Source organism: Streptomyces herbicida, assembly GCF_032656585.1.
Taxonomy (GTDB): Bacteria; Actinomycetota; Actinomycetes; order Streptomycetales; family Streptomycetaceae; genus Streptomyces; species Streptomyces herbicida.
Map to the genome: position 1 here is coordinate 57672 of NZ_JAUYWJ010000026.1, position 56388 is coordinate 114059.

A 56388-nucleotide genomic window follows, 5' to 3' on the forward strand; every position below is an offset into this window, starting at 1 on the left:
GCTCCTTCAGCTGCCGCCGCCGTCCCCGAACCGGCCCGCCAGGTACTCCTCGAACGTCCCCTTGCCCACCGCCCGCTCGGGCGTGAGGTGACCGCCGTTCCGGAAGGCCCGGGCCGTTCTGCCGGGCAGGGGGAGGGACACCACCGGCCGGCGTCGGCCGGTCGCCTTCAGATAGGCGCGTGCCAGGGAGTCGAGCGTCCGTACCTCCGGTCCGCCCATGTCCGCGACCCGGCCCGCGGGGGCCCCGGCCGCCAACTCGGCCAGCCGGTCCGCCACTTCGGACACCTCGATCGGCTGGTCCGAAATACCGGCCGGAAGCAGCATCACAGGCGGCTTGGCCAGTGTCCGGAACAGCTGCGCCGGCAGATCGTGGAACTGCGTCGCCCGCAGCACCGTCCAGCCGAGCCCCGACTCCTCGACCAGCTTCTCCACGGCGAGCTTGGACTTGTAGTAACCGAGCGGCACCCGGTCGATGCCGACGATCGAGATGTGGACGAGATGGCCGACACCCGCTTCGCGCGCCGCCGCGATCAGGTTCCGCGCCGCCCCCTCGTCGCCGCCCTTCGGCGAGCTCGCGCAGTGCACGACGGTGTCCACGCCCGCGAGGGCCGCGTCCAGATCCGCCCCGCCCTTGCGCAGGTCGACGGCGTAGGGCCGGGCGCTCCGGCTGAGCACCCGCACCTCGTGCCCGGCGGCGCGCAGCCGTTCGACGACGAGTCGGCCGAGGGTTCCGGTGCCGCCGGTCACCAGGATCGTGGTCATGCTGTTGAGCCTTTCGGACGCCGGGCGCCCCGGGGTGGAGCGCCCTTCGTCAGCTGAGACCGGGCAGCCCCCGCGAGATGTGACAGTCCCGCGGATCTTTCTCAGGAACGCGCGAGCTGACGTCGTACGAAGTCCAGCTTCTCCGGGTTCACCACGGCCCGCGCGTGGGCGATCAGCCCGTCCCGCAGCTCGAAGCAGACGACACCGACCAGCCTGTCGCCGTCCCACACGACCAACGCGCTCGCGCCGTTGACCTCGGCCGCCGTGTAGGAGAAGCCCGCCGTGAACCGCACGGACCCGCCCGCCAGGAAGCGCACGACCTTGTCGCGGCCCTCGATCGGCCGCCGGGCCGCCGAGACCTTGCCGCCGCCGTCGCTCCACCAGGTCACATCGGCCGCGAGCAGCTTCTCCAGGCCGGCCAGATCGCCGTCACGGGACGCCGTGATGAACGAGGCGACGAGCTTCTCCTGCTGCTCGGGAGCCGGATCGAAGCGCCCCTCGGATGCCGCCACCCGCTGCACCGCCCGCCGGTACAGCTGACGGCAGTTCGCCTCGCCCAGGCCCAGCAGGCCGGCGATCTCCCGGTGCCCGTGGCCGAACGCCTCCCGCAGCACGTACACCGCCCGCTCGGTCGGCGTCAGCCGCTCCAGCAGGACCAGCATCGCCATCGACACCGCGTCCCGCTGCTCCGCCGACTCCAGGGGCCCGAGGGTGCCGTCGGAGGTGACCACCGGCTCCGGCAGCCAGTCCCCGACGTACTGCTCGCGCCGGGCGCGGGCCGAGGTCAGCCGGCTGAGACAGAGGTTGGTGACCGTTCTGGCCAGCCAGGCCGACGGATGCTCGATGAGCGCGCGGTCCGCGCCGTCGAAGCGCAAAAACGCGTCCTGGACCATGTCCTCGGCCTCCTCGGCGGAGCCGAGCATCCGGTAGGCCAGGCCGAAAAGGCGCGGGCGATGGGTCTCGAATTCCTCTGCGATCGGCGTCGTCATGCGCTCACCCTGCCAGAACGGCCAGAACGGCCAGAACGGCCAGAACGGCCGGAACGGCCGGAACGCACGGCGACCCGGCGGCGGGCAAGGGCCGTCGTCACCGCCGCCGGGCCCGCCCGAACCCTAAAAGGACTAGACCATTCAGTCAATGGGTTGCGCACGGAGATCCGACGGATCGTCAGCGGACCGTGGAAGTCCAGCGATACGGTCTGTGAGCCAACCCACACGCCTCGTCTGTATGGATGACCATCGGGCGTGGCACACTGGCCCTGTACCAGAAGCAGCGCACTCCGGGGTCGGTGAAAGTCCGAACCGGCGGTTACAGTCCGCGACCCGGTCGCTTCCAGCGGCCGGTTGACCAGGTGAAATTCCTGGACCGACGGTTAAAGTCCGGATGGGAGGCAGTGCGCGGCGGGCGGGCATGCACCTATGCGCGCCGCCGTATCTGGGCTCGTCCGCAGCCGGACGGGTCCTTTTCGGCGTCGGCAGAGCTCACGGTGTTGCTCCCCGTAGATTCTGTCGTCATCGACAGGCCCCGGAGTCCGTGCCCCAATGAGGCAGGAGGACCCGGGAAGTGTTCACCGGAATCGTCGAAGAGCTGGGTGAAGTCACCGCCGTCGAGAACCTCGGCGACGCCTCCCGCTTCCGACTGCGTGGCCCCGTAGTGACCGAGGGCGCGCAGCACGGCGACTCCATCGCCGTGAACGGGGTCTGTCTCACCGTCGTGGAGCACGAGGGCGACGAGTTCACCGCCGACGTCATGGCCGAGACCCTGGACCGCTCCAGCCTGGGCGTCCTCACGGTCGGCTCCCGCGTCAACCTGGAGCGCCCCACCGCCGTCGGCGCGCGCCTCGGCGGGCACATCGTGCAGGGGCACGTGGACGGCACGGGCCGGGTGCTGGAGCGCAAGCCCTCCGAGAACTGGGAGATCGTGAAGGTCTCGCTGCCCGCGGACCTCGCCCGCTACGTGGTCGAGAAGGGCTCCATCACCGTCGACGGCATCAGCCTCACCGTCGTCGAGGCCGGCCCTGACTACTTCAGCGTCAGCCTCATCCCCACCACCCTCGCCCTGACCACGCTCGGCCTCAAGCAGCCCGGCGACCCGGTCAACCTCGAGGTCGACGTCATCGCCAAGTACGTGGAGCGGCTGCTCGCGGCCGGTCAGGGGGCCGGCCGGTGAACTGGCTGAACTCCGAGGCGTTCGTCCTGTTCGGCCAGCACATCATCTGGTCGGACATGGCCGGCAACATCCTCGGCCTCATCGCGCTCGCCCTCGGCTGGCGCCGCGCCCTGCTGACCTGGCCGGTGCAGTTCCTCTCCGGTCTCGTCCTCTTCGCGGCCTTCTACGGCCACCTCGCGGGCAGCGCCGGCAAACAGGTCGTCGTCATGGCCGTCGCGCTCTACGGCTGGTGGCAGTGGAACCGCCACAAGGGCCGGACCGAGGACGGCGGCGACGGCCACATCGCCCCGCGGTTCGCCACCTGGCGTGAGCGCGCCGCGATGGCCGCCGCCGCGGCAGTCGGCACCGTCGCGGTGGCCCTGCTCTTCAAGGCGTACCCGACCCTGTCCTGGGACCCTTGGCCGGACGCCTACATCTTCGTCGGCACCGTCGTCGCCATGTACGCGCAGGCCCGCGGCATGGTCGAGTTCTGGATCGCCTGGCTGCTCGTCGACCTGGTCGGCGTGCCTCTGAACTTCGCCAACGGCTACGCCTTCTCCGGCTTCGTCTACGTCATCTACGGCGCACTCGTCCTGTGGGGCATGCGCGACTGGTGGCTGCGCTCCCGCGGGGACGCGCGGCCCGTCCTGGAAGGAGCGCCGGCATGACCTCGGCACCGCTGCTCTACAGCACCGACCCCACCGGACACATCGAGGACTTCACGCTCGACTCCGTCGAACAGGCCATCGCCGACATCGCCGCCGGCCGCCCGATCGTGGTCGTGGACGACGAGGACCGGGAGAACGAGGGCGACCTCGTCATCGCCGCCGAGAAGGCGACCCCCGAGATCATCGCCTTCATGATGAGCGAGTGCCGCGGCCTGATCTGCGCGCCCATGGAGGGCGAGGAACTGGACCGGCTGCGGCTGCCGCAGATGGTCGAGGACAACACCGAGTCGATGAAGACCGCGTTCACCGTCTCCGTGGACGCCTCCGCCGCCCACGGTGTGAGCACCGGCATCTCGGCCTCGGACCGCGCGACCACGCTCCAGCTGCTCGCGAGCGGCACGGCGGAGCCCACCGACTTCGTCCGCCCCGGCCATGTCTTCCCACTGCGCGCCCGGCCCGGCGGGGTTCTGGTCCGCGACGGCCACACGGAGGCGGCCGTCGACCTCGCCCGCCTCGCGGGCCTGCGCCCGGCCGGCGCGATCGTCGAGATCGCCGGCGAGGACGGCCGCATGCTGCGCCTGCCCGAGCTGATCCCGTTCGCCCGCAAGCACGGCCTGACGATCATCTCCATCGAGGACCTGATCGCCTACCGCCGCGGCTCCGAGCCCACCGTGCGCCGTGAGGCCGAGGTCCACCTGCCCACCAAGCACGGCACGTTCACGGCCTACGGCTACCGTGCCACCGCCGACGGCGTCGAGCACGTCGCCCTCGTCCACGGTGAGATCGGCGACGGCGAGGACGTCCTCGTCCGCGTCCACTCCGAATGCCTCACCGGCGACGTCTTCGGCTCCGCGCGCTGCGACTGCGGCCCCCAGCTGGACGCCTCGCTGGAGCGCATCCAGGAGGAGGGCCGGGGCGTGGTGGTCTACCTGCGCGGGCACGAGGGCCGCGGTATCGGACTGCTGTCCAAGCTGCGCGCCTACGAGCTGCAGGAACAGGGCCACGACACCCTCGACGCCAACCTCGAACTCGGCCTGCCCGCCGACGCCCGCGACTACGGCGCCGGCGCGCAGATCCTGGCGGACCTCGGCGTCCGCAGCCTGCGGCTGATGACCAACAACCCCGACAAGACCGAAGCGCTGCTGCGCCACGGCCTCAAGGTCACCGGGCGCGAGCCGATGCCCGTGCAGGCGGGCGAGCACAACCTCCGCTACCTGCGCACCAAGCGGGACCGGATGGGTCACGACCTGCCCTGGCTGGACGCACCTTCCGTGGCAGCTTCTGTGGCCGCGTCGGTGGCCACCTGTGGCAACCAGTAAGAAACAGCACTGAGGAGAGACGTGAGCGGCAAGGGTGCACCGGAACTGTCCGTACGCAACGCGAGCGACCTGCGGGTCGCCGTCATCGCGGCGCAGTGGCACGAGAAGGTGATGGACGGTCTGGTGGACGGCGCCCTGCGCGCCCTGCGCGACCTGGGGATCGACGAGCCGACCCTGCTGCGGGTCCCCGGCAGCTGGGAGCTCCCGGTCGCCGCCAAGACCCTCGCGGGCCGCGGCTACGACGCGGTCGTCGCCCTCGGGGTGGTCATCCGCGGCGGCACCCCCCACTTCGACTACGTGTGCCAGGGCGTCACCCAGGGCCTGACCCAGGTCTCCGTCGAGACCGGCGTCCCCATCGGCTTCGGCGTGCTCACCTGTGACAACGAGGAGCAGGCCCTGGACCGGGCCGGCCTGGAGGGCTCCAACGAGGACAAGGGACACGAGGCGGTGACGGCGGCGGTGGCAACCGCGGCCACCCTCCGCTCAGTATCTGAACCCTGGCACTAGGGGCTCGCCCGAACCGCGTAGGGTGGGCCCATCATGTCCAAGAAGACGTTCGAGGAGCTCTTCACCGAGCTCCAGCAGAAGGCCGCCCACGGCGATCCCGCCACGTCCCGCACCGCTGAGCTGGTCGGCAAGGGCGTCCATGCCATCGGCAAGAAGGTCGTCGAAGAGGCTGCCGAGGTCTGGATGGCCGCCGAGTACGAGGGCAAGGAGGCGGCCGCCGAGGAGATCTCGCAGCTGCTGTACCACGTCCAGGTGATGATGGTCGCCCGCGGCATCTCCCTGGACGACGTCTACGCCCACCTCTGAGCCGTAAGCGCACTTCGCACACCGTACGCACGAACAGCATCCCGTACGCACGAACAAAGGAAGCCGACCTCATGCTGCGCATCGCCGTCCCCAACAAGGGTTCACTGTCCGGCCCTGCGGCGGAGATGCTGCATGAGGCCGGCTACCGGCAGCGCCGGGAGTCCAAGGAACTGCGGATCGTCGACCCGTCGAACGAGGTCGAGTTCTTCTACCTCCGCCCCCGCGACATCGCCATCTATGTGTCGTCCGGCCGGCTGGACATCGGCATCACCGGCCGTGACCTGCTCATCGACTCCGGCGCCAACGCCGAGGAGATCCTGCCGCTCGGCTTCGCCCGCTCCACCTTCCGCTACGCCACCAAGCCCGGCACCGCCAAGGGCGTGGCGGACCTCAACGGTCTGACGGTCGCCACTTCGTACGAGGGCATCGTCGCCAAGCACCTCGCCGACAACGGCATCGACGCCTCCGTCGTCCACCTCGACGGCGCCGTGGAGACCGCCATCGAGCTCGGGGTCGCCGAGATCATCGCGGACGTCGTCGAGACCGGCACCTCGCTGCGCAACGCGGGCCTGGAGGTCTTCGGTGAGCCGATCATGACGTCCGAGGCGGTGGTGATCCGCCGCGCCGGCGCCGACGCCGAGGAATCCAAGGTCCAGCAGTTCCTGCGCCGTCTCCAGGGCGTCCTGGTGGCCCGGACGTACGTGATGATGGACTACGACTGCCGCGTCGAGCAGCTGGAGAAGGCCGTCGCCCTCACCCCGGGCCTGGAGTCCCCCACCATCTCCCCCCTGCACAACGAGGGCTGGGTCGCCGTCCGCGCCATGGTCCCCGCCAAGGACGCGCAGCGGATCATGGACGACCTGTACGCCATCGGCGCCCGGGCCATCCTGACCACGGCCATCCACGCCTGCCGCCTCTGATCCCGCGAGGCCGCGCACCGATGTCCGAACAGATCCCGCTTCCCGCCCTCCCCGTCACGTTCCGGCCGGGCCGCACCCGTGCGATTCTGCTCACAGCCGGCGTCGCGATCTTCGTGGTCATATCGGGCGTCGCCATGCTGCTGGAGCAGCTCGGCCCGGGGGAGCGGCTCAGCTTCATCCTCACCGGCGGCCTCATCTTCTGGGTGCTGGCCCTGCTCGCCCGGGTGAAGGTCGTCGCCGACGAGTCCGGCGTCACTGTGGTGAACATCGCAAGCAAACGGCACCTGGAGTGGGCGGAAATCCTCCAGGTGAACCTCCGCCCGGGAGACCCCTGGGTGTTCCTGAACCTCAGCGACGGCACCAGCCTGCCCGCCCTCGGCATCCAGCCGGGCGTCGCCAAGCAGCGCGCCATCGCCGACGCGCGTACCCTGCGGGCGCTCGCCGAGGCCCGCGCCATACACGATCCCGGGCAAGATCGCGACTGACTCGGGGTCGTCCACCCTGCCGCATCGGCCCGTGTCTTGATTAATCTGGTGGCGGAGGCGTTTACGTTGCGCCTCCGCCCCTGTAGTGCCGACCGGCGCACAGGGGTTCCTGCTACCCGAGGAGTGACTCCCTCCAGCGATGGACGGATCGTCCTGTAGTACCTGCGCCGCCCCCTCCCCACATAGCGCGGAGGCGGCGGCATCATGACCATCCCCCTGCTGCTCCTCGGAGCGGCGTTCCTGCTGATCCTCGCCAATGGCTTCTTCGTGGCGGCCGAGTTCGGCCTGGTGACGGTCGAGCGGCCGGAGGCCGAGAAGGCAGCCGCCGAGGGCGACAAACGCGCCCGTACGGTCGTCGAGGCCCTCAAGGAGCTGTCCTTCCAGCTCTCCGGCACCCAGCTCGGCATCACCATCACCTCCCTCGTCGTGGGCATGCTCGCCGAACCGGCCCTCGCGCAGCTCCTGCGCGGCCCGTTCGCCGCGATCGGCGTCCCCGACGGCGCGGTGTCCGGCGTCGCCGTGGTCGTCGGCATGCTGCTCGCCTCGGCGATCCAGATGGTGATCGGCGAACTCGTACCCAAGAACTGGGCGGTGTCCAAGCCCCTGCAGGTCGCGCGGTTCGTCGCCGGCCCGCAGCACCGTTTCTCCCGGCTGTTCCGCCCGGTGATCTCCGTCCTGAACACGGTCGCCAACCGGCTTGTGCGCGCCCTGGGCGTGGAACCCACCGAGGAGCTGGCCTCCGCCCGCACCCCCGGCGAACTGGTCTCGCTGGCCCGGCACTCCGCCCGGGCCGGCGCCCTGGAGCAGGACACGGCCGACCTCTTCGTACGGACGCTGTCCCTCGGCGAGCTGACCGCGCAGCACGTGATGACCCCGCGGGTGAAGGTCAGCGCGCTCCAGGACTCGGCGACCGCCGAGGACGTGGTCAATCTGACCCGGGCCACCGGCCTGTCCCGCTTCCCCGTCTACCGGGAGAAGATCGACGAGATCGTCGGCATGGTCCACCTCAAGGACGCCCTGGCGATCGCGTCGCAGGACCGGCTGCGTACCCCGGTCGGCCGTATCGCGAGCAGGGCACTGCTGGTCCCCGAGACGCTCCCCGTGCAGCCGCTGCTCGCGCGCCTGCGCAGCGAGCAGCCCATCGCGGTCGTCGTCGACGAGTACGGCGGCACGGCGGGCGTGGTCACCCTGGAGGACATCGTCGAGGAACTCGTGGGCGAGGTCCGTGACGAGCACGACCGGCCGGACGCGCCCGAACTCGCCGCGGCCCCGGCGCAGGACGGCAGGCCCGCCTGGGACGTCGACGGCAGCGTCCGGGTCGACATCCTGCAGCGCATAGGCCTCGAAGTGCCGGAAGGCCCCTACGAGACCGTCGCCGGCCTGGTGGCCGACCTGCTCGGCCGTATCCCGGCGCCCGGCGACAAGGCGGAACTGCCCGGCTGGCGGCTGTCGGTGCGCCAGGTCCGGCACTACCGCGCGGAGCGGGTCCGGCTGGTCCGGACGGCCCCGATGGTGAACGTCATGGAGGCCGTGCGATGAGCGTGCTCCAACTGGTCTTCGCCATGCTGCTCGTGCTCGCCAACGGCTTCTTCGTCGGCGCCGAGTTCGCGCTCGTGTCCGTGCGCCGCAGCCAGATCGAACCGCTCGGCACCGCACGGGCCCGCCAGGTGCTGTACGGCCTGGAGCGGCTGCCGCAGATGATGGCTGCCGCCCAGTTCGGCATCACCGTCTGCTCGCTGACCCTGGGTGCGGTCGCCGAACCCACGGTGGCCCATCTGCTTGAACCTGTGTTCGAGGTGATTCATCTTCCCGACGGCATGATTCACCCGCTCGGGTATGTCATCGCCCTCGCCGCGGTGGTCTTCTTCCACCTGGTCATCGGCGAGATGGTGCCGAAGAACCTCGCGATGGCGGCCCCGGAGAAGGCCGCGCTGTGGCTCAGCCCGGGGCTGGTCGCCTTCGCCCGCGTCTGCCGGCCGATCACGGTGGCCCTCGGCGCCTGCGCCCGGGGCATCCTGCGGCTCTTCCGCGTCGAGCCGAAGGACGAGGTCGAGGCCGTCGTCACCAGCGAGCAGCTCAACCGGCTGCTGGAGGACTCCGGCCAGGCAGGCCTCCTCGCCCCCGAGGAGCAGGAGCGCCTGGAGGACGCGCTGGAACTGGGCTCGCGCCCGGTCACCGATGTGCTGCTCAAGCGGGAGTCACTGGTGACGGTGACGCCGTCGGTCACCCCGGGAGAGATCGTCCGGCTCACCGCCCGGACGGGCTACTCGCGCTTCCCGGTGGCCGCGGAGAAGGGCGCCTTCATGGGATACGTGCACGTGAAGGACGTACTGGACCTGGAGGACTCGGACCGGGCCGTACCGCAGCACGTCTGGCGGCCCATGACCACCCTCCGCTGCGAGCTGCCGCTCGACGACGCGCTCACGGTCATGCGCCGCGCCGCGACGCACCTGGCCCAGGTGGCCGACGCGTCCGGCAAGGTGCTCGGCCTGGTCGCGCTCGAGGACGTCCTGGAGCTACTGGTCGGCGAGGTCCGCGACCCGGCCCACCGCGAGACCCCGGAGCCAAAGGTGACGGAACCACGCGCGAGCGGCGAACCGGAGGAGGCCCTGGCGGGCTGAGCGCCGTCCGGCGGGCGTGACGGGCTCGGGGGTCTGGGCCTGCGGTTCCGCGGGGTTTCCGGGCGCGTGCCGGACCGGCCACGAAGACCCGTCTCGCCCGTGGTGGTGCCGCCGGTCGGCTCATCCGCGGCGGAGCGAGCGACGGTTCGTGCGCGGTGGGGTGGGCGCGGGGGAGCGGTCGTCACGTTGATCACGAGGGTGTGCGGGCGCGTGCCGTCCGGCGGGCGTGACGGGCTCGGGGGTCTGGGCCTGCGGTTCCGCGGGGTTTCCGGGCGCGTGCCGGACCGGCCACGAAGACCCGTCTCGCCCGTGGTGGTGCAGGCCGGCCGCCGGTCGGCCCATCCGCGGCGGAGCGAGCGACGGTTCGTGCGCGGTGGGGTGGGGGCGTGGGAGCGGTCGTCACGTTGATCACGGGGGTGTGCGGGCGCGTGCCGCCCGTAGGCCTGTGCGGTGTGCGGAGGCCGCTGGGCCGTGGGGACGCGGGTGCATGTGAGCCGTTGTGTCGGTGGACGCCTTTGGGCGCCCCGTCCGTGGATGCCGTGCGCCGCACGGCCCCGCGCCAACCACTTTGCGGACACGAACCAGGGCCCAGGCATCCGCGAACCGCACAGGGAAGCCGGAAAACCCAGGCTGGCCGACGGCACCTGGGACCGGCTGATGGGGCGCCTCCATCGGCACTCGGATGCCGTCGGAGACCCTCGTGGCTCCCCGTGGCCCGCTGAGCGGCAGGCCACGGGGCCACGTCACATGGCCGACGGGTCCTGTGGGCCACGGCCCGACAGGACCTCCCCGTAGGCCTGCATCAGGTCCGGGAGCCGCAGCGTCGCCAGGTCGTCCCGGGACAGCATGCCGGGGTAGGTCGACAGACGCAGGTCCCGGTAGGCGCAGCTCTTCTCGTAGAGGGTCCGCAGGAAGCGTCCGTTCCCCAGCTCGTCGATCCACCCCTGGTCGACGACGTGCCCGGCGATGGACCGCAGCTCGTCCAGGGCCTCCTCGTCCCACACGTCGCCGTTCTCCGCCGCGAGCACCTCACCGATCGAGGTGAGTTCGAGGGGCCGGTACGAGGGGAAGTCGACGCGGGACGTGAAGCGGGAGGACAGGCCCGGGTTGGCGGCCAGCAGACGGTCCATGCCCTCCGGGTAGCCGGCCAGGATCACCACCAGGTGGTCCCGGTTGTCCTCGGCCCGCTTGAGGAGGACCTGCAGGGCCTCGTCGCCGTACGCGTCGCCCTTGCCGTAGCCCGAGTTGGAGAGCGAGTACGCCTCGTCGACGAACAGCACACCGCCGATCGCGGAGTCGATCAGCTCGTTGGCCTTCACGGCGGTCTGGCCCAGATACTCGCCGACGAGGTCCGCCCGCTGGGCCTCCACCAGATGGTCGCCGCCGAGCAGGCCGAGGGCGTAGAAGACACGCCCCAGGATGCGGGCGACCGTGGTCTTGCCGGTGCCCGAGGGGCCGGAGAAGACGAAGTGGCGCTTCGGCGGCTGCACCGGCAGCCCCTGCCCGGCCCGCAGCCGCGCCATGTTCAACTGGGCGGAGAGCGCCTTGACCTGGCGTTTGACGGGCTCCAGCCCCACCATGCGCTCGAGCTCGGCGAGCGCCTCCTCGAGTAATGCGGGGTCGGTGGGCCCGGCGGGCAGCGGCGAAGGTACGACGGTCTTCTCCCGCACCGCCGGGTCGGTCACCGACGACAGCGGACCGGCGGGCGGCAGATCCGGCTCGGGGAACCGCAGGTCGCGGGCCTCGGTGCCGAAGAGAGGATCGAGCACATCGGGGCCGTCCACGCTGTCCTGCCCGGCGCCGGTGAGCGTGATCGCCGCGAGGTCGGCCGCGTCGTCGTACCCGTCGCCCTCGGCGATCGCGGCCAGCCGGGCCGAGGTGTCCATGAACGCGGGGTCGACCCGGTGCACGGCCCGGTACAGCGGCAGCGCCGCCGCGCTGCGCCCCGTGCCCTCGTGGGCCCGGGCCAGCCAGTACCGCAGTTCCTTGCGCTGGGGCTGCTCGCTGCGGCAGCGCATCAGGGCCGCCGACAGCAACGGCTCGGCCTGCCCGTACATCTCCAGCCGGACCCGTGCCATGCCGCCGAACAGACCCGCCTCGATGCCCAGCATGGCGTCGTCGAGCAGCGGGTCGGTGTGCCGGATCAGCTGGTCCCAGTCCTTGACCAGATAGGACCGGCAGGCGTGCAGAAAGCGGACCTGCGGGTCGGTGTCCACCGGCGGGAGCCCGGCGAGCGCCCGGTCCAGCTCAGGGACATGGCGGCCGTCCAGCCAGTGCGAGGCGTGCGCGAGCAGCAGGTCGCGCGGGCTCTCCAGCACCGGTTGCACCCACCAGCCCAGCCAGTACCAGGAGTTGAGCGTGCGGCGGTGCCGGGCGCGCTGCTCCCCGAAGCGGTCCCGGTGCCGGAACATCCTGAGCAGCGCGGTCGTCGTGTCGATGCGCAGCGCGTGCAGCCCGAGCCAGGCGTCGGCCATGCCGGGATCCATCCGCACCGCGGTGCGGAACTCCTCCTCCGCCTGCGGATAGGCGCCCATGGTGTAGGCGTCCACGCCTCGCAACCAGGCGAGGTCGGCCGGGGCCTCGGGGCCCTGCGTGCCGAAGTCCATCACGTCCCCCACAGACCGTGCCCCCATAGGTCGGGGGGTGTCAGGTGGACCAGGCCGGGCTCGCGGGGCCTGGCACGCGCATCTGCCGCGTTGTCGTCGGTCGCCGACTCCCCCAAGCTCTCGGCTTCGCTCGAGCAGGGGGGACCCCCATCGCGTCGACTCCCTCCTCCGCCTTGCAGCTGCACGCACCATGCCCCGCTCCCTGATCCGGCCTGATCCACCTGACACCCCCTCACCACCGGGCAGTCGCCCGACGGCCGTCGTGGTCGAACCGCTGTGCCGCGGACCGGAGTTGAAGGTGCGCGAAGCAGCCGTCCGAAGGTCGCACCGAGGGCATCGTACCTGCGGGCCGGGTGCCCGCCGAAGGGTGCCGCACGGGCCGTTTGACGAGGTGGGAGCAGACGGGGCGCACAGGGCTCGGTGACCGAGGGTGAGCGAATCGGTGCGCGTGGCTTCCGGAAAACGGGCTCCGGGCAGAACGAAGCCCCCGATCACGGGGGAACAACCGGGGGCTTCGCGTCTATGGGGCGGCTTCCATGACCGCTTATTGAGAACGTAAGTCCTGTACGGCCCCCGGGTCAAGCCGAGTTGAAGCAGTCGAACAAGTTCCCAGAAAGCGCCTTCACAAGTTCAGCACACAGCGGACGGTCCGTCACGGTGGGTGACTTCCTGGTCCGGTCCATTGGTCTCGCCAGGGCCCGGCAGCACCTCGTACCCCTTCTGTGACTGCAGTACCAGAAGGTCGGCGTAGGGCCTCGAGGGGTCCTCGGCGAAGTGCCGGTGTTCCGCCCGGACCCACCCGGCCCAGAATTCCCGCTGTTCGGTTCCGTCCCGCAGCCGGCCGCGCGTCCAGGACTCCTCGTGGGGCAGTTCCATCCACAGCAGTCGCGCCAGATGCGGGCGCAGCGCTCGGCGGCCTGCTCCGACGCCCTCGATCAGGATCACGGGCGCGGGCGGCAGCGCACGGGCCGGGCCGAAGCTGCGGGCGCGCCAGTCGTAGGGTGCGTACGACGCGGTCTCGCCGCGGCCGAGCGGTTCGATCACCTGCGCCAGCAGGCGCCCGGTCCACTCGAAGAGCTCGTCGTGGCTGGCGATGTCGTCGAGATGCAGCACCGGCGCCCCGCCCAGCGCGGCGGCCAGGCGGCCGGTGAACGTGGACTTCCCGGAGCCGGCGTGCCCGTCGACGGCGATCAGGCGGACCGGTCCGCAGGACGGGGGGAGTTCGCTCAGGCGGGCGGCGAGGTCGTGAATGGCGATTCCCGAGGTGTGATGCGGTGTGGGGCGTTTTCCGGAAACATTCTAGTAGCGGCGCATAGCGGCCGAGGGTGCTGGGCAGAAAAATGTATCACCTTGAACTACTCGCGAGTCGGCCGCCAATCGTTTCATCAATATTCTGAATCGGCTGACCGATATGTCGAATTCGCCGTATCCGGTGTGCCCGGTGCTGAGTAAGGTGCCTGGTGCGCAACTGTGATGCGTCGTAACGGGGACGGACAGGGGAAGATGGCCGCGGAGTTATTCGAGGGGCAGTATGTGTGGCATCCGGCGGCCGACGACCGTGCCCTCGCGGCCGTATGCGTCGACGTGCGTGCCGGAAGATATCGCAGCGCCCACGAAGTCCTGACCGAGACCCGCACCGACTTCGGTCTGCGCGCCCACCGCTCCCTCGTCGTGGCCTCCGAGGCCGCCGGCACCGACCTCGTCGAGCGCTGGCTCGCCGAGGAGCCGACCCCCGAGGCGGCCCTGATGTGGGCCCGGGTGGCCGTACTGCGCGCGGTCCGCGCCGGCGACGCCCGTGACGAGCGGGCCGAGGCCCTGGAACGGATCGCGCTGGCCGCCTGCGACCGGGCGGCCGGCATGGCCCCCGCCGACCCCACGCCCTGGGTCGCCAAGCTGGCCATGGCCCGGCTGCACCGGCTGCGCGACCCCGCCCCCAACGGCCTGCTCACCGCCCCACCCGGCCCATGGCGGCTGTTCGCGCACGTTCTGACGCTCGACCCGTTCAACCGCGAGGCCCACCACCGCTTCCTCTCCTTCTTCTTCACCCGCCACGGCGGCTCGGTGAACGCGGCCTGGGACGTGGCCGCCTTCCTCAGCCAGCGGGCGCCCGCCCACTCCCCGCTGCGGCTGCTTCCCCTGGTCGCCCTGGTGGAGAGCTACAACCCCACCCAGCTGCTCGCCGACCGCGTCTGGGAGCAGCCCCAGTGGCGCTCCACCGCCCTCGCGATCTACCACAACTGGCTGCCCGCGGTGGCCGGTTATCGCTTCACCCCGGTGCTCGACCTGGCTTACCTCGCACACGCGCTGGTCATGGCCCAGTGCGAGTTCGAGGCCCGGGCGGTCTTCACGGCGATGGGGCCGTACGCCTCGCGCATGCCCTGGAGCGTCTTCGGCGAACCCGAGGAGCAGCTCTCCAGGGCCAGGCGGGCATGCGGCCTGCCTGTGCCGGGTGCCGCCTGACGTCCTGCTCGTCCCCCAATGAGAGAAAGGTCGATCAGTGTCAGAACGGATATCGACTCCACGGGCCAGAGTTCGTGGGGGAGAAGACCCGGTCGTGCTCGACGACGATGCCACCCTGCATGCGATGGGTTATCCGCGGAAACTAACCCGCCGATTCCAGGCGTTCGACAATTTCGCGATCTCCTTCACCATCATCAATATCCTCTCGGGTATTTTCTCGTCATTCGGCTTCGGTATGAACGCGGGTGGCCCCCGTGTTCTCGTCTTCGGCTGGATCGGTGTTTCCGTCATGGTGCTGTTCATCGGTGCCGCCATGGCGGAGGTCGCGTCGGCCTATCCGACGAGCGGGGCGCTGTATTTCTCCGCCGGCAAACTCGCCAAGCGGCACAAGGGTGCCTGGTCCTGGTACACGGGCTGGCTGAACTTCGTGGGCCAGATCGGCGGCACCGCCGCCACCGGATATGCGGCCGCCACGTTCATCCAGGCCTTCATCGCGCTGCAGTGGTCGTCGTACGTGCCGACCGCGCATCAGACGGTCCTGATCACGGCCCTGATCATCGTGCTGCAGGGGCTCGCCAACACCTACACGGTCCAGTTGGTCGCCGTCCTGAACCGGATTTCCGTGTGGTGGCTGCTGATCGGACTCGTGGTGATCGTGAGCACACTGATCGTGATGCCGGACCACCACCAGTCGGCGTCCTTCGTGACGCATTTCGTGAACAACACCGGTTTCACCAACGGGCTTTACGGCGGCATGCTCGGCCTGCTGGTCACCAGCTGGACGTTCACCGGCTTCGACGGCAGCTTCCACATGTCCGAGGAAACGGTGCGCGCGACGGTCAACGCGCCGAGGGGGATCACTCGTTCGATAGGCTATTCGGCGATCACTGGCCTGATCCTGATGCTGGCACTGGTCTACAGCATTGGCGACTACGACAAGGTCGCGGGCTCGTCCGCGCCGCCCGTACAGATTCTCATCGACGGGCTCGGTATGGGCTGGGCCAAGGCGCTGCTGCTGGTCGTGATCGGCGCGATGCTCTTCTGCGGCCTGGCCAACCTCACCAGCAACACCCGCCAGATCTTCGCCTTCTCCCGGGACGGCGCCATGCCCGGCTCGCGCCTGTGGCACTCGGTCTCGCCCCGCACCCGTACCCCCGTGAAGGCCGTGTGGCTCGCGGTGGCCTGCTCCCTCGCCCTGGTGCTGCCGGGCTGGTGGTCGCACACCGCGTTCACGGCCATCGTCAGCGTCAACGTTGTCGGGCTCTTCCTCGCCTACGCCGTGCCGATCTTCCTGCGGCTGCGGCTCGGCGACGAGTTCCAGCCGGGGCCCTGGCACCTGGGCCGCTGGGGTCGGCCGATCGGCTGGCTGGCGGTGACCTGGATCGTGCTCAGCAGCGTGCTCTTCATGCTGCCGCAGGCCTCGCCGATCACCGTCGACTCCTTCAACTACGCGCCGATCGCGCTGGCCGTCGTCCTGATCGTGGCCACGGTGTGGTGGTTCGCCACCGCCCGCCGCCGCTTCCAGGGGCCGGTCAGCTACGGGCGTCCGGACGAGGTCGCCGCGATGGACCTCATCTGACCCACGTGCCACGGATTCCGGCGCACGTCACCAGCGTGCGCCGGGACCGTGTGGCCCTCCCGGGCGCCGCCAGTGGGTGAGACCAATATTCATGGGCGTGGCATGGGCCGAAGTGCTGGCAGGGGCATGGCGTCTCGGCCATAGTTGGCGCACAGCTGCCACTCGGACACCGGGGGTCTTCCGACCATGAGCAGAGCCGAACAGCCGTCCCGCAGAACCGTTCTGGCCGCAGCGGTCGCCGCCGCAGTGGCCGGTGGCACGGGCCCTGCGGCCGCCGTGACCGCCTCCGCGCACGACGCCGACGACGCAGGCCCCACCCGGCCCGTCGACAACCGGGCCTGGATCACCTACACCGACTGGCGCTCCGGCAGTTGCAAGGGTGTCCGACCCGTCGCGGGCAGCCGCCCGGGCGTGATGATCGCCGCCCCGGCAGGCACCGTGGACTACCCGGACCCGCACACCGGCACCACGGCCGCCTGGGAGTACGCCACCTGGACCTCGCCGGTCCACCGGCTGAGCGTTCCCGCCACCGAGGCGATCGCCTCCTGGAACGCGCACACCCCGGCCGGCACCTGGCTCCAGGTCGAGCTGACGGGCACATACTCCGACGGCACGGCGACGCCCTGGTACGTGATGGGCCGCTGGGCGGCCGGCGACCAGGACATCAAGCGGACCTCGGTGGACGACCAGACCGACGGCAAGAGCACCGTCTGGACGGACACCTTCGCCATCGACGACGCCGGCACCGGCCTGCGCCTGATGTCGTACCGGCTGCGGCTGACCCTGTACCGAAAGCCGGGCACCCGGCTCACCCCCACCGTCTGGCGGCTCGGCGCCATGGGCTCCGACATCCCCGACCGCTTCACCGTCCCGGCCTCCGCGCCCGGGCTGGCCCAGGAGCTGAGCGTCCCGCGCTACTCCCAGGAGATCCACAGGGGGCAGTACCCCGAGTACGACAACGGCGGCGAGGCCTGGTGCAGCCCCACCTCCTCGCAGATGATCATCGAGTACTGGGGCGGCCGGCTCACCCCCGAACAGCTGGCCTGGGTCGATCCGTCGTACGCCGACCCGCAGGTGTGCCACGCGGCCCGGTACACCTACGACTACCAGTACACGGGCTGCGGGAACTGGCCGTTCAACGCCGCCTACGCGGCCACCTTCGACGGACTCCAGGGCGTGATCACCCGGCTCGGCTCGCTCGCCGACCTGGAGACGCTGATCGCGGCCGGCATCCCGGTCATAACGTCCCAGTCCTTCCTCAAGACCGAGCTGACGGGCGCCGGTTACGGCACCTCCGGCCATCTGATGACGGTGATCGGCTTCACCGCCGAGGGCGATGTGATCGCCAACGACCCGGCCTCGCCGAGCGACGAGGCGGTGCGGCGGGTGTACCTGAGGAGGGAGTTCGAGAACATCTGGCTGCGGACCAAGCGGTACAACGCCACCGGCAAGGTCGTCTCCGGCACGGGTGGCGTCTGCTACCTGTACTTCCCGGCCCATCCGGGCCCGCGCCGGCGCAAGGCGCTCGCGGCGGTGGGGGTGCGCTGACCGTGTGACCAACGTCTCCGCCGCAAAAGCCGTCGAGGGTGGCAAGGTGGACAGATCGGTGGGGGGAATCCACCTGTACGTCCGACCTCAGCGAGACGCCATGACCGCACACTCAGCCACCGCCACCCGCGTCCGCACCGGCGGGCCCAAGGACGACGGCCCGAAGATCGTCGAGCACATCCTGGGATGGGTCCTGGTCGCGGTCGTCGCCATGCTCGTCAGCCGGCTCGGGCTGCTGTGAGCTGACGCAATGCCGACCTGACATACTGCGGGTGTCCCGCCGCCCGTTGAGACCAGGGTCGAAATTGAATATTAGTCAACAGCCTGCCGTCGTCCGCCCCCGGGCGCGCGGAACCGAGCGCTCCGTGGCGCGCCGGGCGGAACTCATCGCCATCGGGCGGAAGTTGTTCGCCGACACGTCCTACGACGCGCTCTCCATGGACGACATCGCCCGGCAGGCTCATGTCGCCAAAGGGCTGATCTACTACTACTTCCAGTCCAAGCGCGGCTACTACCTGGCGATCATCCACGAGTCCGTCGCCGACCTGGTCACCTTTGCCGCGAGCGGTCTCGAACTGGCGGCCGTGGACCGCGTCCACCGCACCATCGACAGCTATCTGTGCTACGCCGAGCACAACCAGGCCGCCTTCCGCACCATCGTCAGCGGCGGCGTCGGTTTCGACGCCGAGGTGCACGCCATCCGCGACGGTGTGCGCGAGGCGATCGTCGGCACCATAGCCGAGGGTGCCTACGGCCGCAGTGACGTCGCGCCGCTGGCCCGGATGGGGCTGCTCGCCTGGGTGTGCAGCGTCGAGGGCGCCACCCTCGACTGGATGGACCACTGCGAACTCTCCCGCGACACCATGCGCGAACTGCTGGTGAAGACGCTGGGGGGAGCCCTGCGCGCCATCGAGGAGCTGGACCCGTCCTACCCGGCTCCGCAGCCCGCCCGCCGGGAGGACTGACACCAACGGGGCGGAGGCCGCCGCCTCCGCCCCGAGCCGATGGGTGCGCCAATGCCTAGCCGATCGCCTTGATCAGCTCACCGTTCGCGGTGTCCCCGCTCAGCTCCCAGAAGAAGGTGCCGCCCAAGCCCTGCTGGTTCTTGTACGACATCTTCGTCGCGATGGTCGACGGGGTGTCGTAACTCCACCAGTTGTTGCCGCACTTGGCGTATGCGGTGCCGCCCGCGGTGCCGGTCGCCGGGCACTTGGTCCTGAGCACCTTGTAGTCGTCGATGCCCTGCTCGTACGTCCCGGCCGCCGGCCCGGTCGCGGAGCCGCCCGGTGCCGCCTGGGTGACGCCGGTCCAGCCGCGCCCGTAGAAGCCGATGCCGAGCAGCAGTTTCGAAGCCGGGATGCCCAGGCCCTTCAGCTTCGCGATGGTCGCCGAGGTGTAGTAGCTCGCCTTCGGGATGCCGGAGTAGGAGTTCAGGGGCGAGTGCGGGGCCGTGGGGCCCGTCGGGTCCCAGGCGCCGAAGTAGTCGTACGTCATCGGGTTGTACCAGTTGACGTACTGCGCAGCCCCCGCGTAGTCCGCCGCGTCGATCTTGCCACCGCTGGTGGCGTCGGCGGTGATTGCCGCGGTGACCAGCGCGCCGCTGCCGAACTTGGCGCGCAGTGCCGCCATCACGTTCCTGAAGGCGGCCCGGCCGCTGGTGTCACAGGTGTTGCCGCAGGCGTTCGGGTACTCCCAGTCGATGTCGATGCCGTCGAAGACGCCCGCCCATTTGGAGTTCTTCACCAGGTCGTAGCAGGACTGGGCGAACGCGGCGGGGTTCCGCGCGGCCTCGCCGAAACCGCTGGACCAGGTCCAGCCGCCGAAGGACCAGAGGATCTTGAGTCCGGGGTGCTTCTTCTTCAGCTTGCGGAGCTGGTTGAAGTTGCCGCGCAGCGGCTGGTCCCAGGTGTCGGCGACACCGTCCACCGACTCGGCCGCGGTGTAGGCGCGGTCGGTCGCCGCGTAGGAGTCGCCCATCACGCACTTGCCGCCAGTGACATTGCCGAAGGCGTAGTTGACGTGGGTCAGCCGGGTGGCCGAACCGGACGTCTCGATGTTCTTGACGTAGTACTTGCGGTCGTAGGTGCCCCATTCGGTGAAGTAGCCGACGACTTTCGAGCCTGCGGCCTTCGGGGCTGCGGGGGCCGCGGCGGTGGCGGTGCCCGCGCCGGCCAGCAGTCCGGCGCCGAGGACGGCACAGCACACGGCGGACACGAGCGCCCGGAATCGGGTGCGGGGAGGGTGCATCGGGTGTCTCCTCGTGGGGGGGAGGGGAACGCGCGCCGATTGGCATGAACGCGGTAAAGCGTTGGTTCGAGAGAGTAGGAGGACTAGACCACTTGGTCAATGGTTCGGACCAATTTCGGGCCCACGGAAGTCTGGGGTGGACTTCTTGAAGTAAGCGGTCGTTAACTGGTGACTGGAGGTCGCTGATCGGGCATACTCACAGCGCAGAGCCGCTGGTCAGCAGCTTCCGAGACCCGGAAGCGCGCGCAGCGGCCGGAGCCATGAAAGACCAGGCGGCGCCGCCGGACCCCAGGCGCCCGTCGCCGATGTGCCCGAACAGGGAGGAGACCGTCGCCATGTCCGACCGCGCCCCGCAGCCGGTGGAGCGTCAGCTGCCCACCGACGAGGCCAGGGATCTGATCTCACTCGTCCGCGACATCGCGCAGCGTGAGATCGCCCCGAGGGCGGCAGAGGAGGAGGACGCCGGACGCTTCCCCCGCGAGGTCTTCAACCTCCTTTCGGACTCCGGCCTGCTCGGCCTGCCGTACGACTCCGAGTACGGCGGCGGCGACCAGCCGTACGAGGTCTACCTCCAGGTCCTCGAAGAGCTCGCCACCGCCCGGCTCACCGTCGGCCTCGGCGTCAGCGTGCACACCCTGGCCTGCTACGCGCTCGCCGCCTACGGAACCAAGCAGCAGCAGGTCGAGCACCTGCCCGCGATGCTCGGCGGCGGACTGCTCGGCGCGTACTGCCTCTCCGAGCCGGCCTCCGGCTCCGACGCCGCGTCCCTGCGGACCAAGGCGGTCCGGGAGGACGGGGGCCCCTCCCGGTCGAGCGGAGCCGAGAGCGGGGGAGACTGGGTGATCACCGGTACCAAGGCTTGGATCACCCACGGCGGCATCGCCGACTTCTACACCGTGATGGCCCGTACCGGCGAGGAGGGCTCCCGCGGGATCTCCGCGTTCCTGGTGCCCGGGGACGCCGAGGGGCTGAGCGGTGCCATGCCCGAGAAGAAGATGGGCATGAAGGGCTCGCCCACTGCCCAGGTCCACTTCGACGGTGTACGCGTCTGCGACGACCGGCGCATCGGCGAGGAGGGGCAGGGCTTCGCCATCGCCCTGTCCGCGCTCGACTCCGGCCGGCTCGGCATCGCGGCCTGCGCCATCGGCCTGGCCCAGTCGGCGCTGGACGAGGCGATCGCCTATGCCACCGAGCGGCGCCAGTTCGGGCACCCGATCTCCGACTTCCAGGGCCTGCGGTTCATGCTCGCCGACATGGCCACCCAGATCGAGGCGGGCCGGGCGCTGTACCTGGCGGCGGCGCGGCTGCGCGACGCGGGCCGGCCCTTCGCCAGGCAGGCGGCGATGGCCAAGCTGCACTGCACGGACACGGCGATGAAGGTGACGACGGACGCCGTGCAGATACTCGGCGGGTACGGCTACACCGCCGACTTCCCCGTCGAACGCTATATGCGCGAGGCCAAGGTCCTGCAGATCGTCGAGGGCACGAACCAGATCCAGCGAATGGTCATCGCCCGCCATCTGGCAGGCCCCGAGAGCCGCTGAACCGGTCGGGCCAGGCCGCGGGGGCGCCTCAGCGGTCCACGAGTTCGCTGAAGTACCCCTGCATGACCGTGGGGGCCGCCAGTTTGATCCACTCCGGATCGTGGCGGCCCGGCAGGGTGCGTCCCCGGTCGGCCCAGGCGCGCATCAGAGCGCGGTAGATGGGCGGGTCCTGCGGCTGCGGCGGCGGAACCGATCCTGCAGGCGGCGGCACGAAGAGCAGGCGCTGGCGCCCGGTCGCCGAGTACGTGGCGGTCATGCCTGGGCAACGCCGGGGTGGCCGGACAGGTCACCGGTGCGCCGAATCGTGCGTGCGTTCACGGACGTCCGGTCGCACCTCTGGCCACCCCCGGCCGTCTGACGTACCGTCAGGTCCACTTCCTCAAGGGGGCCTGCCGGTGGCTGACGACCGTCCCGTACCGCTCGACGAATACCCGGTGCACCAGGTCCCGCTGTCCATGAAGCAGGTGGCGACCGGGGACCGGAACGCCTACGACCGCTGCATCTTCCATGTCCTCGACCACGAGGGACGTGCCCTGCTCGTCCTCGGCCTCGGGGTCTACCCGAACGTCGGGATGATCGACGCGTACGCGACCCTGCGCACCGGAGACACCCTGCACGCCGTACGGGCCTCGGACGCGCTCGGCGACGACCGGATGCGGCTCGCCGTCGGACCGCTGCGCATCGAGGTCGAGGAGCCCCTGCGGCGGTTCCGTCTGACCTGCGACGACGCCATCTCGTACGACCTCACCTGGACCGCAGGCTTCCCGGCCCTGTGGGAGCCCCACCACCTCCAGCGCAGGGGCGGGCGGCTCACCCTCGAGGGGCGCCGCTTCGTCCAGGCGGGCCACGTGGAGGGGATCATTCGAACGGGGGACGAGGAGTTCCGCGTCACCGCCGCGGAGTGGACCGGCACCCGCGACCGCAGCTGGGGAGTGCGGCCGATCCCAGGGGAGGAGGGCGGACGGCTCGCCGAGGACCACCCGCCCGAGGGCTTCCACTGGATCTGGTGTCCCGTCCGCTTCGAGGACCGTTTCTTGATGGTCGTCGTGCAGGAGGACGCCGACGGCTACCGCACCCTGAACGACGCGACGCTCGTCGTCCCCGGCCACCGCGACCGCCAACTCGGCTGGCCCCAGGCGGAGATCGGCTACCGCTCGGGCACCCGCCATCCGGAACGCGCGCTCATCCATCTCGGCGACCCGCGACGGCCCCTGGAGCTGGAGGCGGAGATCCTGACCTCGTCCCCGCTCGCCATCGGCGCCGGCTATCCACCCGCCGACGACTGGCAGCACGGCACCTGGCGCGGCCGTGGCTGGACCGACCGCCGTACCTACGACCTCTCGGACCCCACCGCCCACCGGCTCGCGTCCTTCGGAGTCACCGACCACGCGGCCCGCTTCAGGCTCGACGGCCAGGTGGGCCACGGCATCTTCGAACACGGCTCGTTCGGGCGGCACGACCCGAGCGGCTTCACCGGCTTCGACTCGGTCGCGCCCTGAGGGAGGCGGAGATGGCCACGGCACCCCGACCCCGCACCACCACCCGCGACCCCGAGGAACTCACTCGCCGCCTCACCTCCTGGCTCGGCACCCGGCTGCCCGGCGCCAAGGCCGTCGGGGTCGCCGCCCCGGCCTCCAACGGCATGTCCAGCGAGACCCTGCTCTTCGACATCGAACATCCCGAACCTCCCTTGCGTACCTGTGCGTTGAGGCTCGCGGCGGACCCGGCGGCATACACGGTGTTTCCCGAGTACGACATGGTCCGCCAGTACCGCACGATGCGCCTGGTGGCCGCCCGCTCGGACCTCCCCGTGCCGAAGGCGCTCTGGCTGGAGGAGGACCCCGGACCGCTCGGCGCGCCGTTCTTCGTCATGGAGCGGGTCGACGGGCGCGTGCCGCCCGACGTCATGCCCTATACATACGAGGGCAGTTGGCTGCACGCGGCGACCGACGCCGAGCGCGAGCGCCTGGAGGCGGCCTCCGTCGCGCTCCTGGCCGAACTGCACGACCAGGTCCCGGCTGCGGAAGCCGCGTTCCTCGCCCTGCCCGGCGACGGCGACGCGCTCCGCAACCACGTCGCGTCCCAACGCGCCTACTACGAATGGGTCGTTGGCGGTCTGTCCCGTTCACCGCTCATCGAGGCCGCCTTCGACCGGCTGGCCGAACTGTGGCCGCGCGAGACCGGTGAACCCGTGCTCAACTGGGGTGACGCACGCATCGGGAACGTCGTCTACGAGGGCTTCGACCCCGTGGCCGTCCTCGACTGGGAGATGGCGGCACTCGCCCCGCGCGAGGTGGACCTCGGCTGGACCATCTATCTGCACCGCTTCTTCCACGACCTCACGGTCGCCTCCGGTCAGCGCGGACTGCCCGGCTTCCTGCGCCGCGAGCGGGTGGAGGAACGGTACGCGCGGCTGACCGGCCACACCCCGCGGGACATGGACTTCTACACCCTGTACGCCGCCCTGCGGCACGCGATCGTCATGCTGCGGGTCGCCTACCGGCAGGTGTACTTCGGTGAAGTCGCCGTCCCGGCGGACCCGGACACACTGATCCTGCACCACGGCAGTCTGCGTGCCATGGTGCAGGGCAGCTACTGGGACTGAGCGAGGCCGGTCGGCTCAGGCGGCGGCCTGGCGGCGCATCGCCGGTACATGCATCGGGCGCGAGCCCGGGCCGCCGACGTGCGAGAAGGGCTGCGTCCGCCAGTTCAGACCCTGGGGAAGCGTCAACAGGACGGCAGTGCCCTGCTCCTGCTGCCCGAGGGACTCGTCCGTGGGGCGGGCTTCGGCCGCCGCGCGGCCCGTGCCGGCACAGACCGTCAGCCCGAACGGGTTCCACGGCGAGGCGCACAGCGCGTGCTCCGGCAGGACGTCCTCGTCCGCCAGCAGGGCGATGGGCTGCGCGCAGTCCGGGCAGATCACCCGGTACATCTCGAAGGTGTCGTAGTCGTCGACGTCCTCCGTGTCGAAGGCGTCGGGTTCGACGCCCTCCGGCTCGGGCTCGACGACCAACTGCGGGCGCTTGGGCGCGGTACGACCAGGGCGCTTGGGATTCTGCATGGGATTCTCCCCCTCGGGCTGGGCCGTGAAGGCACTGCGGCCACGACCACAGCAAGCACTTCCCGTCCCATCTGGGCGGTAATCGCGAGTGCATCACGGAGCGCGCTCGAGCGCTGTGGCGTTCGTCACATGCCGATTGCAGGTGCCCGGTGCGGCGGGTTTGTCCCTCAGACGGCTCACAGCCTGCACCGCAGGACATCACGAACCGGTCATGACCTGGGCTGCTCGGGTATCCGAGGAGGTCAGGCGCACTGTAGGTTCTTGCGTCATGGAGGAGCTGGACCGTCAGATCGTGCAGCTGCTCGTCAAGGACGGGCGGATGAGCTACACAGACCTGGGCAAGGCCACAGGGCTGTCCACGTCGGCCGTGCACCAGCGGGTGCGCCGACTGGAACAGCGGGGGGTCATCCGCGGCTACGCAGCGGTCGTCGACCCCGAAGCGGTCGGGCTGCCCATGACCGCGTTCATCTCGGTGAAACCGTTCGACCCCAGCGCCCCCGACGACATCGCGGACCGCCTCGCCGACGTCCCCGAGATCGAGGCCTGTCACAGCGTCGCGGGCGACGAGAACTACATCCTCAAGGTCCGCGTGGCCACCCCGCACGAACTCGAGGAACTGCTCGCCCGACTTCGGTCGCTGGCGGGCGTGTCGACGCGTACGACGGTGGTGCTCTCGACGCCGTACGAGGCACGGCCGCCGAAGGTCTGAGAGGCCGCGGCGGGCCGGCGGAGGGGGTGCCGGTCGCTTCGCCGGCGACGCGCGCCGAGTTTCGCCGGCGGCGTGCCCCAAGTGCGGTGTGCGCCGTCTCACGCGAGACACTGTTCGGCATGAGTGAGCGCCCCGCCGACCCGAAGACCGTTCTGCTGCGCCGCGGGGAGGTCCACAGTCCCGCAGACCCCTTCGCCACCGCCATGGTCGTGGAGCGCGGCCAGGTGGCGTGGGTCGGTTCCGAGGGGGCGGCCGATGCCTTCGCGGACGGTGTCGACGAGGTGGTCGACCTGGACGGCGCCCTCGTCACCCCGGCCTTCAGCGACGCCCACGTCCACACCACGTCCACCGGCCTCGCCCTGACCGGCCTCGATCTCTCCGGGGCGCCGTCCCTCGAGGCGGCCCTGGCCCTCGTAGGGGACTTCGCCGCCGCCCGCCCCGACGACCGTGTCCTTCTCGGTCACGGCTGGGACGCCGCCCGCTGGCCCGGGGGCCGCCCGCCCATGCGCGCCGAGCTCGACCGGGCCACCGGCGGACGCCCGCTCTACCTCTCCCGGATCGACGTCCACTCGGCGGTCGTCACGACGGCCCTGCTGGACCTGGTCCCCGGCACCGTCTCCCGCGAGGACGCCCCGCTCACCAGCGACGACCACCACGCCGTACGCGCCGCCGCGCTCGGTGCGGTCGCACCCGCGCAGCGCGCCGAGGCCCAGCGGGCCGCCCTCGCGCACGCCGCCTCCCTGGGCGTCGGGTCCGTCCACGAGTGCGGCGGGCCCCGGATCTCGTCCGAGGACGACTTCACGAGCCTGCTGCGGCTCGCCGCCGAGGTGCCCGGCCCCAGGGTCGTCGGCTACTGGGCCGAGCAGGGCGACGAGGGCGTCGCCAGGGCACGGGAACTGGGCGCGCTCGGCGCCGCCGGCGACCTGTTCGTCGACGGCGCCCTCGGCTCGCACACCGCCTGCCTGCACCAGCCGTACGCCGACGCCGGCCACACCGGCACCGCCTACCTCGACGTGGACGCCGTCGCCGCGCATGTCGTGGCCTGCACCGAGGCGGGCCTCCAGGCGGGCTTCCACGCGATCGGCGACGCCGCCGTGACGACCGTGGTCGAGGGCGTGCGCACCGCCGCCGAGAAGCTCGGCACGGCCCGCGTCCGCGCCGCCCGCCACCGTGTCGAGCACGCCGAGATGCTCACCCCCGAGACCGTCGCAGCCTTCGCCGAGCTCGGTCTGACGGCTTCCGTCCAGCCCGCCTTCGACGCGCTGTGGGGCGGCGAGGACGGCATGTACGCCCAGCGCCTGGGCGCGGAGCGGGCCCGGCTGCTGAACCCCTTCGCGGCCCTGCTGCGGGCCGGTGTCCCGCTCGCCTTCGGCTCCGACAGCCCGGTCACGCCCCTCGACCCGTGGGGCACGGTTCGCGCGGCCGCCTTCCACCGGACGTCCGAGCACCGCGTCTCCGTCCGCGCCGCCTTCACCGCGCACACGCGCGGCGGGTGGCGGGCCATCGGCCGCGACGACGCGGGCGTCCTGGTGCCCGGAGCGCCCGCCGACTATGCCGTGTGGCGCACCGACGAGCTTGTCGTCCAGGCCCCCGACGACCGTGTCGCCCGCTGGTCGACCGACCCCCGTTCGGGTACACCTGGTCTGCCCGATCTGACCCCGGGCAACGACCTCCCGGTCTGTCTGCGCACCGTGGTGGGCGGCCGGACCGTGTTTGTACGGCCGGGCGAGTGATCTCCCGGGGTGGCGCGGTCGGGATCGGCCGCCGCCGCCCCGTCGCGCGACCTGCGCATCCTCCGCACCGACCGGGTGCTCGGGGGTGTTTTCGCAGGTCAAGCGAGTGTTGACAGCCAGCCGCAGGGGGCCGGTAGGTTCGGCCGAGTCCACCACCGGACGCCCGACCGGAGAGCCTCCGCGCACTCGTCGCAGCGCCGCTGAGTCAGGGACGGTGTGCCGCACCGGGGCATCGTCACTGGGAGCCAGGCTCAGCGCCCGCGCCGACGAGGGAACGTTCCGGCCGGTCGGGGAGGTGTGACCCGGGTGGGGCCCGGACGCTCAGTAGACAACGGCTTCAGGTCGACCCGCAGCCAGCGGGTCCCAGGTCGGCCCGAAGGGTGCCGGGCCCCCATCCGCAGCGCGCACAGTAGCCGAAAAGAGCCTTCTTACCCCGCTCTTGTGGAATCGACACCACCATACGAACGAGCTGTCACGTCGGCGCAGGCCGCGGCCACTATGGTGGGACCCCTGCGTACGACATGAAGGGGCAGCAGTGAACGACGGCGACGGGACCCTCGCGGCACAGGCCCAGGGGAGGCAGTTCAGCCCGCTCGGCACGGCCTTGGTGATCATCCCGACCTACAACGAGGCGGAGAACATCAAGTCCATCGTCGGCCGGGTGCGCAAGGCCGTCCCCGAGGCGCACGTTCTCGTGGCGGACGACAACAGCCCCGACGGCACCGGCAAGCTCGCCGACGAGCTGGCCGCCGAGGACGACCACGTCCAGGTGCTGCACCGCAAGGGCAAGGAGGGCCTCGGCGCCGCCTACCTCGCGGGCTTCCGCTGGGGCCTGGACAACGGCTACGGCGTGCTCGTCGAGATGGACGCCGACGGCTCCCACCAGCCCGAGGAACTGCCGCGTCTGCTCACCGCCCTCAAGGGTGCCGACCTCGTGCTCGGCTCGCGCTGGGTGCCCGGCGGCCGGGTCGTGAACTGGCCGAAGTCCCGCGAGTTCCTCTCGCGCGGCGGCAGCACCTACTCGCGCATCATGCTCGACGTGCCGATCCGGGACGTGACCGGCGGCTACCGCGCCTTCCGCCGCGAGACCCTCGAGGGCCTCGGGCTCGACAAGGTCGCCTCGCAGGGGTACTGCTTCCAGGTCGACCTGGCCCGGCGCGCGGTCAGGGCCGGCTATCACGTCGTCGAGGTGCCGATCACGTTCGTGGAGCGGGAACTCGGCGACTCCAAGATGAGCCGCGACATCGTCGTCGAGGCCCTGTGGCGGGTCACGGCGTGGGGCGTGGGGGAGCGGGTCGGCAGGATCACGGGCAAGGGCAGGCAGGCATAGCCCGGTCCCCGGGACCTCACGGGCCCCGGTGATCGCCTCCTTATCCCGCACTGAGCCGGGCCCAGGCACACTGGGAGCATGACGACTGGTGCTCCGACCTCTCCGCCCTCGACCCGGCCCCGGCGCTCGCGGCTGCGCAGGTTCCTGCCGCTGGGTGTGGCCGTGTGGCTGGTGCTGGAGATCTGGCTGCTGACCCTGGTCGCGGACGCGGCGAGCGGCTTCACGGTGTTCCTGCTGCTGCTCGCGGGCTTCGTCGCCGGCTCCGTGGTCATCAAGCGGGCCGGTCGACGCGCCTTCCAGAGCCTCAACGAGGCGCTGCAGCGCGGCGGCTCCCCGGAGCGCGGCGGCGGCAACGGCTTCATGATGCTCGGCGGCCTGCTGCTGATCATCCCCGGCCTGATCTCCGACGCGGTCGGCCTGCTGCTTCTGATCCCGCCGGTGCAGAAGACGCTGAGCCGCTACGCGGAGCGCGCCTTCGACCGCAAACTCCGCCAGGCGGGCCCCGGCTCGCTGGGCGACGCCTTCCAGCAGGTCCGCATCCACCGCCCCGACGGCAAGATCGTCCAGGGCGAGGTCATCAGGAACGACCGGGACGAGCCGGGCGACACCGCGTGGGAGCAGCGCCCGCCGCTGACGAGCTGAACCGCTCGGCGAGGGCATCACCTCTCGGCCCGGGGTGGCATCTTTCCGCCCGTCCGGCGTTTGCCGTCCGGCTTTTGAGGACGAGGCCTTTCGGGCCGAAGCGGGGGTCTGGGGGGCACCGCCCCCGGAGACGGTCACCCGTCGCACAGCTGCAGGGAAGACAGCCGCAGGGAAGAACGAAACCGCGGGCGCCGTACGTCGACTTCACGTACGGCGCCCGCGGTTGTTCACGTGCGCTGTTGTCGCGGCCCAGCCCCGCAGGGATTACGCGGACTTGCGGCTGTCCCGGGGGTGAACCGCGATGTTCATCGCCCCGGAGCGGAGCACTGCAAGGCGCTCCTCGAGGACCTCTTCGAGTTCCTCGCGGGTCCGCCGCTCCATCAGCATGTCCCAATGCGTACGCGCGGGCTTGGCCTTCTTCTCCTCAGGGCCGTCGCCGTCCACAAGGAGTGCCTGGGCACCACAGACCTTGCACTCCCACTCCGGCGGGATCTCCGCCTCGACCGAGAAGGGCATCTCGAAGCGGTGCCCCTTCTCGCATGCGTACTCCACGGCCTGGCGCGGGGCCAGGTCGATGCCGCGGTCCGTCTCGTAGCTGGTCACCACGAGGCGCGTACCGCGAAGAGCTCGCTCACTCATGAATCGTGCCTCCCGGGCTTGTCGCCCACAGGACAGGTGTCGCTGTCGTCGTCATCCGGTCAACGTCCGGTCGGCGGTAAAGATTCCCGTTCCGTGTCCCGTTCCGGGTCATGCGTCGCCGTCGTAGCCGCCCCTTGTTGTACCCACCGGCGCCCGGTTTGTCACATCTGCTAGCAGATGTCACCCAGCGTTTCGGCACCTTTGACGCGCAGTAACGGTACGCCTGGCAGGCCAAACGCGTACACTACCGCCCTTTCGTGTTGAGTGCTAAATCAGACCTAGATCTTTTCCGGAACCGGGTTGCCCGCGCCCTCGATCGCCCGCCGTACCGGAACCCGCGCGAGCAGCGCGAACCCGATGACGAAGAAGGCCACCAGCGAGATGATCGCGGAGCGATAGCTGCCGGTCAGCTGATACGTGAGCCCGAACAGAAGCGGGCCCAGCCAGCTCATGCCCCGATCGCTCATCTCGTAAGCGGAGAAGTACTCGGCTTCCTTGCCGGGCGGGACCAGATGGGAGAAGAGCGACCGGGACAGCGCCTGGCTGCCGCCCAGCACCAGCCCGATCCCGGACGCCAGCACGAAGAACCAGGCCGGGGCCCCGGCGGGCAGGAAGTATCCGGCCCCCAGCGTGACCGTCCAGGCGACCAGCGAACCGAGGATCGTGCGCTTCGCGCCGTAGGTCCGGGCCAGCCGTCCCATTCCCAGCGCGCCCGCCACCGCGAGCACCTGCACCAGGAGCACGGCCCCGATGAGCGTCGACTGTCCGAGCCCCAGTTCCTCGGAGCCGTAGACCGACGCCTGGGAGATCACCGTCTGGATGCCGTCGTTGTAGACGAGGTACGCCAGCAGGAAGGCGAGCGTCAGCGGATGCCGGCGCATGTCACGGACGGTCGCGACGAGCTGCCGCAGCCCGGCGGAGGTGGCTCCCGCCCCCGCTCGCGCTCCCGTCCCCGCCGCCGTCGACCGGCGGTCGCGCAGCCGTCGCAGCGGTATGAGCGTGAAGGCGCCCCACCACAGACCGGCCGCGGCCAGACAGATGCGGACCGCCGTCGTCTCGGAGACGCCGAAGCTGTCGTGCGCCATGTACAGGACGAGGTTGGCGACCAGGACGAGTGAGCCCGCCGCGTATCCGAAGGCCCAGCCCCGCGAGGAGACCGCGTCGCGTTCCTCGGGCGGGGCGATCTGCGGCAGATAGGCGTTGTAGAGCATCATCGCCACGGACTGCGCCGCGTTCGCGACGATCAGCAGCAGCCCGCCCAGCACATACCGGTCGCCGCCGAGGAAGAACATGCCGGTCGTCGCCGCGGCGCCGGTGTACGCGGCCGCCGCGAGCAGCGGCTTCTTACGGCCGCTGCGGTCCGCCGCGCTGCCCACCAGGGGCATCACCACGACCGCCAGGATCACCGACAGGGACACCGTGTAGGCGAAGAAGGAACCCGCCCGGACCGGGATGCCCAGCGGATGCACGAAGCCGTCCGCGTCCGCCGCCGACTCGGCCACCGATGTGAGGTAGGGGCCGAGGAACACGGTCAGCACGCTCGTCGAGTAGACGGAGCACGCCCAGTCGTAGAAATACCAGCCGCGCTGCTCGCGCCGCCGTTCGCCGGCCTCGTCGGCCGTCCCCACCCGCACGGTCTCGGTGCTCACCCGTGCCCTCGCTTCCCCGCAGAAGTGCCGTGCGAAGGCTCGTGCCGTGCCCCGGGGCGCTCAGACCCAGACGCCCCGGTCCTCCATGACCTTGCGCAACGTGTCGATGTGATCGGTCATGATGCCATCGACTCCCAGGTCGAGCAGCCGGTGCATCCGCTCGGGTTCGTTGATCGTCCACACGTGGACCTGCAGTCCGAGCGCATGGGCGGCCCGTACGAAGCGGTGGTCGACCACCGGCACGCCCGACTGCGACTCGGGCACCTGTGCGGCAACCGCCGACCGGCGCACCGCGGCCGGCAGCCCCCAGGAGCGCAGCCGCAGACTGAGCACCCCGCGCACGCCGAACGACGTGGCGAGGCGCGGCCCGGCCAGCCGCTGGGCGCGCAGCACGCGCGCCTCGGAGAAGGAGCCCACGCACACCCGGTCCCAGGCGTTGGTGCGCTCGATCAGCTCCAGCAGGGGCCGCAGGGCCGGCTCCGCCTTGGCGTCCACGTTCCAGCGCACGTCCGGGAAGGTCTCCAGGAGCTCCTCGAAGAGCGGCACCGGCTCGCTCCCCGCCACGCGCGCGTGCCGTATGTCCTCCCAGGGGAGGTCGCCGATCCGGCCCGCCCCGTCGGTGACCCGGTCGAGGGTGTCGTCGTGGAAGGCGACCAGCTTGCCGTCGGCGGTGGCGTGCACATCGGTCTCGATGTACCGGTAGCCGAGTTCGACCGCGCGCCGGAACTGCGCCACGGTGTTCTCCAGGCCGTCGGCGGCCCCGCCCCGGTGGGCGAAGGGAATGGGGCCGGGATGGTCGAGGTACGGGTGGCGTATCAGCGTGGTCACGGACGCAGTATCACCCTTTCGGGTGTACCGCTGGCAACGACGGTGCTGCCTTCCGATGCCGACGGGACCACGAGGACCCGCAGGAACAGCTGGGCCAGCGGGCCGATGGACAGCGCGTACAGCAGGGTGCCGACGTTGACGTTCCCGCCGAGCGCGAAGCCGGTGACCACGACCGCCATCTCGATGCCGGTCCGTATCAGCCGGAGGGAACGGCCCGTACTGCGGTGCAGCCCCGTCATCAGACCGTCGCGCGGGCCCGGGCCGAGGCCGGCCGAGATGTAGAGGCCGGTCGCCGCGCCGTTGAGCACGACTCCGGCGAGCAGCAGGGCGATCCGCACGGCCAGGGAGTGCGCCGCGGGGAGCAGGGCGAGCGTGCCGTCCATGGCGATGCCCACCACGAAGACATTGGAGACGGTGCCGATCCCCGGGCGCTGGCGCAGCGGGATCCACAGGAGCAGCACCGCCGCGCCCACGACGATCGACACGACGCCGATGGTCAGCCCTGTGAGCTCGGCGAGCCCCTGGTGCAGCACGTTCCAGGGCTCCAGGCCCAGGCCCGCCTCGACGAGAAGGGCGGAACTCGCGCCGTACAGTGCGAGCCCCGCGTACAGCTGGATCAACCGTCGCCCGAGACGGCCCTGCGTGGACAAGACATGCCCCCTGGTGTGGTGGTAGTGGCCTGACGCATGACACCCTGTGGCTTGCGAAGGAACGGCATCCATGGCCAATTCGGGGAAGGTGGACTGATCTTCATGGCGCAGTGGACCTCGGCGGTAGGTGCCGCGCAGCTCGGCCGGCTGCTCAACTCCCAGCAGGAGCGCCCCGCGGGCCCGGGCACCCGCCGCCCGCCCGCGTACCGCGCGCTCGCCGACGGCATCCGGCTGCTCGTGCTGGAGGGCCGGGTGCCGGTGGCCGCCCGGCTGCCCGCCGAGCGGGAGCTGGCGCTCGCTCTCTCCGTGAGCCGCACCACGGTCGCGGCGGCCTACGAGGCGCTGCGCACCGAGGGCTTCCTGGAGTCACGGCGCGGTGCCGGCAGCTGGACGGCCGTACCCGCCGGGAACCCGCTGCCCGCGCGGGGCCTCGAGCCGCTGCCGCCCGAGGCGCTGGGCTCCGTCATCGATCTCGGCTGCGCCGCGCTGCCCGCCCCTGAGCCATGGCTCACCCGGGCCGTGCAGGGCGCGCTGGAGGAGCTGCCGCCGTACGCCCACACCCATGGCGACTACCCGGCCGGACTGCCGGCCCTCCGGGCGATGATCGCCGAGCGCTACACCGCGCGCGGGATCTCCACCATGCCCGAGCAGATCATGGTGACGACCGGAGCGATGGGCGCCATCGACGCGATCTGCCATCTCTTCGCGGGCCGCGGCGAGCGCATCGCCGTCGAGTCCCCTTCCTACGCCAACATCCTCCAGCTGATGAGGGAGGCGGGGGCCCGACTGGTGCCGGTCGCGATGGCCGAGGGGCTGTCCGGCTGGGACATGGACCGCTGGCGGCAGGTGCTGCGGGACGCCGCGCCCCGGATCGCCTATGTCGTCGCCGACTTCCACAACCCCACCGGAGCGCTGGCGGACGAGGACCAGCGGCGCCGGCTGGTGGACGCGGCCCGCTCGGCGGGCACGGTGCTCGTCGCCGACGAGACGATGAGCGAGCTGTGGCTGGACGAGGAGTTCGCGAGCGGACCGAGGCCGCGCCCGGTGTGCAGCTTCGACCCGGCCGGCTCCACGGTGATCACGGTCGGCTCGGCGAGCAAGGCCTTCTGGGCGGGCATGCGGATCGGCTGGGTGCGTGCGGCACCGGACGTGATCCGCAGCCTGGTCGCCGCGCGCGCCTACGCCGACCTGGGTACCCCTGTACTGGAGCAGCTGGCCGTGAACTGGCTGTTCAGCACGGGCGGTTGGGAGCAGGCGGTCGACCTGCGGCGCGGTCAGGCCCGTGAGAACAGGGACGCGCTGGTGGCGGCGGTACGGCGGGAACTGCCCGGCTGGGAGTTCGAGGTGCCCAAGGGCGGTCTGACGCTGTGGGTGCGCGCGGGCGGCCTGTCGGGCTCGCGGCTCGCTGAGGCCGGGGAACGGGTCGGGGTCCGTGTCCCGTCCGGCCCCCGCTTCGGGGTCGACGGCGCCTTCGAGGGGTATGTGCGCCTGCCGTTCACCGTGGGGGGAGCGTTGGCCGAGGAGGCGGCGGCGCGCCTTGCCGCGGCGGCCCGGCTGGTCGAGGCCGGGGCGACCGGCGGTACCGAGCCACCGCGGACGTTCGTCGCGTAGGGGTCCGTGCGGTCAGGCCTGCTCGGCGGCCACGGCCTCCACCGGCACCGGCTCGGCCCCGGTGTCCACCGGCTGCGTGGGCTCGGCGTCCACCGGCGTCGTCCTTGCGGGCAGCAGCGCCAGCACCGCCTGCCGGTCGGCGTCGCTCGCGGCGTCGTCGTACGGGTCGGGGGTGGAGGGGACCTGAAGCCGGTGGACGGGCCCGTTGCCCAGACGGGCGTAGCCGCGTCCCGGCGGGACATGGGTGAGCGGGGTCGTGTGCGGCGGCGCCCCGAGCACCGCTTCCAGCTGCTCCGGCGCCGCCGGGCCGAGCACCACCCGCGCGCGCGTGTGCTGCCGCACCGGCTCGCTCAGCGCGTCCGCGCTGTCGAAGTGCTCGGCGACGACCACGGTCACATGGGCCGCACGGCCGTGCCGCAGCGGAACCTGGAGCAGGGCCTGCGGGTCCTTGCGGCCGTCCGCGGCGGCGAGATGGGTGAAGACACTGGGGCGGTCCAGGAGGATCCACAGCGGCCGCTTGGCGTCGTCCGGTGTCGGCTGCCCCGCCTGGCGGGCCCGGTTCGCCGCGATGAGCCGCCGCTCCGTCTCGTGCGCGGCCCACTCCAGGCTGGCCAGTGCCCCGGTCAGTCCGCACTCGACCGCCAGGACCCCGTTCCGGCCGGTGAGGCAGGCGTACTCGCCGGTGCTGCCGCCCTCGACGATCAGTACATCGCCGTGCTGCAGCGCCTGCAGGGCGACGCAGCGCAGGAGCGTCGAGGTGCCGCTGCCGGGCTGGCCGATGACCAGCAGATGCGGCTCGGTGGAGCGGATGCCGGTGCGCCAGACGACGGGCGGGACGTCGCGCTGTTCCTCGCCGTAGTCGAGGGGAAGCGTGCGCTGGACCTCGGAGGGGTCGGTGAAGCCGAGCACGGTTTCGCCCGGCGCGGTGACGAAGTGCTGGGCGGCGATGTCGGTGGGCAGGGGAGCGAGCACGGTGACCGCCAGCTGGTTGCCCTCCTCGTCCCAGGCGAAGTGGTACTCACGGCCGCGTCCGGCCTTCGCGGCGAGCAGATGCTCGATGCGTGCGCGGGCCTCGGCCTCCCCGTCCGGGAAGTACGCCGGGTAGCCGATGACGAGGCGGGACACCCGGCCCGCGTCGTCGAACTCGGTGGCGGAGAAGGACTTCTCCCACTCTCCGCCGTGGGTGTACTGCGGTGCCGGGTCGTCGGGGTGCGAGAAGTAGGGCACCAGCGCCTCGTAGAGCGACTGCAACCGCTGCACCTGGGACTCGTCGGGTCCCGCGGCCTCGGGTTCGGCCGACTGCCGGCCCTGCCAGGCTGCCGCCGCCATCAGCGTGATGACGGCGAGCAGCGGTCCGTACGGCACCAGCGCCACGACCAGGACGACCGAGGCCACCAGGAACAGCAGCGGCCCCCGCTTGTCCTTGGGCGTGTCCGCCCACTTGCGCCGCCCGGCCGTGGCCAGCCGGCGCAGTCCGCGGGTGACGGTGATCAGCGGATGGAGGACGTCGGTGGCACTGTCGGCCGCCGTCCGGGCCAGCTCCCGGCTCCGGGCGATCTGTGCGCTGCCGTTGCTCAGGATGCGGGGGAGGGGGCGCCGGGCCACTGCTGTCTCCTGTTGGTGCGTACGGGCGGGAGGGGCGGCGTCAGAACTTGATGCCGCCGAGCAGGCTCGCCAGGCTCTCGCCGCCTGCCTTGATGCTCGGGGCGATGGCCGTGCTGGCGAGGTAGAAGCCGAACAGCGATGAGACACAGGCGTGCGATGCCTTGAGGCCGTCCTTCCGGAAGAAGAGAAAGACGATGATGCCGAGCAGGACGACGCCTGACATGGAGAGAATCATTTGAGGTCTCCTGGTGTCGAGGGGGGACAGTCACCATGAGTTCTTCCAGGATCACAGCATGTATCCATACGACAAAAGGTGCAACTGAGTGGTTTTCGCCCGTTTTCCCTCTCTTGGTGGAACGGTCCGACCCGGTGGAGCAGCACTTATGGCCTCGGATGACCGGGAGCATTGCGCCCGATGACGGGCACTCTTGCGTTCGGCGGCCTTCGCGGTGATCTTTACCTCGGGCACATCGGGTCATGTGCCGCGGAAGCCAGTACCCTGGCGATTCACCCGTACGGCGGCAACCGCTCGCTGCCGTACGCTCCCCCAGTCCCGAAGTTCACAGGAGAGGCGGTCCGTCCGATGACAGAAGCCCCCGACCCCGAGGTCGTGGAGCTGGCGACCAAGATCTTCGATCTGGCGCGCCAGGGCCGGACCGAGGCGCTCGTGGCGTACGTCGACGCGGGCGTTCCGGCCAACCTCACCAATGACCGCGGGGACTGTCTGGTGATGCTCGCCGCGTACCACGGTCACGCCGACGCGGTGCGTGCACTGCTCGCCCGGGGCGCCGAGGCGGACCGGGTGAACGACCGGGGTCAAACCCCGCTAGCCGGGGCGGTGTTCAAGGGCGAGCAAGAAGTGATCAAGGCTCTTCTCGAAGGCGGCGCAGACCCCACCGCGGGTACTCCGTCGGCCATTGACACAGCGCGTATGTTCGGCAAGAAGGAACTCCTGGAATTGTTCGGCGCACAGTGATCCGAACGTCCTGACCAGGTACGACACAAAAAACGGGGGAGGCGGTAAAGGGCCGCCGGAAATACGGTCGCGGCAGGAGAAACCCGCGAGTCATCATGACGTCGTGATTCACGGACGCGATGGCTGGGCAGGTGTTGCCGCACCGCGCGGACCGTGATGCGGTCCGCACGGGCCACTGACGAGAGGCAGAGAGAAATGGTCAGCAGCAAGCAGAAGACGGCGGGCGCCCCGACGTTGTGTCACGCGGCCAGGTAGTGCGTGTTCCCCGGTTGCGTCGACGCTTGATGTGAGGCTGTTTCCCATGTTCGATCCGGTCATAGCGCCCAGCGGTACGCTGCTCGGCCTGCTTCAGCGGGGCCGCGGCGACGGCACGCTGCACGCGCTCACCGCCCCGCGTGCCGAGGCGCTCGCGGCACTGAACCACTGTGTGCTCCGCGACCCCCGCCACGACTGGCAGGTGGAGAACCGCTCCCTCTACTACGCCCGGCTCTACCTCGACCTCGACGGAGAGCTGGACGCCATCGAGGCCCATCTCTTCGACCCCGAGGACGTGCTCGACTCCGACGAGTCCCGCACCGGCCTCGCGCTCGCGGTCCTCGGGCACCTCGCCTCGTACGGCAGGCGGGACGCCCTCGCACTGCTGCGCAGGTACGCCGCCATCGGCTCCAACTGGGCCTGGGCCCTCGACGAACTCGCCCTGCGGGACGACGACGCGGGCCTGCGCGCCCTCGCCGCCCCCGTGCTGGCCCGTTTCGCCACCGACGCGGAGGGCGAGGCCGAGCTGGCCGTGGCCGTGCGGGACGCCTTCGAGCCCCGGCCATGGCGGCTGTGGGCCGAGGATCCGCGCGAATCCGTCGCCACCCGCGTACGTGCCGCCCAGGAGGCCGGCTGCTTCGACCGCTGGCAACGCCAGATGCGACCGAGCGGGCCCCGTCCGGGGTGGAGCGTGCAGGCGGTGTTCGAGTGGGCCCAGCAGGGTGTCGAACGCGGTGCCGCCCTCCATGTCCCGGCCGCCCGCTGCCTCGCCGCCGTCGCGGGTCCCGAGGACCGGCCGGAGATCGTCCGCGCCGCCAGGGAAGGCAGCGAAGGCGCCCGGTGTACCGCCTTGCGGTACTTGGCCGACAGCAACGACCCCGACGCCCTCGACCTGATCGAAGCCGCGGTGACCGACGGCACCACACCCGTCGTGGAAGCCGCCGTCGACGCCTTCGAGCGGATGCGCAGTATCGCCGCCGTCGACCGGGCCCGCGGCTGGGCCCACCGGCCCGACGCCCTCGGCGCCGCCGCCGGACGCATGCTCGCCTGCCGCGGCGGCACCCAGGACAGCGACCTCGTCCTCGGCGCGCTCCGCGAGGCCGTACGCGGCGAGGGCCCCGACGCGCCGACCCTGTGGACCCTCGTCGAGGGCGCCGGACGCCTCGGCATCATCTGTGCGGCGCCTGTTCTGCGCCATGTTTATCGCGAGACGGCCTCATCGCATCTACGCGGCCGCGCCGCTCGCGCCCTGGCCGCCACTGACCCCTCGTTCGCCGCGGGCTTCGCCGTCGAATGCCTGTGGGACTGCGAGGAGACCACCCGCGAAATCGCCGCCCGGCACGCCGAGACCGGCGACGCCCGGGTCGTCGAGCAACTGCGTCGGCTTGCCGCGGATCCGGCAGAGGAGGACGAGGTCCAGACAGCCGTACGGAGTCGGATCACGCCCGACGGGCCGGTCTCATGAACACGAGGTGACTCGCGGGTCAGGAGGGCATGGACGCGGTCTGACCTGCTCGGGTGTGCAGCGCAACGCTCATGGGACGTTTGTCGTCCGGAAAGATCCACTTTGACGCGGCCACGTCCAGTGCGGCGAGAACACCGGTATGCGTGTCGTCATCGTGACCGAATCCTTTCCCCCCGATGTGAACGGCGTGGCCCACTGCGCGCTCCAGACCGCCCGGCACCTCGTCGATCGCGGTCACGCTCCCCTCGTCGTCGCCCCGGCCCCCGCTCCCGGGAACAAGCCCGACGCCTCGGCGCCGTGCCCCGTCGTCCATGTCCCCTCCCTTCCGCTCCCGGGCTACCCCCAGGTCCGCGTCGCCCTGCCCAGCAGGCGCCTCGCCGCGGCGCTCATCGAGCACCGCGCCGATGTCGTGCACCTGGCCAGCCCCTTCATCCTCGGCGTCCGCGGCATGGCGGCCGCCGCCCGGCTCGGCATCCCCGCCGTGGCCGTCTACCAGACCGATCTGGCCGGCTACGCCCGCACATACGTGGGCGCCGGCGAGGCGGCCGCCTGGCGGCGCATCCGCTCCGTCCACTCCGCCGCCGACCGCACCCTCGCCCCCTCCAGCGCGGCGATGCACGACCTGGAGACGCACGGTGTGCCCCGGGTCAAGCTGTGGGCGCGTGGTGTGGACACCGTCCGTTTCCGTCCCGACCACCGTGACGACGCGCTGCGGCGCGAACTCGCCCCGAACGGCGAGCTGATCGTCGGCTACGTCGGCCGGCTCGCCCCCGAGAAGCAGGTCGAACTCCTGGCCGGTGTCTGCGGCCTGGAGGGCGTGCGGGTCGTGGTGGTGGGCGACGGGCCCAGCCAGGAGCCGCTGACCGAGGCCCTGCCCGGCGCGGTCTTCCTGGGGCGCCGCACCGGCGACGAACTCGCCCGGATCTTCGCCTCGCTGGACCTCTTCGTGCACACCGGCCCCTTCGAGACCTTCTGCCAGACCGTCCAGGAGGCCATGGCCAGTGGCGTGCCGGTGGTCGCACCGGCCGCCGGCGGTCCCCTCGACCTGGTCGACCACGGCCGCACCGGGTTCCTGGTGCCGCCGCGCGACGCGGACGCCGTACGGGATGCCGTGCGGGCCCTGGCAGCCGACCCGGCACTGCGTGCCGACTTCGGAGCCACCGCGCGGGCGACGGTCGAGGGCCGCACCTGGGCCGCTGTGGGCGACCAGCTGATCGCCCACTACGACGACGTGCTCGCCGAGCGCCGGGCGGTGGTGGCGGCATGACCACCGACGCCCTGCGCATCGTGCGGCTCGCCAACTTCGTCGCCCCCGCCTCGGGCGGTCTGCGCACGGCGCTGCGGGAGCTGGGCAAGGGCTTCCGCACCGCCGGCCACGAGCCGGTGCTGATCGTGCCGGGCGAGCGGCACACCGACCAGGACACCGAGCAGGGCCGGGTCATCACCCTGCCCGGCCCGCTGCTGCCGGGTACCGGTGGCTACCGCGTCCTCACCGACAAGCGGCGCGTCGCCGCCCTCCTGGAGGAACTGGGCCCGGACCGCCTGGAGGTGTCCGACCGGACGACGCTCCGGTGGACCGGCAGGTGGGCCCGGCGGGCCCGGGTCCCCGCCGTGATGGTGTCCCACGAGACCGCCGACGGCGTGCTGCGCACCTGGGGCGTGCCGGAGAACCTGTCCCGCCGGGCCGCCGACTCCCTCAACATCCGTACCGCCCACACGTACTCGCGGGTCGTGTGCACCACGGAGTTCGCCGAGCGGGAGTTCGTGCGCATCGGCGCGCGCAACGTCGTACGGGCTCCGCTCGGCGTCGATCTGATGGAGCGGCACCCCTCCCTGCGGGACCCGGGCCTGCGGACCCGGCACGCCCGCCCGGACGAGGCGCTGCTGGTGATGTGCTCCCGGCTGTCCGTGGAGAAGCGGCCGGGCACCGCGCTCGACGCCCTGGACGCGCTGCTGCGGCGCGGGCGGCGGGCGGTGCTCGTGGTGGCCGGAGACGGACCGCTGCGGGCGCGCCTGGAGCAGCGGGCGCGCGAGCGCGGGCTGCCGGTGACCTTCCTGGGGCACGTCTCCGACCGGGGAGCACTGGGCGCGCTCCAGGCCTCCGCCGACGTGTCCCTGGCGCCCGGGCCGGCCGAGACCTTCGGGCTCGCCGCCCTGGAGGCCATGGCGTGCGGTACGCCCGTCGTCGCGAGCGCGTCGTCCGCGCTGCCCGAGGTGATCGGGTCCGCGGGCGCCACGGCGGCCGACCACGGCGAGGCCTTCGCCGACGCGATCGCGACGCTCCTGGAGCGGGCCGAGCCCGAGCGCCGGGAGTCGGCACGCGCGCGGGCGGAGTGCTTCGGGTGGGGAACGGCGGTGGAGGCGTTCCTCGCGGCGCACGATGCGTCGGTGCTGCCCCGCGCTGCGGGGGAGGAGGCGGACGGGCACGGCACCTCGGCACCGTCCCGTCGCGTCGTCCCGGAGGGCGTCGTATGAGACCCGTCCGCTTCGTCGCCCTCGGGGACTCGCTGACCGAGGGCGTGGGCGACCCCGCCGGTGACGGGTGGCGCGGCTGGGCCGCGCTGCTGGCCGGGGGGCTCTCGGAGAACCCGGTCGAGTTCACCAACCTCGCGGTCAGCGGGGCACAGACGCGCGACGTCCTGGAGCGCCAGACCCCGGCCGGACTGGAGCTGCGCCCGGATGTCGTGTCCGTCGTCATCGGCGTCAACGACACCCTGCGCTGCACCTTCGACATCCACGCGGTGGCCGCACGGCTCGACAAGGTCTACGCGGCCTTCACCCGACAGGGCGCGGTCCTGCTCACGGCCTGCCTGCCCGACCCCGGCGCGATGCTGGGGCTCCCGGGTGCCCTCGCCCGCCCGCTGGCCCGGCGGCAGCGGGCGGTGAACGCGGTCGTGCACGCGCTGTCCGACCGCTACGGCGCCGTCCACCTGCACGCCGCGGAGGGCCTCTGGCTCACCGACCGTGCCATGTGGAGCGCGGACCGGCTCCATCCCGGCGAGCGCGGCCACCGGCAGCTGGCGCTGCGCTTCCACGCGCTGCTCGCCGGCGCGGGCTTCGCGACCGGGACCACGCCCTCGCCCGAGCCTGAGTTCGCGGCGCCCACCAAGTCGGCGAGCCTGTGGTGGCTGGCCACCGCCGGCACCGCCTGGGTGGCCAGGCGCTGCACCGACCTGCTGCCGCAGCTGCTGAGGCTGGCCGCCGACGAGATGCGGCACCGCGCGCGGGGCACCAGCGCCCGCCTCGACCTGCGGACGTCCGCCGCGGTGTCGGCCGCGCTGGCCGCCCTGTCCGTCGCGGAGCAGCCGGACGCGGCATGACGGCTCAGCGGCGGCGTACGGCCACGAAGCGGACCGGGGTGCCCGGCACCGCCTGCGCGGCCGCCGGGAGGTCGGTGGCGCGGACCACCGCGATCACCGGGTAGCCCCCGGTGGTCGGGTGGTCCGCGAGAAAGACCACCGGGCGGCCGTCCGGCGGCACTTGGACCGCGCCCAGCACCATGCCCTCACTGGGGAGCTCGCCGGGAACGGCCCGTTCCAGCGCGGGCCCCTCCGTGCGCAGCCCGATGCGGTTGCTGGCCGACGACACTCGGTAGGGGCGTGCGGTGAAGTCGCGAACGGCCCGTGGCGTGAACCAGTCGTCGCGCGGGCCCGGCGTCACGCGCAGGACGAGCTCGGACGGTGGCCGCGGCTGCGGCGCGACGTCCACGCGCGCGTGCAAACCGGTCGGAGCGCCCAGCGGCAGCACCGCGCCGTCCGCGAGCGGCGCCGGGCCGAGGCCGGACAGCAGATCTGTGGAGCGGCTGCCGAGGACCGGCTCGACGGCGATGCCGCCGGAAACGGCAAGGTAACCGCGTACTCCGGCGACGGCCGTGCCCACCTCCAGCACTTCCCCGGCCGGAACCACGACCGGGGCGCCCCAGGCGACCGGCCGCCCGCCCACCGTGACGGGGCACGGGGCACCTCCGACCGCCGCGGTGACCGTCGAACGGGGCCGTACGGCACAGCCGTTGAGGGTCGTCTCCAGGACTGCGGCGTCGGGCGGGTTGCCGACCAGCCGGTTGACGAGCGCCGCGGCGGGCGCGTCGAGAGCTCCGGAACGGGGCACACCGAGGTGGGCGTACCCGGGCCGCCCGCTGTCCTGCACGGTGGTCAGCGCCCCGGCCCGTACGACGACGAGCGCGCGGTCGGTCATGCGTCGCCCGCCGGTGCGAGGTCGTCCACCGGTACGAAGCCGTCCACCGGTGTGAGGTCGTCCACCGGTATGAAGCGGACGCGCGTCCCCGGTGACAGCAGCGCGGCCGGCACGCGCGCGTGGTCCCACAGGACCGCGTCCGTCGTACCGATCAGCTGCCAGCCGCCCGGCGACGAACGCGGATACACACCCGTGTACGGGCCCGCGAGCGCCACGGCACCGGCCGGCACGGCGGTACGCGGAGTGGCCCGGCGCGCCACGTCATAGCGGTCCGGGAGACCGGTGAGGTAGCCGAAGCCGGGCGCGAAGCCGCAGAAGGCGACGGTGAATTCGGTGGCCGCGTGGATGCGGGCCACCTCCTGCTCGGACACCTTCCAGTGCGCGGCGACCTCGGCGAGGTCCGGGCCGTCGTAACGCATGGGAAGCTCGATCGCCGCACGTGTGCGTGCAGGAGCGGGCGGTATCTCGGAGGCGGTCAGTTCGGATGCCCAGCGGTCGGGGTCGTCCAGGCCGTCGAGGAGGACCGTACGGGCCGCCGGGACGATCTCGCGGACGGCCAGGGAGCCCTCCGCGCGGCGGCGCAGCAGCTCCGCGTGCAAGGCCTGGGCCTCCGCGCCGGACGACACCTCGACGAGCAGCGCGCTGTCGCCGACGGGCAGGGCCCTCATGCGAAGGCCTCCACCCGGACGCCCGCCTCCGTCAGCCGCGCGCGCACCCGCCGGGCCAGCTCCACGGCGCCCGGAGTGTCCCCGTGCAGGCACAGCGAGCGGGCACGCACCTCAATACGCGCGCCGGAGTGCGCGTCGACAGCGCCGGAGCGCGCCAGATCCACCGAGCGCTCGACGACCGTCTCCGGGTCGCTGACCACCGCGCCGTCCTGCCCGCGCGGCACGAGTGTCCCCTCGTCGGTGTACGCGCGGTCCGCGAACGCCTCCGCGACGGCGGGCAGCCCCGCCTTCTCCGCCACCTCCAGCAGGCGCGAGCCGGGCAGCCCGAGGACGGGGAGCGAGGCGTCCGCGAGGAGCACGCCGTCGATCACCGCCCGGGCCTGTTCCTCGTCGTGCACGACCCGGTTGTAGAGCGCGCCGTGCGGCTTCACATAGGCCACGTGCGCCCCCGCCGCGCGCGCGAAGACCTCCAGGGCGCCGATCTGGTACGCCACTTCGGCCGCCAGCTCGGCGGGCGGCACGTCCATCGCGCGCCGCCCGAACCCCGCCAGGTCCCGGTAGGAGACCTGTGCGCCGATCGTCACACCTCGCTCGGCCGCCAGCTCGCACACCCGGCGCATGGTGGCCGCGTCCCCGGCGTGGAAGCCGCAGGCCACGTTGGCGCTGGTGACGACGGACAGCAGCTGTTCGTCGTCGGTCAGCCGCCAGCGGCCGAAGCCCTCGCCGAGGTCGGCGTTGAGATCGATCGCGGTCATGGATCCTGTTGCCTCCGGTCTTCGTGTCGTGCTGTCAGGCGACGCGGTACTGCTCGTCGCGGGCGTCCGTGAGGAACATCTGGCCGGGTGCGTGGGTGATGGCGAACGGCGGACGCGAGGCCGTCACCGCCGCCTGGGGCGTCACTCCGCAGGCCCAGAACACCGGGATGTCGTCCGGTCCGGCAGTCACGGGGTCGCCGAAGTCGGGGCTGCCGAGGTCGTCGATGCCGAGTGCCGAGGGGTCGCCGCAGTGCACGGGGCTGCCGTGCACCGCCGGGAACAGACTGCTCTCCCGGATCGCGGTGGCCAGGTGCTCCGGCGGCACCGGGCGCATGGACACCACCATGGGCCCGCTCAGCCGCCCCGCGGGACGGCACTGCCGGCTGGTCACGTACATCGGGACGTTGCGGCCCTGCTCGACATGGCGGATCGGGACGCCCGTCCCGGCGAGCGCCCACTCGAAGGTGAAGCTGCAGCCGATCAGGAACGACACCAGGTCGTCGCGCCAGTGGGCCAGCACGTCCGTCGGCTGCTCCACCAGCTCCCCGTCCCGCCACACCCGGTAGCGGGGCAGATCGGTGCGCAGGTCCGCGCCCTCGGCCAGGACCGTGGTCCAGGCACCGGCGTCCGTGACGTCGAGGACCGGACAGGGCTTGGGATTGCGCTGGCAGAACAGCAGCATGTCGTAGGCCCAGTCGGCGGGCACCGAGATGAGGTTGGCCTGGGTGTGGCCCGCCGCGATCCCGGCCGTGGGGCCCGCCAGGCCCGCACGGAAGCGGGCCCGCGCGGTTTTCGCGCTCCACGCGTGCGCGTGCTCGTCGACAAGGGTCAGGGGACGGTCCTGCGTACGGTTCACCCCGGTCACGCCAGTTCCTTCCCGCGCGTCTCCGGCAGCCCGAGCAGCGCCACGGCCGCGATGCCGTATCCGATCGCACCGAAGACCAGCGCGCCGCCCACGCCCCAGCTGTCGGCCAGGAAGCCCACCAGGGTCGGGAAGACGGCGCCCACCGCGCGGCCGGTGTTGTAGGTGAAGCCCTGCCCCGTGCCGCGGACCGCCGTCGGGTACAGCTCGCTCAGGAAGGACCCGAAGCCGCTGAAGATCGCCGACATGCAGAACCCGAGCGGGAAGCCCAGCACGAGCAGCAGGGTGTTGGCGCCCTCGGGGATGTTCGCGTAGGCCAGGATGCAGAGGGCCGAAAGCAGCGCGAAGAGCCAGATGTTGCGGCGACGGCCCAGCCGGTCGGTGAGGTAGCCGCCGGTCAGATAGCCGAGGAAGGCGCCCGCGATCAGGAACGTCAGATAGCCGCCGGTGCCGACGACGGACAGACCGCGCTCGGTCTTGAGGTACGTCGGCACCCAGGTCGCCAGGGTGTAGTAGCCACCCTGGACGCCGGTCGACAGCAAGCCCGCGAAGACCGTGGTACGCAGCAGACCCGGGGACTCCGCCGTGCCCGGCCGGAAGATCGCGGTGAACGAGCCCCGCTGTGCGCTCTGTTCGCGGGCGGCCGCCGCCTCCGGGGCGTCGTGCACCCGGCGGCGCAGCCACACCACCAGCAGCGCGGGCAGCGCACCGGTCCAGAACATGACGCGCCAGGCCAGGTCGTCGTCGGCGACGGAGAAGACCAGGGTGTAGACGATGGCGGCCAGTCCCCAGCCCACGGCCCATGAACTCTGGATCGCGCCGAGCGTACGGCCCCGGTGCTTCGCGCCGGCGTACTCGGCGACCAGGATCGCGCCGACCGCCCACTCACCGCCGAAACCGAGCCCCTGGAGGGCGCGGAACACCAGCAGCGTCTCGTAGTTGGGCGCGAAGCCGCAGGCCACGGTGAACACCGCGTAGGTGATCACGGTGATCATCAGTGCCCTGACCCGGCCGACCCGGTCCGCGAACACGCCCGCCACGGCGCCGCCGATCGCGGAGACCACCAGGGTGACGGTGGTGAACAGACCGGTCTGGCCGCTGTCCAGACCGAAGTACGCCGCCAGCGCGACCATGCTCAGCGGCAGGGTGAAGTAGTCGTAGGAATCCAGGGCATATCCGCCAAAAGCGCCCGCGAAGGCGCGGCGGCCACCGGGGCCGAGGGCGCGCAGCCAGCCCAACGCGCCGTCGTCGGGACCGCGTTCACCCCTGTCGTGCCGGGTGCCGGAGGAAAGGGCCTGGGATGGAGGGGTCGAGCTCATGAGCACCTCGCAGATGAGGGACGGAGGGTGCGGGATTTGAGCCGTGCCGTGCGGAGCACCGTAGAGGATCGTTCAACGATCCTTCAATACCCATGTTGTTTCGTCCTTGTGTCTGCGGTTGAATTCCGGGCATGGCAGAGCAGCTGACGGGACTGGCCGACGACCGTGCCCTCCTGGGCCGTACCAGCACCGCCGAGCGGGTCTCGGACATCCTCAGAAGCCGCATCGCGGAGGGCTATTTCCCGCCAGGGACCCGGCTGTCGGAGGACAGCATCGGAGGGGCGCTCGGCGTCTCCCGCAACACCCTGCGCGAGGCGTTCCGGCTGCTCACCCATGAACGCCTGCTCGTCCACGAACTCAACCGGGGCGTCTTCGTCCGAGTCCTGACCGTCGAGGACGTCGAGGACATCTACCGCACCCGCGCTCTGGTCGAGTGCGCCGTCGTACGCGGGCTGGGCCAGCCGCCGTACGTCCTGGAGGCGCTGGCCTCGGCGGTGACGGAGGGACAGGTGGCGGCCGTCGAGAATGACTGGAAAGCAGTGGGTACGGCCAACATCCACTTCCACCGGGAACTGGTCGCCCTGGCCGGCAGCGAACGCACCGACGAACTGATGCGCAGCGTCTTCGCCGAGCTGCGGCTGGCCTTCCACGTCGTGGACGACCCGCGCCGGCTGCACGAGCCCTACCTCGCCCGCAACCGCCTGATCCTCCAGGCGCTCCAGGCGGGGGACCGGCGCGAGGCGGAGAAGCTCCTCGAGACCTATCTCGCGGACTCGCTCGAGCGGGTCGTCGAGGTGTACCGGCGGCGGGTCGGGGAGGACGTCCGGGACGACGGCTGACGGCCCGGCCGGGGTGCCGGCGGAGGACCCGGCCGGGGTGACGACGAGGGACCCGGCCGGGGTGACGGCCGAGGTCCTCTCACGCTGCTGTGACGGCCGTCGCTTCTGCGTCGTTTGGGTCGTTGTCAGACCGAGGACCTAGTCTGTGCACCGTGACTTCGCCTGCATCGACGGACAGCGTTCCGCCCCAGTTCAGCGCGGGGCCGCGCCCGGCTCCGGGTCCGGCCGCCGACGAGGGACTGGCGCGGCGGCTGCGCGCGCTCGCCTGCACGGCGCCGCTGCACGACCTCGACGCGCGCAAGGCGAACCTGGCCGGCGAGTACTCGGTGTACGGCATGGCGGAGGTGGCCCTCGCGGCCATCGACCTCGTCACCCTCAACATGGACTTCGACACGGGCGCCGACCACGAGCAGATAGTGGCCAGGCTCATCCCGCGCATCGCCGCCCAGGCCCCGCGGCGGCCCGTCGCCGAGCACGAGCGAGTGGCCCGCTGGGTCCTGGAGAACCTGATCAACGTCGGCAGCGTCGACCGCGGCTTCCGAGCCGTGTACGGCACGTTCGCGCCGGACGGGACGTATGTCCGCCGTGACTACGACTTCAAGCTGATCGAGGAGGTTCCCGGCCCCGGCGGCACCGTCTATCTGCGCACGACGGACGAGGCGGTCAACGTCCTGGTCGGCGCGCTCGACACCGATGTCACCAGCGCCCAGATCGCCGCCGAGGTCAAGCTCGAGGTCCTGATCAACCGTGGCCGCCTCGCCGACGCCCAGCTCGCCGCGGAGCAGGCCCGGTACCGGACCGTGCAGTACTCGGAGACCCTGCGCCGGGCCCTGGAGGCGACCCGGCGCAACGTCCGGGCCGTGGACTGGCTCAACGCCGTCCCGGACATGATCGCCGAGGCCCTGGACCACGTCGCGGACCGCTATCGCCACGAGAACGCGATCCTCACCAACATCCGCAAGGCACGCGACGAGACCGAGGACCCCGAGCACAAGCGCCGTGCCGCCGAGCTGGTCGACATCGTCAAGGACTGCATCCGGCGGCACACGCAGCTGCAGTCCCGGCTGCTGGAGGCGGGCCCCCTGTTCCGCGCCGAGCAGGACCGGCAGGCCTTCGCCACCCCCATGACGACCTCGGGGATAGACCTCTACGGCCACCTCGTCGCGCCGGTCCTGCCCCTGCCACTGGAGCGGGCGATCCGGGTCACGGACGCCTTCTTCGCGCGCGGGACCGGGCTGCGCACGCCCGCTTCGGTACGGGTCGCGGACCTCGTAGACCTGCTCCTGACACCGCCGGTGGAACGGGAGCACCTGGGGGCGGAGATGCCCGAGCCCGACCTCATCGCCACGCCGGACGACAGCCGGTTCAGCGACGATCAGCTGGCCGCCGCGAAAGAGCTGCTGGACCTGCCCGCGGACGCGCCGAGGAGACTGTCCGGACTGCTCGCGGAGGCGCGCCGACAGGACCCCGACCTCCCGTACCTGGTGGCGCTGCTGGCGGTGCACGCGGCCAGCCCGGCGGTCGGCACGGCATACCGGCAGGGCGAGGAGAAGCTGCTGTTCGCCGTGGACGACGGCACCGAGCTGGACGATCCCGAGTTCGGCGGCGCCGACCTCATCGTCGGCACCGCGCTGCTGGACGCCGCGGGGATGGCGGCGGACCGGACGGAGGCGGCGTGAACGGAGCCGCGCGACGTACGTACGAGTGTGAGAGCAACAAGGAGCTGGAGTCGTGACCGAGCACGTCGACTGGAGCGAGCCCGAGCCTGCCGCCGCGCCGGCCGGCTCCGCCGTCACGCCCGCCGACGCCGCCGACGCGGCGCGGCTCGTCGCCTTCGGACTCCAGCCCAAGCTGCAGCCCGCGCGCGACCAGGAGTACACCGAACTGCTGCGCCGGTACCGCGAGGACCCGCCGTTCGCGCGGCTCGCGGACGCCGTCGCCGCCGGCCTCGGACTGGTCGTACTGGAAGTCTCCCCACGCGCGGGGATGGCCGTGACGGCCGCCGAGGACTCGGTGTTCGCCGTGCGCATGGGCGACTACGCGCGTCGCGCGTCCACCGACTCCGGGGACCGCTTCCTGCACGGCCTCGCCCATCTCGCCGTCGCCGCCCTGGCGTTCCCGCGGCCCGAGGACCTCGCCGACGACGGATACATCGGCCGGATCACCGTCAACGGCGTCGACGCCTTCGTCCGGCAGGCCTGCAGGCGCCTCGAGGAGCGGGCCGACGAACGGGGCGAGAACACCGACCCGGCCACCGACGCGCCCGGTCTGGAGACCGCCTGGCGGATCTGGGCCAGACGCAGCGCGGCCGGCGCCACCAAGGACGCGCGCCGGCTGGCCGGTTCGACGACCGGAATCGTCGGCAAGGCGGCCGCGTTCCTCACCGACTCCGGGTTCCTGCAGCGCACGGGAGACGACAACGGCGGCACCTACCGCACGACGGCTCGCTACCAGCTCCAGGTGCGCGACCTGGCAGGCAGCGCCGCGCTGGCCGAACTCCTCGACCTGGGTATCGTCCCGGTCACCGACGGCACCGCCAGCCTGATGGCCGCCGAGAACACCGAGGATCTGGAGCTCGTGGCCGAGGCCGGGCTGCCGTTCCACTCCTGAGGCTCCCGCAGCACCCGAAGCCGCCGAAGCTTTCGAACCACCGTTCCTTTCCGAAGAATGACGACGAGAGTCCGCCATGTACGAGCTGTCCCGGGTCCGCCTCTACTCCATCGGGCCCGCCGGTGCGCGCTACGCCGACACCGTGCTTGACCTGAGGGGCGTGGGCGAGCCGGTGCCCGACCCTGCCCCGACGCAGGCGGAGTTCTTCGAGGAGGAGCCGGTCGGCCCGCCGCGTCGCCCCGCACCCGCCGGCGTGCTCTTCCTGGAGAACGGCGGCGGCAAGTCGGTCCTGCTCAAGCTGATCTTCTCGGTGATGCTGCCGGGTCACCGCAACACCCTGGGTGGCGCCAGCTCCGGCGTGCTGCGCAAGTTCCTGCTCGCTGACGACTGCGGACACGTGGCACTGGAGTGGCAGCACACCCTCACCGGCGAGTGCGTCGTGGTGGGCAAGGTCAGTGAATGGCGCGGGCGGCAGGTCTCCAACGACCCGCGGAAGTTCGCCGAGGCCTGGTACTCCTTCCGGCCCGGCCCCGGACTGAGCCTCGACAACCTCCCCGTCGCCGAGTCCACGGCCGTGCGGCCGCCCGTCGAGGGTGCCTCCGGCGCGCAGGGCCGTCGCCGCACGATGAAGGGCTTCCGTGACGCCATCACCGAGGCCGGGAAGGCGTACCCGCACCTGGAGGTGCACTGGGAGGAGATCCACGACCGCTGGATCGAGCACCTCGGCGACCTCGGCCTCGACCCCGAACTCTTCCGCTATCAGCGCGAGATGAACGCGGACGAGGGCGAGGCGGCCGGTCTCTTCGCGGTGAAGAAGGATTCCGACTTCACCGACCTGCTGCTGCGCGCGGTCACCGACACCCGGGACACCGACGGGCTCGCCGATCTGGTCGGCGGCTTCGGCAACAAACTGGGCCGGCGGGCCGAGCTGATCGCCGAGCGGGACTTCACCGCCGGGTCGGTCGATCTGCTCGGGCGGATCGTCGAGGCCGCGGAGGCGCGCTCACGCGCGCGCGACATCCACGCGGGAGCCGAGCGCCGTACGCGCACACTGGCACGGCGGCTCACCGCGCGGGGCGTGCGGGAGCGGGTGCGCGCCACCGACCTCGCCCAGCGGGTCACGGCCGCCGCGTACGCCGTCACTCACTCCGAGGGCGCCCGGGAGCGCAGTGCGCTGATCGCCGCCGAACTCGCCTATCGGCACGCCTCGTTGGCGCTCGGCGCAGGGGAGAAGGCCGCCGCCGCGCAGAAGCGCGAACTCGCCGACGCGCGCACGCTGCACTCCGCCTGGCAGGCCGCCGAGGCCGTGCTGCGCCACCGCGCCGCCGCCGACCGCGTCGCACGCGTGGCCGCCGCCATCCAGGAGGCCGAACGGGACGCGGCGCCCGCGCTCGCCGCCCGGGCCAAGGCCGCCGTTGATCTCGTACGGGCCCTGCACGCGGCTGCCGAAAGCGCCGAGACCCTCGCCAACGAGGAGGAGGAGCGTTCCGCCGCGCTCCAGGAGGTCGGCGAGTCCGCGTACCGCGACTCGACCGCCGCCGCCACCGAGGCGCAGCGCGCCCGCAGCGAGGCCGGACATCTGCGCCAGCGCCTCACCGAGGTCGAGCAGGAGACCGCCGAGGCGGTGCGGGCGGGCTGGCTCGACGACAGCGCGCCCGACTCCGACCCGGCCCGCGCGGCCCTCGCGGCCAGCGACGCCGAGAAGACGGCGGTCGCCGCCTGGGACACGGCCCGCGAGACCGCCCGGAAGGCGACGGAGCACGCGCGCGAAGCGGCTTCCGCGGAGGCCCGCGCGGAGCTGACGGCGGCCCGTGCCTCGGATGCGGCCACGGCGGCGGAGCGGGCGTACGACGCCGAGCGCCGTCTCGCCGAGACGCTGGCGGGGGAGGAGCGGCTGGGCGAGCTCCTGAGCCTGCCGGGTGCGTCCGGAGGCGCGCGCGCCGGTGTGCCCGGCCCGCGGGCCGGAGCCGACGGCGGCTCGGCGCACGGCGGGGGCGTGCCGACCGGCTCGTCCGCCGAGGCCGACGGCTCCCACGCCACCCGCGACCTCGCCGAAGGACCCATGACCCCGGAGGACCTGGACCGCTTCGCGGACGAACTGCGCGAGCTCCTCGACTACACCGTCTCCTCCGCCGAACGCCAGCTCTTCGACCTGCGCACCGCCGCGGCGGACGACGCCCGGATCCTCGGCGCCCTCGGTGACGGCGGACTGCTGCCGCCCGGCCCCGACGTGCTGGCCACCGTCGAGTTCCTGGGCGAGCACGGCATCCCCGCGCTGCCCGGCTGGCGTTATCTCGCACAGGCCGTCGACCCGGCCGACCACGCGCGCGTGCTCGCCGCCCGTCCGGAGCTGGTCGACGGCGTGATCATCACCGACCCGGACACGCACGCCCGTGCCCGTGAGGCGCTCAGTGACGCGGCGCTGCTGCCGCGCTCCGCCGTGGCCGTGGGTACGGCGGCCGCCCTGCTGGCTCCCACCCCGGCCGCCGACTCGACCGCCGGTGACGTGTTCCTCGTACCACCGAACCCGGCCATGCACGACGAGCACGCCGCCGACGAGGAGCGGCAGGCGCTGCGCGCGCGGGCGACCGAGCGGGACGAGGAGATCCGGACGCTGGCCGCCCGGCTCGGCAAGGACCGGGAGCTGGCGGCCCGGCTGGCCTCATGGCGTACGGGCTGTCCGGCCGGGCGGCTCGTGGAGCTGGCAGAGGCCGCGGGCACCTCGCGCGCGTTCGCCGAGGAGTCCGAGGCCGAACTGGCCGAGGCGCGCACCGTACGGGCCGAGGCCGACGAGGCCGCCGCCGAGGCGGCGCAGGCGCGCGACGAGCGGCAGGAGGCCGCCCAGAAGGCCCGGCGGGCCGCCGATGCCCTCGCCGGGCTCGCCTTCCGGCTGCGCGAGCGCTCCGGCTGGCAGGTCAAACTACGCGAACTCGCCGACGAGGCCACCGAGTCCGAGGCCCGCGCCCAGATCTGCCTGGAGCGGGCCCGCGCCGCCGACGAGGACCGACGTGCCGCTCAGCGCGCCGCCGACGACGCCCGGCGCACCGCCCGTGCGCTGCGTGCCGAGCGCTCCGAGATCGCCGGCGCCCCCGACGACGTTTCCGAGGACGACTCGGAGGGGCCCAGGGCCCCCCTGCCCGCGCTCCGTGAGGCCTACCGGGCCGCCTCCCAGGTGTACGAGAAGGTCGGCGTCGGTGCCGACCTGCGCGCCGAACAGGCCCGCGCCGAGAGCGACGAGAGCGCGGCCCACGCCGAGCTGGACCGGCTCAGCAACAAGGTCCGTACCCGCGCCGAGCAGCTGCTTCAGTCGCCCGACGGATCCGACGGCCCGTCCCGGCAGGCCGCCGCCGCGCGGGCGGAGGAGCTGGTGCAGCTCCTGGAGACCCGTATGTCGACCGCGAGCGAGCAGCTCGGACGGCTGCGCGGCGAGGCCGAGCGCCATGCCCCGGAGGACGGCGAGGCGCACACCGAACTGACCGAGGAACTGCTCCCGCGCGACGCCGAACACGCACAGGCGCTGCTGCGCACCGCCACCGCGGAACTCGCCTCCCGCACCGAGGCGTTGGCCCAGGCACGCGAGGTGCACGCCGAACTGCTGGAAGCCCACCGGGCCGCCGAGGATGCGGCCGGCGGCTTCGACGAGATCGCCGCGATGCTCCGCGACCTGCTGCGCGAGCACACCGTCGAGGAGGAGCAGGAAGAGCCGGAGCCGTACCCCGGAAACCTGGAGGAGGCCCGCCAGTCGGCCGCCGAGGCCCGCCGCTCGCTGCGCGGCTGCGCCACCGACCTGTCCGCCGCCGAGTCCTCCGTGCGCGAGGCGAGCGACGTCCTGGTCCGGCATGCCAACTCCACCCGCTACGAGCAGGTCCGGACCCCCGCCCGTCAGCAGATCCGCGAGCTGCCGGCCTCCGCACTGCCCGAGCACGCCCAGAAGTGGGCGGATGCCTTCGCACCCCGACTCCGGGTTCTCACGGACGAGCTGGCGCAGCTGGAGCGTAACAGGGACTCCATCGTGGACCGGCTGCGAGGGCTCGTCGAGTCGGCTCTCGCCACCCTGCGGTCCGCGCAGCGGCTGTCCCGGCTGCCCGAGGGGCTTGGCGAGTGGTCCGGCCAGGAGTTCCTGCGCATCCGCTTCGAGGAGCCCGACCAGGCGACGCTGACCGAGCGGCTGGGCGAGGTCATCGACGAGGCCACGCGCGCGGCGTTGAAGAAGAACTCCGACCTGCGGCGCGACGGCATGTCCCTGCTGCTGCGCGGTGTCGCCGCGGCACTCCAGCCGAAGGGCGTTGCGGTCGAGATTCTCAAGCCCGACGCCGTGCTGCGCGCCGAGCGCGTCCCCGTCGGTCAGATGGGCGACGTGTTCTCCGGCGGCCAGCTGCTCACCGCCGCCATCGCCCTGTACTGCACGATGGCCGCGCTCAGGAGCAACGACCGGGGCCGGGACAAGCACCGTCACGCCGGCACGCTGTTCCTGGACAACCCCATCGGCCGCGCCAACGCCACCTATTTGCTGGAGCTCCAGCGAGCCGTGTCGGACGCGCTCGGTGTCCAGCTCCTCTACACCACGGGCTTGTTCGACACGACTGCGCTCGCGGAGTTCCCGCTGGTCATCCGGCTGCGCAACGACGCCGACCTGCGGGCCGGTCTCAAGTACATCAGCGTGGAGGAACACCTCCGCCCGGGACTGCCGCAGCAGCCCCAGGCGGAGGAGGCGGTGCACAGCGAGATCACGGCGACGCGCATGTTCAAGCGCCCAGCCTCCGCGACCCCCTGAACGGGGGCGCGGGACACCGCCGGACACCCCTCGGTGCAGCCGCGGCCTCCGCGTCGGTGCTCGTCCTGGGTTCCGCCCCGGCACAGGCCGGCGGCAGCGTCTTCGAGGCCTACAACGCCCTCACCTCGCCGACCGCGAAGACCGAGTTTGCCCAGGACGGCGAGATCCTCACCGCTGTCGACATGAAGAAGGACGGTCACGGCACCGCCGCCCAGTGGCGCTACAACTCGAGCTCGCCCAGGCACTCGTACTACAACGGCAACGGCTACGCCGTCCCCAAGAACTGGGACCTGTCCTTCGCGGAGGGCACCACCCTGCAGATCCGCGCCTGCCTGCAGGACACGTCCAACGGCACGCCGTACAGCTGCGGCGGCTGGGAGTACGCCAAGGCCTGACCGTCAAAGGACGGCGAAGGGGGCGGGCCCTCGGGCTCGCCCCCTTCGCGTTGAACTCGGCTCCCTCAGGAGTGCGACAACTGCCCTGCGCCGCCCCGGCGCCTTATCCGCTCCTGGGCCCGCTCATCGGCCCGTGCCTGCCGTCGGGCCGCGCGCCGCTCACGCCGCAGCGACCGCGCCGTACTGCTCGGCTCCGACACCACGCCGTTGCGCTGGTTCCACACCTGGCGGGTCACCCAGATGTCGACCACGCCCCATGTGGCGACCACGGTGCTGGCGACACTGCTGATCACCATAGGGAACGCCAGCCAGGACCCCGCCATCGTGCACAGGAACGCCACCATGGCCTGAATCAGTGTCACCGAGATGATGAGCACCGCGCGGACGGCCGACGTCCGCACCGGATCGGGCATCCGGCGCCGCCGCGCCGGCTCCTCTATCCACAACGGCCGGTAACGCGGCTGCGGTTGCCCATCGGCAAACTCTGCATCCTGCCGCTGCGACGGAATGTCGCGATCCGGTGCCTTCTGCCCTCGCCGCGCCGTCGAGCGCGCCTTCACACCGTCCTCGGGCGCCTCGCGCCGCTCCGCCGTGCCCATCACCGTGTCACTCCCCACCGCCGGCAGACCGCTCGCTCCGGTGTTCCAAAACACCGACTCCCCAGTGGCTGCCCGGCTTGCGCTGTTTTACGCCGCCGAGTTGCGTGATGCGGCTCCTGTGGCCGATTCCGCACCCATTTCCCGTAGACATGGACGCACGACATGCCGAGAAGATTCCCAACTGGGGAAAAATTCCGGCCAACCGGGCCGCCGGTCCTGCCCGGTTCGCTCCTGACGCAACTGCCGGATTCGGGGTGGCAATCTCCCGCAATGCCCGGACAACTCGGCATGTCCCGTCGGCGATGCGGAGGTTCGGCTTCCGGACACGTCTTCGAGTTGGTGGCGTGACGGTAGTAGGCTCGCGCCGTTTGTTGACGCACATGTGTACCCCCACACCAGAGGGGGTCGAGCTGGGGGAGGACATGCGCTTTCGCGGGAAGTCGATCCGCCGGAAGATCGTGGCGCTGCTTCTCGTGCCGCTGGTGTCCCTGACCGCCATC

General features: G+C 71.8%; 52 protein-coding genes and 1 riboswitch (1 of these 53 cut by a window edge). Of the genes, 33 read left to right on the top strand and 19 right to left on the bottom strand.

The window, feature by feature from the left end; translation table 11 throughout:
* Positions 1-6: 6 nt before the first annotated feature.
* Positions 7-762, bottom strand: coding sequence for an SDR family oxidoreductase (locus Q8A52_RS39725; protein ID WP_316761091.1), 756 nt, complete (start codon positions 760-762; stop codon positions 7-9).
* 101 nt (positions 763-863) lie between these two features.
* Positions 864-1751, bottom strand: a complete 888-nt coding sequence (locus tag Q8A52_RS39730) for an RNA polymerase sigma-70 factor (RefSeq protein WP_316761095.1) — start codon at positions 1749-1751, stop codon at positions 864-866.
* 281 nt (positions 1752-2032) lie between these two features.
* Positions 2033-2163, top strand: a riboswitch (FMN riboswitch).
* A gap of 162 nt (positions 2164-2325) precedes the next feature.
* Here Q8A52_RS39730 and Q8A52_RS39735 point away from each other — a divergent pair.
* The 9 genes from Q8A52_RS39735 (at position 2326) to Q8A52_RS39775 (ending at position 9736) form a co-directional block, all read left to right on the top strand.
* On the top strand, positions 2326-2931 hold the full coding sequence (locus Q8A52_RS39735) for a riboflavin synthase (RefSeq protein ID WP_316761098.1): 606 nt from the start codon (positions 2326-2328) through the stop codon (positions 2929-2931).
* Positions 2928-3578 (top strand): nicotinamide riboside transporter PnuC, encoded by a 651-nt coding sequence (pnuC, locus tag Q8A52_RS39740; RefSeq protein ID WP_316761101.1) that lies wholly within the window; start codon positions 2928-2930, stop codon positions 3576-3578. Before Q8A52_RS39735 ends, pnuC begins: the two co-directional genes overlap by 4 nt.
* The gene (locus Q8A52_RS39745; RefSeq protein ID WP_316761103.1) at positions 3575-4897 is read left to right on the top strand and encodes a bifunctional 3,4-dihydroxy-2-butanone-4-phosphate synthase/GTP cyclohydrolase II; all 1323 of its coding nucleotides are present in this window, start codon (positions 3575-3577) and stop codon (positions 4895-4897) included. The genes pnuC and Q8A52_RS39745 overlap by 4 nt, the downstream gene beginning before the upstream one ends.
* A gap of 21 nt (positions 4898-4918) precedes the next feature.
* The gene (gene ribH, locus Q8A52_RS39750) at positions 4919-5404 is read left to right on the top strand and encodes a 6,7-dimethyl-8-ribityllumazine synthase (RefSeq protein ID WP_316761106.1); all 486 of its coding nucleotides are present in this window, start codon (positions 4919-4921) and stop codon (positions 5402-5404) included.
* 33 nt (positions 5405-5437) lie between these two features.
* Positions 5438-5710: a phosphoribosyl-ATP diphosphatase gene (locus Q8A52_RS39755; RefSeq protein WP_023552153.1), complete on the top strand. Its 273-nt coding sequence runs from the start codon at positions 5438-5440 to the stop codon at positions 5708-5710.
* A gap of 71 nt (positions 5711-5781) precedes the next feature.
* Positions 5782-6630, top strand: a complete 849-nt coding sequence (gene hisG / locus Q8A52_RS39760; RefSeq protein ID WP_316761110.1) for an ATP phosphoribosyltransferase — start codon at positions 5782-5784, stop codon at positions 6628-6630.
* Positions 6631-6650: 20 nt separating this feature from the next.
* The gene (locus Q8A52_RS39765) at positions 6651-7115 is read left to right on the top strand and encodes a PH domain-containing protein (RefSeq protein ID WP_316761112.1); all 465 of its coding nucleotides are present in this window, start codon (positions 6651-6653) and stop codon (positions 7113-7115) included.
* 204 nt (positions 7116-7319) lie between these two features.
* A complete protein-coding gene (locus tag Q8A52_RS39770) occupies positions 7320-8654 on the top strand; it encodes a hemolysin family protein (RefSeq protein WP_316761113.1) in 1335 nt (444 codons plus the stop codon).
* Positions 8651-9736 (top strand): hemolysin family protein, encoded by a 1086-nt coding sequence (locus Q8A52_RS39775; RefSeq protein WP_316761114.1) that lies wholly within the window; start codon positions 8651-8653, stop codon positions 9734-9736. The genes Q8A52_RS39770 and Q8A52_RS39775 overlap by 4 nt, the downstream gene beginning before the upstream one ends.
* 743 nt (positions 9737-10479) lie before the next feature.
* On the opposite strand, the gene Q8A52_RS39780 is transcribed toward Q8A52_RS39775, so the two are convergent.
* Both Q8A52_RS39780 and Q8A52_RS39785 read right to left on the bottom strand, forming a co-directional pair.
* Positions 10480-12342: an AAA family ATPase gene (locus Q8A52_RS39780; RefSeq protein ID WP_316761251.1), complete on the bottom strand. Its 1863-nt coding sequence runs from the start codon at positions 12340-12342 to the stop codon at positions 10480-10482.
* 630 nt (positions 12343-12972) lie between these two features.
* Positions 12973-13593: a uridine kinase family protein gene (locus Q8A52_RS39785; protein ID WP_316761254.1), complete on the bottom strand. Its 621-nt coding sequence runs from the start codon at positions 13591-13593 to the stop codon at positions 12973-12975.
* Positions 13594-13845: 252 nt separating this feature from the next.
* Here Q8A52_RS39785 and Q8A52_RS39790 point away from each other — a divergent pair, with 252 nt between their 5' ends.
* The 5 genes from Q8A52_RS39790 (at position 13846) to Q8A52_RS39810 (ending at position 18894) form a co-directional block, all read left to right on the top strand.
* Complete coding sequence (locus Q8A52_RS39790; RefSeq protein WP_316761116.1) at positions 13846-14802, top strand: hypothetical protein; 957 nt, start codon at positions 13846-13848, stop codon at positions 14800-14802.
* A gap of 37 nt (positions 14803-14839) precedes the next feature.
* A complete protein-coding gene (locus Q8A52_RS39795) occupies positions 14840-16381 on the top strand; it encodes an amino acid permease (RefSeq protein ID WP_316761118.1) in 1542 nt (513 codons plus the stop codon).
* A gap of 186 nt (positions 16382-16567) precedes the next feature.
* Positions 16568-17929, top strand: coding sequence for a peptidase C39 family protein (locus tag Q8A52_RS39800; protein ID WP_316761121.1), 1362 nt, complete (start codon positions 16568-16570; stop codon positions 17927-17929).
* A 100-nt stretch (positions 17930-18029) separates the two neighbouring features.
* Complete coding sequence (locus Q8A52_RS39805) at positions 18030-18170, top strand: SCO1431 family membrane protein (protein WP_316761124.1); 141 nt, start codon at positions 18030-18032, stop codon at positions 18168-18170.
* A 64-nt stretch (positions 18171-18234) separates the two neighbouring features.
* The gene (locus Q8A52_RS39810; protein WP_316761126.1) at positions 18235-18894 is read left to right on the top strand and encodes a TetR/AcrR family transcriptional regulator; all 660 of its coding nucleotides are present in this window, start codon (positions 18235-18237) and stop codon (positions 18892-18894) included.
* A gap of 55 nt (positions 18895-18949) precedes the next feature.
* On the opposite strand, the gene Q8A52_RS39815 is transcribed toward Q8A52_RS39810, so the two are convergent.
* The gene (locus tag Q8A52_RS39815; protein WP_316761128.1) at positions 18950-20176 is read right to left on the bottom strand and encodes a glycoside hydrolase family 18 protein; all 1227 of its coding nucleotides are present in this window, start codon (positions 20174-20176) and stop codon (positions 18950-18952) included.
* A gap of 335 nt (positions 20177-20511) precedes the next feature.
* On the opposite strand from Q8A52_RS39815, the gene Q8A52_RS39820 reads away from it, so the two are divergent.
* The gene (locus Q8A52_RS39820) at positions 20512-21720 is read left to right on the top strand and encodes an acyl-CoA dehydrogenase family protein (RefSeq protein WP_316761130.1); all 1209 of its coding nucleotides are present in this window, start codon (positions 20512-20514) and stop codon (positions 21718-21720) included.
* 28 nt (positions 21721-21748) lie between these two features.
* Here the strand turns inward: Q8A52_RS39820 and Q8A52_RS39825 are convergent, their stop codons facing one another.
* Positions 21749-21976: a hypothetical protein gene (locus Q8A52_RS39825; protein WP_316761135.1), complete on the bottom strand. Its 228-nt coding sequence runs from the start codon at positions 21974-21976 to the stop codon at positions 21749-21751.
* 139 nt (positions 21977-22115) lie between these two features.
* Between Q8A52_RS39825 and Q8A52_RS39830 the strand changes: the two genes are divergently transcribed.
* Entirely contained in the window at positions 22116-23219 is a 1104-nt protein-coding gene (locus tag Q8A52_RS39830) for a hypothetical protein (protein WP_316761138.1), read from the top strand.
* An 11-nt stretch (positions 23220-23230) separates the two neighbouring features.
* Positions 23231-24325, top strand: a complete 1095-nt coding sequence (locus tag Q8A52_RS39835; RefSeq protein ID WP_316761141.1) for a phosphotransferase family protein — start codon at positions 23231-23233, stop codon at positions 24323-24325.
* 15 nt (positions 24326-24340) lie between these two features.
* On the opposite strand, the gene Q8A52_RS39840 is transcribed toward Q8A52_RS39835, so the two are convergent.
* On the bottom strand, positions 24341-24781 hold the full coding sequence (locus tag Q8A52_RS39840; RefSeq protein WP_316761144.1) for a hypothetical protein: 441 nt from the start codon (positions 24779-24781) through the stop codon (positions 24341-24343).
* Between the two features lie 268 nt (positions 24782-25049).
* Here Q8A52_RS39840 and Q8A52_RS39845 point away from each other — a divergent pair, with 268 nt between their 5' ends.
* The 4 genes from Q8A52_RS39845 to fxsA all read left to right on the top strand — a co-directional run bounded on the left by Q8A52_RS39845 (position 25050) and on the right by fxsA (position 29195).
* Complete coding sequence (locus Q8A52_RS39845; protein ID WP_316761147.1) at positions 25050-25490, top strand: Lrp/AsnC family transcriptional regulator; 441 nt, start codon at positions 25050-25052, stop codon at positions 25488-25490.
* 119 nt (positions 25491-25609) lie between these two features.
* Entirely contained in the window at positions 25610-27223 is a 1614-nt protein-coding gene (locus Q8A52_RS39850; RefSeq protein ID WP_316761151.1) for an amidohydrolase, read from the top strand.
* A gap of 535 nt (positions 27224-27758) precedes the next feature.
* A complete protein-coding gene (locus Q8A52_RS39855; protein ID WP_316761153.1) occupies positions 27759-28553 on the top strand; it encodes a polyprenol monophosphomannose synthase in 795 nt (264 codons plus the stop codon).
* A 78-nt stretch (positions 28554-28631) separates the two neighbouring features.
* Positions 28632-29195 (top strand): FxsA family membrane protein, encoded by a 564-nt coding sequence (fxsA, locus tag Q8A52_RS39860; RefSeq protein WP_316761155.1) that lies wholly within the window; start codon positions 28632-28634, stop codon positions 29193-29195.
* A gap of 264 nt (positions 29196-29459) precedes the next feature.
* Here fxsA and Q8A52_RS39865 read toward each other — a convergent pair whose 3' ends face one another.
* From Q8A52_RS39865 to yczE, 4 genes are all read right to left on the bottom strand, one after another.
* Positions 29460-29834, bottom strand: coding sequence for an RNA polymerase-binding protein RbpA (locus Q8A52_RS39865; protein WP_003977404.1), 375 nt, complete (start codon positions 29832-29834; stop codon positions 29460-29462).
* Positions 29835-30112: 278 nt separating this feature from the next.
* On the bottom strand, positions 30113-31483 hold the full coding sequence (locus Q8A52_RS39870; RefSeq protein ID WP_316761157.1) for an MFS transporter: 1371 nt from the start codon (positions 31481-31483) through the stop codon (positions 30113-30115).
* A 60-nt stretch (positions 31484-31543) separates the two neighbouring features.
* Entirely contained in the window at positions 31544-32311 is a 768-nt protein-coding gene (locus Q8A52_RS39875) for a glycerophosphodiester phosphodiesterase (RefSeq protein ID WP_316761158.1), read from the bottom strand.
* The gene (yczE, locus tag Q8A52_RS39880; RefSeq protein WP_316761160.1) at positions 32308-32961 is read right to left on the bottom strand and encodes a membrane protein YczE; all 654 of its coding nucleotides are present in this window, start codon (positions 32959-32961) and stop codon (positions 32308-32310) included. The genes Q8A52_RS39875 and yczE overlap by 4 nt, the downstream gene beginning before the upstream one ends.
* A 102-nt stretch (positions 32962-33063) precedes the next feature.
* On the opposite strand from yczE, the gene Q8A52_RS39885 reads away from it, so the two are divergent.
* Positions 33064-34572 carry an SCO1417 family PLP biosynthesis transcription factor gene (locus Q8A52_RS39885; RefSeq protein ID WP_316761162.1) on the top strand — a complete coding sequence of 503 codons (1509 nt, stop codon included), beginning with the start codon at positions 33064-33066 and terminating at the stop codon, positions 34570-34572.
* Between the two features lie 12 nt (positions 34573-34584).
* Here Q8A52_RS39885 and Q8A52_RS39890 read toward each other — a convergent pair whose 3' ends face one another.
* Both Q8A52_RS39890 and Q8A52_RS39895 read right to left on the bottom strand, forming a co-directional pair.
* Positions 34585-36177 (bottom strand): hypothetical protein, encoded by a 1593-nt coding sequence (locus Q8A52_RS39890; protein ID WP_316761164.1) that lies wholly within the window; start codon positions 36175-36177, stop codon positions 34585-34587.
* Between the two features lie 40 nt (positions 36178-36217).
* Positions 36218-36412 (bottom strand): hypothetical protein, encoded by a 195-nt coding sequence (locus Q8A52_RS39895; RefSeq protein WP_235455802.1) that lies wholly within the window; start codon positions 36410-36412, stop codon positions 36218-36220.
* Positions 36413-36760: 348 nt separating this feature from the next.
* On the opposite strand from Q8A52_RS39895, the gene Q8A52_RS39900 reads away from it, so the two are divergent.
* The 5 genes from Q8A52_RS39900 (at position 36761) to Q8A52_RS39920 (ending at position 42193) form a co-directional block, all read left to right on the top strand.
* Positions 36761-37153 (top strand): ankyrin repeat domain-containing protein, encoded by a 393-nt coding sequence (locus Q8A52_RS39900; protein ID WP_316761169.1) that lies wholly within the window; start codon positions 36761-36763, stop codon positions 37151-37153.
* A gap of 301 nt (positions 37154-37454) precedes the next feature.
* Positions 37455-38873: a HEAT repeat domain-containing protein gene (locus Q8A52_RS39905; RefSeq protein ID WP_316761172.1), complete on the top strand. Its 1419-nt coding sequence runs from the start codon at positions 37455-37457 to the stop codon at positions 38871-38873.
* 139 nt (positions 38874-39012) lie between these two features.
* Positions 39013-40140 (top strand): glycosyltransferase family 4 protein, encoded by a 1128-nt coding sequence (locus Q8A52_RS39910; protein WP_316761174.1) that lies wholly within the window; start codon positions 39013-39015, stop codon positions 40138-40140.
* Positions 40137-41348, top strand: coding sequence for a glycosyltransferase (locus Q8A52_RS39915; protein WP_316761176.1), 1212 nt, complete (start codon positions 40137-40139; stop codon positions 41346-41348). The genes Q8A52_RS39910 and Q8A52_RS39915 overlap by 4 nt, the downstream gene beginning before the upstream one ends.
* Complete coding sequence (locus Q8A52_RS39920) at positions 41345-42193, top strand: SGNH/GDSL hydrolase family protein (protein ID WP_316761179.1); 849 nt, start codon at positions 41345-41347, stop codon at positions 42191-42193. Before Q8A52_RS39915 ends, Q8A52_RS39920 begins: the two co-directional genes overlap by 4 nt.
* Before the next feature lie 4 nt (positions 42194-42197).
* Here Q8A52_RS39920 and Q8A52_RS39925 read toward each other — a convergent pair whose 3' ends face one another.
* From Q8A52_RS39925 to Q8A52_RS39945, 5 genes are read right to left on the bottom strand one after another with little or no spacing between them, the layout of a single operon-like run.
* Positions 42198-43067 (bottom strand): 5-oxoprolinase subunit C family protein, encoded by an 870-nt coding sequence (locus tag Q8A52_RS39925; RefSeq protein WP_316761181.1) that lies wholly within the window; start codon positions 43065-43067, stop codon positions 42198-42200.
* The gene (locus Q8A52_RS39930) at positions 43064-43735 is read right to left on the bottom strand and encodes a 5-oxoprolinase subunit B family protein (RefSeq protein WP_316761183.1); all 672 of its coding nucleotides are present in this window, start codon (positions 43733-43735) and stop codon (positions 43064-43066) included. Before Q8A52_RS39930 ends, Q8A52_RS39925 begins: the two co-directional genes overlap by 4 nt.
* Positions 43732-44490: a LamB/YcsF family protein gene (locus Q8A52_RS39935; protein WP_316761186.1), complete on the bottom strand. Its 759-nt coding sequence runs from the start codon at positions 44488-44490 to the stop codon at positions 43732-43734. Before Q8A52_RS39935 ends, Q8A52_RS39930 begins: the two co-directional genes overlap by 4 nt.
* 34 nt (positions 44491-44524) lie before the next feature.
* Entirely contained in the window at positions 44525-45346 is an 822-nt protein-coding gene (locus Q8A52_RS39940; RefSeq protein ID WP_316761257.1) for a putative hydro-lyase, read from the bottom strand.
* Between the two features lie 5 nt (positions 45347-45351).
* Positions 45352-46671, bottom strand: a complete 1320-nt coding sequence (locus Q8A52_RS39945) for an MFS transporter (RefSeq protein WP_316761190.1) — start codon at positions 46669-46671, stop codon at positions 45352-45354.
* Between the two features lie 131 nt (positions 46672-46802).
* Here Q8A52_RS39945 and Q8A52_RS39950 point away from each other — a divergent pair, with 131 nt between their 5' ends.
* From Q8A52_RS39950 to Q8A52_RS39970, 5 genes are all read left to right on the top strand, one after another.
* On the top strand, positions 46803-47510 hold the full coding sequence (locus Q8A52_RS39950) for a GntR family transcriptional regulator (RefSeq protein WP_316761192.1): 708 nt from the start codon (positions 46803-46805) through the stop codon (positions 47508-47510).
* Between the two features lie 152 nt (positions 47511-47662).
* Positions 47663-49189 carry a hypothetical protein gene (locus Q8A52_RS39955; protein WP_316761195.1) on the top strand — a complete coding sequence of 509 codons (1527 nt, stop codon included), beginning with the start codon at positions 47663-47665 and terminating at the stop codon, positions 49187-49189.
* A gap of 52 nt (positions 49190-49241) precedes the next feature.
* Positions 49242-50120, top strand: coding sequence for a hypothetical protein (locus tag Q8A52_RS39960; RefSeq protein ID WP_316761197.1), 879 nt, complete (start codon positions 49242-49244; stop codon positions 50118-50120).
* Between the two features lie 76 nt (positions 50121-50196).
* Complete coding sequence (locus Q8A52_RS39965; protein WP_316761199.1) at positions 50197-54894, top strand: hypothetical protein; 4698 nt, start codon at positions 50197-50199, stop codon at positions 54892-54894.
* Between the two features lie 56 nt (positions 54895-54950).
* Positions 54951-55289 carry a hypothetical protein gene (locus Q8A52_RS39970; RefSeq protein WP_316761202.1) on the top strand — a complete coding sequence of 113 codons (339 nt, stop codon included), beginning with the start codon at positions 54951-54953 and terminating at the stop codon, positions 55287-55289.
* Positions 55290-55354: 65 nt separating this feature from the next.
* Here Q8A52_RS39970 and Q8A52_RS39975 read toward each other — a convergent pair whose 3' ends face one another.
* Positions 55355-55888, bottom strand: a complete 534-nt coding sequence (locus tag Q8A52_RS39975) for a hypothetical protein (protein WP_316761205.1) — start codon at positions 55886-55888, stop codon at positions 55355-55357.
* A gap of 422 nt (positions 55889-56310) precedes the next feature.
* Between Q8A52_RS39975 and Q8A52_RS39980 the strand changes: the two genes are divergently transcribed.
* Positions 56311-56388: the 5' portion of a nitrate- and nitrite sensing domain-containing protein gene (locus Q8A52_RS39980; protein ID WP_316761208.1), read on the top strand. Its footprint extends 2745 nt past the window's final position; only the first 78 of its 2823 coding nucleotides appear in the window; it begins with the start codon at positions 56311-56313; its stop codon lies off the right edge, out of view.

What these genes read in the sequence shown, in the direction of transcription:
- Q8A52_RS39725 (WP_316761091.1), bottom strand. Translation starts at nt 762, where the DNA reads ATGACCACGATCCTGGTGACCGGCGGCACCGGAACCCTCGGCCGACTC.
- Q8A52_RS39730 (WP_316761095.1), bottom strand. Translation starts at nt 1,751, where the DNA reads ATGACGACGCCGATCGCAGAGGAATTCGAGACCCATCGCCCGCGCCTT.
- Q8A52_RS39745 (WP_316761103.1), top strand. Translation starts at nt 3,575, where the DNA reads ATGACCTCGGCACCGCTGCTCTACAGCACCGACCCCACCGGACACATC.
- Q8A52_RS39755 (WP_023552153.1), top strand. Translation starts at nt 5,438, where the DNA reads ATGTCCAAGAAGACGTTCGAGGAGCTCTTCACCGAGCTCCAGCAGAAG.
- hisG (WP_316761110.1), top strand. Translation starts at nt 5,782, where the DNA reads ATGCTGCGCATCGCCGTCCCCAACAAGGGTTCACTGTCCGGCCCTGCG.
- Q8A52_RS39765 (WP_316761112.1), top strand. Translation starts at nt 6,651, where the DNA reads ATGTCCGAACAGATCCCGCTTCCCGCCCTCCCCGTCACGTTCCGGCCG.
- Q8A52_RS39770 (WP_316761113.1), top strand. Translation starts at nt 7,320, where the DNA reads ATGACCATCCCCCTGCTGCTCCTCGGAGCGGCGTTCCTGCTGATCCTC.
- Q8A52_RS39775 (WP_316761114.1), top strand. Translation starts at nt 8,651, where the DNA reads ATGAGCGTGCTCCAACTGGTCTTCGCCATGCTGCTCGTGCTCGCCAAC.
- Q8A52_RS39780 (WP_316761251.1), bottom strand. Translation starts at nt 12,342, where the DNA reads ATGGACTTCGGCACGCAGGGCCCCGAGGCCCCGGCCGACCTCGCCTGG.
- Q8A52_RS39790 (WP_316761116.1), top strand. Translation starts at nt 13,846, where the DNA reads ATGGCCGCGGAGTTATTCGAGGGGCAGTATGTGTGGCATCCGGCGGCC.
- Q8A52_RS39800 (WP_316761121.1), top strand. Translation starts at nt 16,568, where the DNA reads ATGAGCAGAGCCGAACAGCCGTCCCGCAGAACCGTTCTGGCCGCAGCG.
- Q8A52_RS39805 (WP_316761124.1), top strand. Translation starts at nt 18,030, where the DNA reads ATGACCGCACACTCAGCCACCGCCACCCGCGTCCGCACCGGCGGGCCC.
- Q8A52_RS39815 (WP_316761128.1), bottom strand. Translation starts at nt 20,176, where the DNA reads ATGCACCCTCCCCGCACCCGATTCCGGGCGCTCGTGTCCGCCGTGTGC.
- Q8A52_RS39820 (WP_316761130.1), top strand. Translation starts at nt 20,512, where the DNA reads ATGTCCGACCGCGCCCCGCAGCCGGTGGAGCGTCAGCTGCCCACCGAC.
- Q8A52_RS39825 (WP_316761135.1), bottom strand. Translation starts at nt 21,976, where the DNA reads ATGACCGCCACGTACTCGGCGACCGGGCGCCAGCGCCTGCTCTTCGTG.
- Q8A52_RS39835 (WP_316761141.1), top strand. Translation starts at nt 23,231, where the DNA reads ATGGCCACGGCACCCCGACCCCGCACCACCACCCGCGACCCCGAGGAA.
- Q8A52_RS39840 (WP_316761144.1), bottom strand. Translation starts at nt 24,781, where the DNA reads ATGCAGAATCCCAAGCGCCCTGGTCGTACCGCGCCCAAGCGCCCGCAG.
- Q8A52_RS39845 (WP_316761147.1), top strand. Translation starts at nt 25,050, where the DNA reads ATGGAGGAGCTGGACCGTCAGATCGTGCAGCTGCTCGTCAAGGACGGG.
- Q8A52_RS39850 (WP_316761151.1), top strand. Translation starts at nt 25,610, where the DNA reads ATGAGTGAGCGCCCCGCCGACCCGAAGACCGTTCTGCTGCGCCGCGGG.
- fxsA (WP_316761155.1), top strand. Translation starts at nt 28,632, where the DNA reads ATGACGACTGGTGCTCCGACCTCTCCGCCCTCGACCCGGCCCCGGCGC.
- Q8A52_RS39865 (WP_003977404.1), bottom strand. Translation starts at nt 29,834, where the DNA reads ATGAGTGAGCGAGCTCTTCGCGGTACGCGCCTCGTGGTGACCAGCTAC.
- Q8A52_RS39885 (WP_316761162.1), top strand. Translation starts at nt 33,064, where the DNA reads ATGGCGCAGTGGACCTCGGCGGTAGGTGCCGCGCAGCTCGGCCGGCTG.
- Q8A52_RS39895 (WP_235455802.1), bottom strand. Translation starts at nt 36,412, where the DNA reads ATGATTCTCTCCATGTCAGGCGTCGTCCTGCTCGGCATCATCGTCTTT.
- Q8A52_RS39900 (WP_316761169.1), top strand. Translation starts at nt 36,761, where the DNA reads ATGACAGAAGCCCCCGACCCCGAGGTCGTGGAGCTGGCGACCAAGATC.
- Q8A52_RS39905 (WP_316761172.1), top strand. Translation starts at nt 37,455, where the DNA reads ATGTTCGATCCGGTCATAGCGCCCAGCGGTACGCTGCTCGGCCTGCTT.
- Q8A52_RS39910 (WP_316761174.1), top strand. Translation starts at nt 39,013, where the DNA reads ATGCGTGTCGTCATCGTGACCGAATCCTTTCCCCCCGATGTGAACGGC.
- Q8A52_RS39915 (WP_316761176.1), top strand. Translation starts at nt 40,137, where the DNA reads ATGACCACCGACGCCCTGCGCATCGTGCGGCTCGCCAACTTCGTCGCC.
- Q8A52_RS39920 (WP_316761179.1), top strand. Translation starts at nt 41,345, where the DNA reads ATGAGACCCGTCCGCTTCGTCGCCCTCGGGGACTCGCTGACCGAGGGC.
- Q8A52_RS39925 (WP_316761181.1), bottom strand. Translation starts at nt 43,067, where the DNA reads ATGACCGACCGCGCGCTCGTCGTCGTACGGGCCGGGGCGCTGACCACC.
- Q8A52_RS39930 (WP_316761183.1), bottom strand. Translation starts at nt 43,735, where the DNA reads ATGAGGGCCCTGCCCGTCGGCGACAGCGCGCTGCTCGTCGAGGTGTCG.
- Q8A52_RS39935 (WP_316761186.1), bottom strand. Translation starts at nt 44,490, where the DNA reads ATGACCGCGATCGATCTCAACGCCGACCTCGGCGAGGGCTTCGGCCGC.
- Q8A52_RS39945 (WP_316761190.1), bottom strand. Translation starts at nt 46,671, where the DNA reads ATGAGCTCGACCCCTCCATCCCAGGCCCTTTCCTCCGGCACCCGGCAC.
- Q8A52_RS39950 (WP_316761192.1), top strand. Translation starts at nt 46,803, where the DNA reads ATGGCAGAGCAGCTGACGGGACTGGCCGACGACCGTGCCCTCCTGGGC.
- Q8A52_RS39965 (WP_316761199.1), top strand. Translation starts at nt 50,197, where the DNA reads ATGTACGAGCTGTCCCGGGTCCGCCTCTACTCCATCGGGCCCGCCGGT.
- Q8A52_RS39975 (WP_316761205.1), bottom strand. Translation starts at nt 55,888, where the DNA reads ATGGGCACGGCGGAGCGGCGCGAGGCGCCCGAGGACGGTGTGAAGGCG.